We start from the raw sequence: 54,478 nt of genomic DNA, 5'->3' as shown, positions 1-54,478 counted from the left end.
GCAGGACGAAGGTGCGCAGCGGCTTGATGTTGCGGTTCAACGTGTCGATGTCGGCCTCAAGCCGCGCCACCTGCGAGGCGACGATGCGTAGCGGCTCGTAGCCGAGGTCCTGCCCGGTATCGGGCGTAGCGAGGTCTGCCCCGAGATCGAAAAGATCGTTCTGGATGCGGCCGAGCATCGCGTCGATCGCGGCATGCGCGTTCGCGGTATGAAGCCGCGCCATGCCGATGCACGCATTGGCCTCGTCCACCGTCCCGTAGGAGGTAACCCGCAGGTCGTATTTAGGCCGCCGCTCGCCGGAGCCCAGCGCCGTCGTGCCGTCATCTCCGGTGCGGGTGTAGATCTTGTTGAGTACGACCATCTTGCAGTTCCCCGATCGTTCAGCCGCGCGAGAAATAGAGCGCAAGCAGAATGAACACGAGCGCGAAAAACTGAAGCAGCACGCGAGCCTGCATCAGCTTGTTGGAGGTGTTGCCGGACCCGCCGCGCAGCATGTTCATGAGGCCACGGATAAGCACGATCACCACAGCGACCATGAAGAGGATGGCGATGATGTTGAAGGCTGTCGACATGGTTGGTTTCCGATCTCGTTCAGGCGCGGTTGGCAAGGAAACGGTATAACACGGACGCCGGCAGCAGCCGCTTGAGCAGCGCGCCTATCTTTGCCGGCGTCGTGACCAGGTAATGCGGCCGTGGGCGCGGGCTTTCCAGCGCATGTTTGAGAACTGCATATACCGCGTCGGGGCCGAGTTTCATCCGCGACCTGACGCCGCCCTGACGTAGCCGCGCCAGTTGTGCCTCGTAGTCCGACCGGTGTGGCGATGCATCGACATCGATGTATCGCTCGAACCAGGCAAGGCCGTTCGACGGCAATTTCGATTCGATCGGGCCGGGCTCGATCATCGAGACCTCGATGCCGGATCCGTCGAGTTCCGACCGAAGCGTCAGCATTAGCCCCTCGATCGCGAATTTCGACGCTGTGTAAGCGCCGCGATATTTGACCGGCAGGAGGCCGAGTATCGAGGAACAGTGAACGATGCGGCCATGCCCCTGCGCCCGCATGACCGGCACGATCCGCTGCGTCAGGTCGTGCCAGCCGAAGAAATTGGCCTCGAACTGTTCCCGCAGGGCCTCCACGGGCAAGTCCTCGACCGCACCTGCCTGCGCATGGGCGCCGTTGTTGTAGAGGGCGTCCAGACGTCCGCCCGTGCGGGCGGTCACTTCGGCCACGAGTGTCTCTATCGAGGCGGGGTCGCGGTAGTCGAGAAACAGAGCCTCGATGCCTTCGGCCTCCAGAGTCGCGATGTCTTCCGGCTTGCGCGCGGTTGCGAACACCCGCCAGCCGTCCCGCTTGAGCGCACGGGCGCAATATGCGCCTATGCCGGAAGATGCACCGGTGACGATGATTGTGCGCAACTTGTCAGCCTGTTGCTTCGTATCTGTATCGATGCTTGCCATGAAGGCGATTCCCTTCCCATATTCGCACGTGCGATACAATCGGCCGGAAAAATGCTGCGCAGACTGGTTATCATCAAACGCGTCCTCGGCGACGCCATCGGACATTTCAACTATGATGACGGGTGGGCGCTCGCCAGCCATCTCGCCTTGTCGGCCCTGTTGGCGCTGTTTCCTTTCCTGATTTTCGCAACGTCGCTGGCGAGCTTCCTAGGTGCGGATGCCTTTGCCGAAACGGCCGTGCATCTCATATTCGACACCTGGCCGGAGGAGATCGCCGCACCGATCGCGCGCGAGGTGTCGAGCGTGCTGACCATCCAGCGTGGCGATTTCCTGACCATCGGCATCCTGGCTGCCGCCTTCTTCGCCTCCAACGGCATCGAGGCGTTGCGCGTGGGGCTCAATCGAGCCTATCGGGTGCTGGACCGGCGCTCGATCTTATTCCTGCGCGCGCAGAGCCTCGCCTTTGTGCTGGTGGCGACGATCGGGTTCCTGATCGTCTCGTCGCTGCTCGTCGTGCTGCCGGTCGCCATCGGCATCGCGCAGCAGCGCCTGCCATGGATCGAGCCCTATATCGGGACCATCAATCTGTGGCGCATCCTGATTGCTGCCGTCATCATCGTTCTCGCGCTGATCGCGGTGCATCTCTGGCTGCCGGCGGGTAAGCGCCGGTTTCGCGAGATCGTGCCGGGGCTGATCTTCACCCTTGTGTTCTGGGTGGTCGGTTCATCCCTGTTCGCCACCTATCTCAGCTACTACTCGACCTATGCCTCGACCTATGCGGGGCTGGCCTCGATCATGATCGCGCTGGTGTTCCTCTACATCGTGTCGGCGATCTTCATCCTCGGCGGCGAGCTCAACGCGTCCATCAAGCGGTACCTCGATGCGCGCGCCAAGGTGGCGCAGTAGTCTGCAACCGGACACCAACTTTAAGTCGGCAAAGCAATAGCGATTGTTTAACCTTGTCGATGGTAGTTATATTGCGGGCGAGGCGAATAATAACGGATTGATCGATCGGGCCGCTTTTCGGTGGGTTCAGACGCTTGAGAATAGTGTCGCAAGGTCTTCTGTGAAGACCTGGTTCCGAAAGGCTCTGCAATGCCGAGACTGCTTCCAGCTTTTGTGTCTGACGACAGCGCCATCATTGCTGCTATCGATCGTTCACAGGCGGTCATTCACTTCGATCTCGCTGGCAATATCCTTTTTGCCAACGCCAATTTCTGTGCCGCTGTGGGCTACGAGCTTTCCGAGATCGTGGGTCGCCACCACCGGATGTTCGTCGACCCGGCGGAAGCCGACAGTGCCGAATATCGCGAATTCTGGGCGCGATTGGCGCGCGGCGAATACGACCAGCGCCAGTACAAGCGCTTCGGCAAGGGCGGTCGGGAAATATGGATCGAGGCGTCCTACAATCCTCTGTTCAGGCGCGGCAAGCCCTACAAGGTGGTCAAGTTCGCTACAGACGTCACCGCGGCGCGGCAACGAGCGGCCGAAGATGCCGGCAAGCTGGCGGCGATCTCGAAATCCCAGGCGGTCATCGAGTTTACGCCCGAAGGCGAAATTCTCACGGCGAACGACAATTTCTGCAAGACCCTCGGCTATGAGCTCGCCGAGCTCCAGGGCCGGCATCACCGCATGTTCTGCGATCCGGGCTATGCCCAAAGCGACGAATACCGCCAGTTCTGGCCGAGGCTCGCCCGGGGCGAATTCATTGCCAACGAATTCGTGCGCTACGGCAAGGGCGGCAAGGAAATCTGGATCCAGGCCGCCTACAATCCGATCGTCGACCTCAACGGCAAGGTGGTGAAGGTGGTGAAGTTCGCCACCGACGTCAGCGAGCGCATGAGCGCCGTCGTTGCGCTGGGAGGCGGCTTGCGGGCTCTAGCGGAGGGCGACCTCGAGCAGCGGCTGGAGCGCGCCTTCGTGCCCTCGATGGAGCAGGTGAGGACCGATTTCAACGAGGCCGTCGGCAAGCTCTGTGCCGCGATGCAGGCTGTGGGCCATAATGCAAGGTCGATCGCGGCCGGTGCGGAGGAGGTGCGTTCTGCCGCATCGGACCTGTCGAGGCGTACCGAGCAACAGGCGGCCTCGGTCGAGGAGACTGCCGCGGCACTCGAGCAGGTTACTGCAACTGTCTCGGATTCGAGCAAGCGGGCGGAGGAAGCGGGCAGCCTTGTGCGGCAGACGCGCGAGAATGCCGAACGCTCCGCCGGCGTCGTGCGCAATGCGGTTGCCGCCATGGGCGAGATCGAATCATCGTCCCAGCAGATTTCCAACATTATCGGCATGATCGACGAGATCGCCTTCCAGACCAACCTGCTGGCGCTCAATGCCGGCGTCGAAGCCGCTCGTGCAGGAGAGGCTGGTCGGGGTTTTGCCGTGGTGGCGCAGGAGGTGCGCGAACTCGCGCAGCGGTCGGCAATGGCGGCCAAGGACATCAAGGAGCTGATCGGCACCTCGGGAAGCCAGGTCGAGCGGGGCGTGTCACTTGTGGGAGAAACCGGCAAGGTGCTGGAGCAGATCGTCCAGCAGGTGCAGGAGATCAACACGAATGTCGCGGCCATCGTGCAGGGCGCGCGCGAACAGGCGACCAGCCTCGCGGAGATCAACCGTGCAGTGAACACGATCGATCAGGGCACGCAGCAGAATGCGGCAATGGTTGAGGAATCGACCGCAGCCAGCCACTCGCTTGCGGGCGAGGCGCAATCGCTGTTCAGCCTGCTGACGCAGTTCAGGACGGGTGAGGCCCCGGCAGCGCCTGCTGCTTCCCAGCAATCGCAACCGGCTCCATCGCCCGCGCGGCACCTCGTTCGGCAGGTGAAGAGTGCCTTTGCCGGCAACGCGGCGCTGGCAACCGACGACTGGGAGGAATTCTGACGCGTCCCTATCGGCGCGTCGCCATCGCGACCCCGATGGTGGTGATCGCCATGCCGACGAGCTGGATCGGTGTCAGCGTTTCGCCGAACAGCACCCACGCGATGAGGGCTGTGACCGCGGGCACGAGGTAGAAGAGTGACGAGACCTTCGACATCTCGCCCTCGCGGATCATCATCATCAGAAGGAAGATGGCACCGATCGACAGCACCAGCACCAGCCACGCCATGGCGAAGACGAGCTCGCCGGTCAGCGTGAACTCGCGCGTCTCGAAGGCGAATGAGCCGATGGCCATCACCACGGCGGCGCCGAGATATTGCCACAGCGTCGCGGTGACGAGGTCGGCGTTGGATACGAACTTCTTCTGCCACACGGTGCCGGCGCTGATCGCCACCGCGCCGGCCAGGCAGGCCAGGAATGTTGCCGGCGTGACGCCGCCGATTGCCTGGCCGATCTTCGGCGCCAGCACAATCACTATGCCGAGGAAGCCCGCGGCGAGCCCCGCCCAGTGGCGGGGCAGGATACGCTCGCCTAGCGCCCAGCCTGCCATGACGGCGGTGATCAGCGGCTGGAGCCCGATGATGAGAGCGGAAAGCCCGGCCGGCAGCCCATGCCGGATCGACCAGAACACGCCCCCGAGATAGACGCCGTGGATCAGCGCGCCGGCAAATGCGGCATGCGCGGCCTTGCGTGGGGGCAGCTTCTTCGAATGCATCACCAGCATGATCAGCAACAAGACGACCGCTGCGAGCACGAAGCGTACGGCGAGGAAGCTGAACGGCTCCGACCACGGCATCGCGTAGCGGGCGCCAATGAAGCCGGTTGCCCAGAGCAGCACGAAAAGAACGGGAATGAAGCTTGCGGCGCGGGACATGGCTCGGGCTTGGGATCGATGTCAGGCAGCCCGCTCTAGTGCTGATCGCCGCAACAAGCAAAGGATTAGAATTGAGCCAATGGTTTCGTGTCGCTGACAGGCAAGATTACAACATCGCCTTTGCGGAGCAGGCGCCTGTACCTGCTCACGGTAGCAGGCGCCAGCCGCTACAGACCGACCATGCGCGTGACGTCCGTCGGCGTGAGGCCGGCGGTACGCAGCGCGGCGAGGCCAGTATCCTTCCTGCTCTTGGACAGTTTTCGGCCGTCGTCTCCCAGCATCAGGTCGTGGTGCAGATAGACCGGCGCAGAAAGCCCGAGCAGCTCCTGCAGCAGTCGCTGGACGGCGGTGGCGTGAAACAGGTCACGACCGCGCACCACGTGCGTCACACCCTGCAACGCATCGTCGACCACGACGGCGAGGTGGTAGCTTGTCGGCACCTCCTTGCGCGCGATCACGACATCGCCCCATGCCGCCGGATTGGCTTTGACGCGGCCGGTCTCGCCCGACGGGCCGCTGCCCTCTTCGTCCCACAGGATGGGCGTCGACGCATGCGCGAGCGCGGCGTCGATGTCCAGCCGCCATGCAAATGGTTCGCCTTCGTCGATCCGGGTAAGTCGCTCCCAGCTTGAAAGACTGCGCTCAGCCGTCGGAAACAGCGGCGCGCCATCGGGATCGCGTGGCCATTCGCGGCCGGTGGCTTCAGCCTCGACGATCATTGCGCGCGCCTCGCCCCGGCTCATGAAGGAGGGATAGGCAAGCCCCGCATCGATCAGCCGGTCGAGGGCTTCGGCGTAGTCGGCGAAATGGTCCGACTGCCGGCGCACGGGCTCTTCCCATTCGATGCCAAGCCATGCGAGATCGCGATAGATCGCCGCTTCGAATTCCGGGGTGCAGCGGCCGATGTCGATATCCTCGATCCGCAGCAGCAGGCGGCCGCCGGTTTCGCGTGCCAGTCTCGCGTTCAGCAACGCCGAATAGGCGTGGCCGAGATGCAGTTCGCCATTGGGGCTCGGCGCGAAACGGAAGACCGGCCGTGTCATGAGAATGTCGGCAATCGGATTGTGAGGTTCATTTCGCGATTGCTACGGTGGCCTGCAATCAAGAACAAGGGCGAATGATGCGCAGGATCGAGACGCTGGACCACATTGCCGAAGGGCTTGATGCATTGGCGGCCATCGATCCCCGGCTGTCAGCAGTCGTCGCTGCCGCCGGCGAGGTGCCGCTCCGCCTGTCGGAGCCGGGCTTTGCAAGCCTCGTATCGATCATCGTCTCGCAGCAGGTTTCGCGGGCGAGCGCCGACGCGATCCTGGGCAGGCTCGTGGCGCTGGTCGATCCGCTCGATGCGCCGGGTGTGCTGGCGGCCGGTGAGGAGGCGTTTCGCACCGCCGGCCTCTCACGGCCCAAACAGAAGACGCTGCTGGCGATAGCCCGTGCGGTTGTCGAGGACGGGCTGGACATCGACCACCTTGCCGCTGCGGATCCCGATGACGCGATGGCGCGGCTGACCGCGCTGCACGGCGTCGGGCCGTGGACCGCAGAAGTCTACCTACTGTTCTGCGCCGGCCATCCCGACATCTTCCCGGCTCACGACGTCGCGCTGCAGACCGCCGTCGGCCATGCGCTGGCTATCGAACCCCGCCCCGACGCCAAAACGCTCTACCGAATCGCCGAATCATGGACGCCCTGGAGAGGCGTCGCGGCGCGGCTCTTCTGGGCCTACTATCGCGAATTGCGCGGACGGGACGCTGCACCGCCCACCGAAACGGCGAAAAAAGCCGCAAAAACAGCATGATTTAGAATTTTGCGGCGCGAAATAGCCGCTTCACATTCCTGCAATCTCGGGATTACAGTATCCGCGCCGATCGAAGCCCGAGCCCAAGGAGGTCAGTCAGTGACGATCGCAGTCTCGCCGGATGCGCTACCCGCACTGGTGTTGAACGCGGACTATCGTCCGTTGAGCTATTACCCCTTGTCGCTCTGGTCCTGGCAGGACGCGATCAAGGCGGTCTTTCTTGATCGGGTCAACATCGTTGCCGAATACGAGCACGCGGTGTCGTCGCCCTCCTTTTCGATGCGCCTGCCCAGCGTCGTCTGCCTCAAGAGCTATGTGAAGCCCTCGCGGCATCCCGCTTTCACCCGTTTCAACGTCTTCCTGCGCGACCGCTTCCAGTGCCAGTATTGCGGCACTCATGAGGATTTGACCTTCGACCACGTGATCCCCCGCCGCTGCGGTGGTGCAACCACTTGGGAGAACGTCGTCGCGGCCTGCTCGCCATGCAACCTGCGCAAGGGCGGGTTGATGCCGCGGGACGCCAAGATGTGGCCGCGCCAGAAGCCGATGCAGCCCACCGTGCACGACCTGCACAACAACGGCCGGCTGTTTCCGCCCAACCATCTGCATGAGAGCTGGATGGATTATCTCTACTGGGATGTCGAACTGGAGCCGTAGGCGGCTTCCATCAGATCTCCGCGAATTTTGCGGTTCCGGTTCTCAGGCCTTGCGAAACGCCGCCACGTAGGCGATCGCCGCGAGCACGAGGCTCGCCACCACGTTCCAGCCGGCAAAGGAGAGGCCGAGGAAGCGGCCCGCCGCCTGGTCGCACGAGGGCGGGATCACCGCGTCGAGCTGGTCGAGAAGGCTGCCGCCGGAGGGTGCCGGTGCCACCACGCCGCAATCTGTCGGGCCGGGCCACCATGCCCATTCCACGCCGGCGTGGAAGATGCCGAGATAGAGGCTCCATGTCATCAACAGCGCACCGGCAAGCAGCAGGCCGCGCGTCAAGATGGCCGGCCCCCTGAAGAGAGCCGAGACCAGCGCCAGCACCATCACCGGGATACCGATATAATAGGGCAGCCGCTGCTCGAGGCAGAGCTTGCACGGGATATAGCCGCCGATGTGCTGGAATCCCAGTGCGGTGCCCACAGTCACGGTCATGCCCAGCGCCAGAAGCGCTGCGGCGGCGGTTTGAATCTTTCCAGTGGCGGCGGTCAGCGACATCGGACCCCTCAGAAAATGTAGCGCACGGCGACGAAGCCGCCGATCAGGAGAATCATGAAAAGGGTGAAAAGAAGGCCGAGATTTTTCTCGATGAAGGTCCGGATGGGCTCGCCGAACCGGTAGAGCAGCCACGAGACCAGGAAAAAGCGCAGACCACGCCCGACGATCGAGACGATGACGAGCGTGATGATGTTGAAGCCGGTGAAGCCGGAGAAGATCGTCAGCACCTTATAGGGGAATGGCGTTACCGCACCGAACAGGATGCCCCATGCGCCCCAGGTGTCGTACCAGCCCTGCACCTTCGAAAAGGCGTCCTCCGCCTGATAGAGTTCGATAATGTGTGTGCCGATCACGTCGAACAGGAACGCGCCGATCACGTAGCCAAGCAGCGCGCCGAGCACAGAGGCGATCGTGCAGACCAGCGCGTAACGGATCCAGCGCGCGCGCTCGGCCAGCACCATGGGGATCAGCAGAACATCGGGCGGGATCGGGAAGAACGAGCTTTCCACGAAGGAAACGGCGGCCAGCGAGCGTTCTGCATGACGGGTGCGCGCGAGCGACATCGTCCAGTCGTAGAGGCGGCGAAGCATGGAGGGACCCCGGTTGCGGAAGCCTCTCCTAGAAAGAAAACTGTGGCCGCGCAATGGCGCGGTCCGCCGCATCCGATTGAACTCGCGTGATAGTTACCGCGCTCGGACGCCCGCTTTTTCCATCCTGATGTGTGCGTTTCGAAACAGGGTTTCGGCCTGATGTTCCGAAATCCACCCATGACGGTCCGTTCCTGACGCTTTCCTGTCCTTCGGCCAGGTCCATGCCTTGCCGCGCCGGGTGGAAACGCGTTCGGGTCAGCCTGTCGCGCGACGGAGGAGGCCGTTGCCTGCAGCATGGAGGCATGGCCGCGCTCGCGCGACGGTGGAAATTCCCATGCCCGATACAGGAGGAGACACCCATGATCCCGAGAACGCGCGCCATCATCATCGCTGCCCTTGCGGCGATGCTGCCGGTCCAGGCCCTGGCACAGGATGCCCCCAGGCAACAGGATGACAGCCCCCGGCAAGTCCTGTTCGTCGGCAACAGCTACTTTTACTACAACAACAGCCTGCACAACCACGTCCGCCGCATGGCGGTCGAGGGGCTTGGTGTTCCGCTTGGCGATCTCGACTACCGGTCGATCACCATCTCTGGCGGGTCTCTGGCGCATCATCCGATCGCGCATTATCTGACGCCCGGCGCGATCGGCTACGATACGCCCTTCGACGTTGTGATCCTGCAGGGTCACAGCGCTGCCGCGCTGAGCGAACGCCGGGCCGACGCATTCAACGAGGCAGTGTCTGCTGCAAGCGAACAGATCGAGGCGACGGGCGCGCAAGTGGCGCTTTATATGACCCACGCCTATGGCGACGGCCACAAGGACTTCGCTGCGGACAACACGGACCAGATCGCCGATCTCTACACGGCCGCCGGCGAGACGGCGGGCGCTGTCGTGATCCCGGTAGGCCTCGCCTTCGCCGAGGCGCAGCGGCGCGATCCCGCTCTCGTGCTTCACCAGACCTACGACGACAGCCATCCGAACGTGAACGGCTCGTACCTTGCGGCCGCCACCGTCTATGCAACGCTTTACGGTCAGTCGCCGCAAGGGCTTGAATACGACTATTACGGCGCTGTCGAACCCGAGATGCGCGTCTTCCTGCAAGAGGTGGCGGCCGATACCGTCGAGGCCTTCCAGGCACGGTGACGAGTGGCGGCGCCGGAGTTGTCATCCTATCACCGCGCCACCGGTTTGGTGATCGCTTGACGCACCCGCCGTCGTTCGTATAGTCCCGGCGCGTTCCGCGAACCTGTGCGGAACGCGCCCTTCTGGGCCCCTGTGGCGGAATTGGTAGACGCGCTCGACTCAAAATCGAGTTCCGCAAGGAGTGCTGGTTCGATCCCGGCCAGGGGCACCAACGGTCTCGCAGCAGCCTGATCTTTTGAGATTGGCACGCTTCGAAATCCGCTTCGTCAGAGCCTGTTTCAGAAGTGTCAGGTCTTGGCGCCCTTGCCGTTGGCGCTTTCCGCACGCTCCTCGAACCGGTCGGCGCCCTTTTTGAGGTCGCTTCCTTTTCGAGCTTCTACCTTGCGCTCCTCTTTCGCCGCAGCGGTACGGAGATGCTTGCCGGCTTCGCTTCCCTTCTTCGAAAGTGCGTCCTTCCCACCTGCTTTGGTAGTCGCCATGGTTTTGCTCCTCATGGATATCGCCCTGCCGAATAGAACGGGCCGCGAGGCGCACGGTTGCGCGCCTCGGAATGTATTTTCGCTCCGCCGATTCAGGTTGCGTGCCCGAAATCCAAGAGAAAGCACCCAGGCAAGGTTGCAGGCCGACATCTAATGTCATCGGCGCCAACAGGAACCGCGGCGGCGCTGGTGCATTGTGTGGCGCATCCCCTGCGGATGTTCTCAGGTGACTGCCCGTCGCCTGCCATCAGGCGGCGGGCTCACTTTGCTGTTTTTTAAGCTCTGCGTCAGGGCACTGGAAATCATGCCGCTTTTTTGCATGATGCAGTGCAATACAGCCATCGTCTGGTGCGCTGGTGGATCCGGCCGGAGCGCGACCTCATGCTAGAACGAAACGATAGCTACGAAGCTCTGGCTTCCGGCTTCCGCTGGGAAATTCCAGCACGTTTCAATATCGGCGTTGCGGTCTGCGATCGCTGGGCGCAGGCGGAGCCGGATCGTGCCGCCCTCTTCGCCTATCGGCCCGAAGGCAAGCCCGACGTTCTCACCTATGGCGAAATGGAGCGTCGGTCGAACGCCTTCGCCAATGCGCTGCGCAAACTGGGCGTCATGCGCGGCGACCGTGTGGCGCTTCTGCTGCCGCAGGGTTTCGAGACGGCAATCGCCCACATCGCCATCTACAAGCTCGGCGCGATTGCGGTGCCACTGGCCCTGCTGTTCGGCGTCGAGGCGCTGGAATACAGGTTGCAGACCGCCGGCGTGAAGGCCGTGGTGACGACCGAGGCGGGCGCCGTGAAGCTTGCCGGCATCCGCGCGCGCCTGCCGCTGCTGGAGGCGGTCGTGTCGATCGATGGTGCGGGTGCGGGCGCACTTGGTTTCGAGGGCCTGGTTGCCGATCACGCCCCGGATTTCGAAGCGGAAGCAACGTCGCCCGACGACCCGGCGATGATGATCTTTACCTCGGGCACGACCGGTCCGCCCAAGGGCGCCTTGCATGGCCATCGCGTGCTGCTCGGCCACCTGCCGGGCGTGCAGATGCCGCACGAGTTCCTGCCGCAGCCTGGCGACAGGCTGTGGACGCCTGCCGACTGGGCCTGGGCCGGCGGGCTGCTCAACGTGCTTTTGCCGGGCCTCTATTTCGGCGTGCCGGTTGTGGCTGGCCGGTTCGAGCGTTTCGAACCCGAAGCGGCGCTGGGGCTGATGGAAAAGATGGCGGTCCGTAACGCCTTCATTCCACCGACGGCGCTGCGGATGCTGAAATCGGCGAGCGGCATCGCCAGCCGCTTCGACCTGAAGCTGCGCACTATTGGTTCCGGCGGCGAGGCGCTCGGGCGCGAGACCTACGACTGGGCGAAGGCCGAGCTCGGGCTGACCATCAACGAGTTCTACGGCCAGACGGAATGCAACCTGGTGCTTGCCTCCTGTGCCGCGCTGGGGGTCAGCCGCGGCGGCGCGATCGGCAAGGCCGTGCCGGGCCACGAGGTGGCGGTGATCGATGGCGAAGGCAGGCGAGTCAAGACCGGAGAGCCTGGCCAGATCGCGGTGAGGCGTCCCGATCCGGTGATGTTCCTCGAATACTGGCAGAACCCCGACGCCACAGGAAAGAAGTTCATCGGCGACTGGATGGTCACGGGTGACCAGGGCATCGAGGACGGAGATGGCTACGTGCATTTCTTCGGCCGCGACGATGACGTCATCACATCGGCCGGTTATCGCATCGGCCCCGGCGAGATCGAGGATTGCCTGACGGGCCACCCGTCCGTTGCGCTCGCCGCCGTCGTCGGCAAACCCGACCCGCTGCGCACCGAGATCGTCAAGGCCTATGTCGTGCTGAAGGATGGCGTCGAACGCAACGAGGAGCTGGCCGGCGACATCAGCCTGTGGGTGCGTGAGCGGCTCTCCGCTCACGAATATCCGCGCGAAGTGGAGTTCGTCGATTCGATGCCCCTGACGACGACCGGCAAGGTCATCCGCCGCATTTTCCGCGACCGCGCGAAAGCGGAGGCGGGTTAGCCGGCAGACAAGGAATCGTACGCCTCAACCCTTGCCGAACGCCTTCTTGACCTTGTTGCGCAGGATGCGCGCCATGTTGCGCGTCTGGCGGTCACGCAGGAGCTGTGAGGCAGCGCGACGCGTCAACGCTTCGGAGCCGGGCGTCAGGCCGATGACCATGGTGCCCAGCGAGCGCCGTTCGCTCCACAGACGGCTGAGCACCGGATGATCGGGCACCGCGCAGGAATCGGTCGCGTCGATGTTCGGGTCCTCGAGATGCGTCTTGGTGGTCTCTATCATCAGCAGCATGCCGGGCGAGAAACGCGCGTATTCCTCGTCATAGGCGGTTTTCCAGGTATACGCGCAGCCGGATTCGACGAAGACCACAAGGCTCGCGATCGGTCGGCCGTCGAGATAAAGCGCATGCACGCGGCACAGGTCCTTTTCCGCGAGCCGGTGCGCCGCCTCGCGTGCGAACGCTGCCCGGAAGCGGTCTATCGCCATGGCGGTACGTGCCCGACCCTTCCAGCCCGAGGCCTCGAGTGCGAGGAATTCCTCAACCCCGCGCCGGACCTCGTCGGGCTGGCGGGCGATGCGGTATTCGAGCTGGCCCAGATCGGAGAGCCGCCTGCGCAGGCGCCGGAATTCGCCTGCATGGTGATTGCTGAGCGTGGACTTCACGTAGTCGTCGCCGCCGAGATCGCTGTGCAGATATGGCCGCTCCATCCTGTTGGTGATCTCCAGCGGCAGGTTGCGGCTTTCGGCAAGCGCGTTGACCATTGCCGCGAACGGGCCGTCGAGGCGCACTTCGGGCATGACGAACACCTTCGGCAGGTTCAGATGCGGGCGCGCCAGCATGCCGAAGAAGTCTTCGATCACGCCGGCCGGATCGTCGCTGTCGACGAGCGGCGTTCCAAGGGGGCCGAACGGGTGCGACCACGTGCGCAGGATTGGCACGCCGAAAGGCGTCGTGGGCTTCTCGATGGTGAACGGCACCAGAAGGCGCAGGCGGCTGCGATATTCGGTGCCGTCGCGGATCACCGCGAGGCGGACGTCGCGATCCTCGAGGCGCGGCATGGCCGGCGCCAGGAAACGCGGATTGAAGAAGATGTTCGGCTCGACCGAGCGCGCGCAAAGATAATCGAGTTCCTCGACCAGTTCGAACCCGGCGGAAGCGGGGTAGATCGCCAGCTTGCGCGGCGGACGGCTGTCCATCTGCTCGATGAGGGCAGCGGGAACGCCTTCGGGCGTGTACTCGGCGAACTCCCCGATCATGCGGCCGGATGCGCTGCCGCTCAGTTCTTCAAGCAGGGGGACTGCAGCCATCTAGGCGACTCCCATATTGTTTCGTCCCGGAAACGGAATGATCATGACGATTCCCAGCCTGCGCCAGACGGTGAATGACAGCATCGCCGCCTCGCACGCCATGGCGACCGCCGTGGAGATCGCCGCGCCCCACAGGCCGTAGAGCGGGATCAGGAACACGTTGAGGATGACGTTGAGGGCGAGCGTTACGCCGTAGACGACGGCGCAGATGTTCTGGTTGCCGCTCATCGTCAGCAGGCTTTCCGCCGGGCCTACGGAGGCGCGGGCAACCACGCCCGCCACCAGCACGAACAGCAGCGGGTAGCCGGCATCGAAACCCGGGCCGAACAGGGCCAGCATCGGCTTGCCGATGACCAGCACCGCCGCGCCCATGGCTAGCGATGGCCAGAAGGTCCACGCGACGGTTTCGCGGGCGAACGCCGCCAGCTTCTCGGGGTTGCCGCCATGTGCGTACTGCGCATAGCGCTGCGCCACGCCGGCCTTGACGGCGAAATAGACGAAATGAACCAGCGCCAGCGTCTTGACCGTGGCGAAATACACGGCGACGTCGTCAGGGTTCATGAACCAGCCGACCATCAGCACGTCGGCATTGGTCAGCATGAAGAAGAAGCCTTCCACGAGGAAGATCGGCAGCGACACCACCACCCATTCGCGGATGCGGAACAATGGCGGCACGTCGCGCACTTCGCGGCCCGTCTGCGGAGCGATGGCGGCAAGCTGGAACAATGTGGTCGCATAGGTTGCGATGATGGCCACGACGATGCCCGTCTTTGCGTCGGGCAGGTAGCCTGCGAAGATTGCCGCCCCCATCAGCGCAAGGATAAGAATTGGGCGCAGCAGGTAGATCGGCGCAAGCGCCAGGATCGCCCAGGAGTTTGCCCGGGCGGTGCCCTCGAGCGTATCTGAAAGCGCAATCATCGGCAGGCAGACGATGCCGAGATAGAACGGCACGACGTAGTAGCTCTCGACGGCGTCGGAGAACAGCCACAGGCCGATAAGGCCGGCAGCGGCGAATAGCGTCGAGGTGGCGAGCACGAAGGCGCGGCTTGCCGCCATCACGCCGCGCAGTTCGCCGAGGCGACCGCGCTCCCGGTATTCGGGTATGTAGCGCACGATGGAGGTGTGGAAGCCGAGGCAGGACAGGTTGCCGACGATGATCATCGTCGTCCAGACCAGCACGAAGATGCCGTATTCGAAGCCGCCCATCCACCGAGCCATCATGATCTGGCTGAGGAGCGCTATCGCCGCGCTGACGATGCGGATGGCAAAGGCGGTGAGTGAGGTACGGCTTGCCTGACCGCGGTCGTCTGCGGTGAAAACCACGGAATCGAGCCGATCAAGGAACGGGCGTGCCCGTGCAGCCAGAGGCTCCGGCAGTAGCCGGTCGGCCGTCGATGCAGCGGAAAATCGCAACCCGATACACTCCGTCTCTTCGCGATGGTCACGGAACCCATAGCGCGGAGTCTTTAAGAAACGGTGAGACGGCGGCCGTCGAGCCCGGGCCGGAGGTGCTGCAACCGCTTCGAATCACGCCGAATGCCTGCTATTGGTTGCATCTCGGTACAACCTCCCGACGAGCACGCGGCATGAACGTTCTGGACAGGTTCACCCTCAAGGGGCAGATCGCGATGGTTACCGGCGCAGGGCGCGGCCTCGGCTTCGAGATGGCGCGCGCATTCGCAGATGCCGGTGCGCATGTCGTTGTGACCGGCCGCACCGCTGAAACCCTTGATGCGGCGGCTCATTCAATCGTGGAGGCGGGCGGCAGTGCGGAGGCCGCAGCCTTCGACCTTACGGATGCGTCCGCGCGCGGCTCGGCCATTGCCAGGATCGTCGACGGGCATGGACGGCTCGACGTCCTCGTCAACAATGTCGGTGCGCGGGACCGTCGCCCTCTCGCCGACTTCGAAGACAGGCATATCGCGGCGCTGCTCGACACGGATCTGCTTGCCGCCATCTCGCTGTCGCGCGATGCGGTCAAGGTTATGACTGCACAGGGCAGGGGCAGGCTGATCTTCGTCACCTCAATCGTCGGCGAGATGGCGATGCCGGGCGATGCCGTCTATCCGGTCGCCAAACAGGGGCTGACCGGGCTGATGCGCAGCCTCGCGGTCGAATGCGGGGCGCACGGCATCACCAGCAATGCTATCGCGCCCGGCATGTTCGCCACCGAGACCAACGCAGCGCTGGCCGAGAACCCCGACATGGTCGCCTTCGCACGTCAGCGCGTGCCGCTGCAGCGATGGGGGCGGCCCGACGAGATCGCGGGCGCCGCACTCTTCCTTGCCAGTGATGCAGCTTCCTTCGTCAACGGCCATGTGCTGACCGTGGACGGTGGCATGTCGGTACGGATGTAGCGATCGCTTCAGGAGGTTCGGGCGGGGCCGGTAGGGATCATCGCGGCGACAGTGCGGTCGCCGGTTTTCTCGCTCTTGGCGAGGCCCGCCGCGACGCCGATACGATCCGCTTCCGGCCGATTTTGGCTCATCTTGCGTTTGCCCTGCAGACGCGCGATCGGCAGGCGCAGGCCAACGATGCCGCGAAGCTGCGCACCGATGAAGGCGTCCGGCGCGTCTGTCACCGCCCATGGCTGCTCACGCGATTTTTCGTGAAGCTCCGTCAGGCGGATTACCACGTCGCGCAGCCGCCCCTCATCCTCGAAGAACTCCACCGGTCCATAGGCATGCACGGCCTCGTAATTCCATGTCGGCACGACCTTGCCGTGTTCCTGCTTGGTCGCATACCAGGAGGGGGTGACGTAGGCCTCGGCCCCGGAAAAGACGACCAGGGCATCGTGAGTTGTGGGCAGCTTCCACTGCGGATTGGCTTTGGCGACATGGCCGTAGAGCGTACCGAATTCGCCTTCGGTTTCAGCGAGCAGCAAGGGCAGGGGCGTTGCGACGAGCCCTTCCTCCGTGGCGGTTATCAGCGTCGCAAGCCGTGCCTCGCGCATCATCCGGCGTAGGGTTGCGGCGTTGTCTTCGCGGAAGGCTGGTGGCGTGTACATGAGGTCAGACTATCAGCCTCCCGCGTGTCAGCATAAGCCGGCTGCGCGGAGGAATTGATGGGCCAGCTTCGAGCTTAGACCGCGCGGTCCATCCCCCGACCAGCGCCTCCGGGATTTGTCTCGTGCCTTCTGCGCGGTCCTTGATATCGCCGTCGCGATAGACGTTCTGCGGCTCGACAGGATTGCTCGCTTCGGTTGAATCAACTATAGCATGTACCCATGGGGTTTTTGGGTCGGGCAGCGGTTACGCTTCTGGTGCTGATTTTTGCGTCGTCTGCGCGGGCCGACACGTTTCGGCGGGATTCGATCGCGTTCGACCGAGCCGGGCTCAGCTACGATCACTGGAACAAACGGCCGCCGGAAGACTGGGCACCGGTTTTCAACAGAGATGCAAGATTGGGGCTGAGCCTTCCGCTCGATTGGGACGAGCATTACAGGGTTCGGTTCGAGCAGTATTTTCAGCCCAACCTCTTTTACATGAACTCGTCTCTCCTGTGCAATTTCGCGCGCAGGAACCGGGACCAGAGGCGCGAAGCCGGGCGGCTGTTTCACGCCATGTATCTGCGAATGATGGAATTCGCCGAGAACGAGGATGGCCTGATCTTCATTCGCAGCGACTTTCCCTTCTCGCCCGGCGGCAACGCGCTATCCGGTACCGAGCAGGCTTTGGAAAGCGTGGCGAATTTCTTCGGTAAGACTCTCGTGCGCGATCACATGGAGGCGGGCTGGTCCAGCGCGATCGTCAACGGCTTCGTGATGGCGGGGCTCGTCAAGGCGCTCGATTGCTTCGACCGACCGGAATATCGCGAGACGCTCAAGGGGCTGGCGGCAGCCTATTCCCGTTTGCGCGTGGCGGGCCAGCCGGCGCCGGAGCGCTGGATTTCCTATGTCGATGAAGACGGATATCTGTGGTTCGAGGAATACCCGCTGACGGATGGCCGCCCCACGCTTGTTCTCAACGGACACATTTTCGCACTATTCGGCCTCGTCCTGTATGCTGACAAGATCGGTGACGAGAGCGTCGTTCCCCTGATCGAGGGCGGCCTCACCACTTTGCGCGACAATGGCGAACGTTTTCGCCGCGAAGGCCAGATCAATGCGTATTCGCTGCGGATCAAGGACTATGCCGACTACTCTCCCGATCGCACAGTCAGGCAGCAGTGCCAGCTCTATGCGATGACGGGAGAAGAGACCTTCCGCCGCCTGGCCTATGCATTCCGCACCGACATCGAGGCGTCCGGCCGCCCGGTGTCCGATTGGACCGTACGTCTTTGCGTGCAAAGCGCTGAACTCGCCGACTGAGTGAACGCACTCGCTATCGCTATCCAGCTCCCGGCCCGATTTGGCTGGCAACCACCTCGACCAGCCGGTCGAAGCCCGAGCCTGTGCCGACGACGCGCTGGTGTCTGTCCTCCGCGCTGCCCAGAAAGGCAAGTTGCTCGGTGTAGAGCATGAGCGTCTTCGCGCGGGCGGGTTGAAACTCGACGGTGGCCAGCGAGACGGATTGCCGGGTGCCGCCAAAACTCATCTCGAAGGCATAGATGATCCGATGGTTCGGCTCGATGTCGAAATAGCGTGCGGCGAAGGTCTGTTCGTGGCCTTCTGGCGTGCGCCAGCGGCGCGCCTCGGTGCCGCCGACATGGAACTCGAAGACATCCTCCAGCACGGTCCAGTCCGGATGGCAGGCGTTCCAGCGCTGCTTCATCGCCGCGTCCGACCAGAAGCGGAACGCATGCTTCGGCCCAATAGGCAACTCGCGCTCGACCACGAAGGTGGAATGGTGTGCAGCGTTCATGCCTCGCTGTCTCCTGAAGGGTTTTCCACGATCGCCTGAATCAGGCGGTCGAAGGCGGCGTTCATGGCGGTTTCGCGCTGGCGGACCCATGCGTTTATCGCGCCGAATGCCGCCGGATCGATGCGATAGGTTCGTGTGCGGCCGGCCTTTGTCGAGACGACGATGCCGCCCTTTTCGAGTACGCGGAGATGCTTGAGGGCGGAGGGCAGGCCCATGCCGGCCGGTTCCGCCAGTTCCTTGACCGTCGCCGGGCCGATGCTAAGTCGGTCGACCATGCCGCGCCGGCCCGGATCGGCCAACGCGGTGAAGATGTCGTCCAGCTTTCGTTCGCCCGTCCCCGTCATGCTTTCCACTCGCCACGCAGGAAGTGCGCCGGCATGGCGTCGCGATAGGGGAACATCGGAAAATAGGGCAGGGCTCCGTCCAGCGTGCGGCTTACGGAGGCGCGCGCCAACAGCCGTTCGAAATAGGCTTGCAGGTTCGTATGGCCGGGCTCGAAGGGATGCACGATCGAGGCGAAGAACAGCGCAGGTGCAGCCGCGCAGTCCGCCATGGTGATGCTGTCGCCGGTCGCCCAATCTCTTGCGGCCAGATGCGCGTCGGCCATGGCGTAGGCCGTATTGAGCGACTGTCGCGCATCCGCAACGCCTGTGGAGTCCGTCGCGCCATGCGGGCGGATGCGGTCGAGGACGATCTTCTGCATCGGTACACTGACGTAGAGATCGAAGAAGCGATCCCAAAGCCGCATGTCCAGCGCAGCTTCAGCATCTGGCGGCAGCAGCGCCACCTGACCGGGATAGTGCCGCTGGAGATATTCGATGATGATGGTCGTTTCAGGCACGACACGGTCGCGTGTCTGGTCGTGCAGCACCGGGATCTTGCCGACCGGCCACCGCGCCAACAGTTCGGCTGCCGAGCCCGGATCGCCCAGATCGACAGTGACCGGTTCGAAAGCCGTATCGTTCTCGTAAAGCGCGATCAGCACCTTGTGGCAGAACGAAGCCAGCGGATGAAGATAGAGCGTCAGACCCATGGAGCACCTCGATAGTTTCTGTTGTCGGAAACTATCGAGGTAAAGGTATGCGGGCAAGCAGAAAGTTTCCGCAGATGGAAACTTTCATGCCGCTCTATCCGACGCGACGAACCGGGTGGTTAGTTCGGTTTGGCCGGAAAGCCGGCGCGTCGCTAGGCGAACGCGCCGTGGCAGTGCTTGAACTTCTTGCCCGAGCCGCAGGGGCAGACCTCGTTGCGGCCGACCTTGCCCCAGGTAGAGGGATCGGCCGGGTCGCGCTGCTCGGCCGGTACGATGCGGTTGTCGGCAGGTGCGAGCGCCAGTGCGGTCTCGCCGAAATCGTCCTCGCCGGTAGTGGCGTCGATGTGCTCGCCGCGCATTGCCGCAGGCGCCTGCGGGGGCGGCGCGTCGGCTGCCTCGCGCACCAATTCCACGCGCATGAGCTGCGAGGTGACGACTTGGCGCAGATTGGCCAGCATCGCCTGGAACAGCTCGAAGGCTTCGGTCTTGTATTCCTGCAGCGGATCGCGCTGCGCATAGCCGCGGAAGCCGACGACCGAACGCAGGTGGTCGAGATTGACCAGATGCTCGCGCCACAGGTGGTCGAGCGTCTGCAGCACGATCGACTTCTCGACATAGGCCATGATGTCGGGGCCAAACCGTTCCGCACGCTCGGCGGCGGCCTTGTTGGCGGCCTCCATGATGCGCTCGCGGATCTGCTCCTCGTCGATGCCTTCCTCGGCCGCCCATTCGGCGACCGGCAGGTCGAGGTTGAGATAGGCGGTCACGCCTTCCTTCAGCCCGTCGAGGTCCCACTGTTCGGCATATGCGTTTTCGGGGATGTGCTTTGAAACGAGTTCCTCGACGACGTCCTGGCGCATCTCGGCGACGGTTTCGCCGAGGTTCTCGCCGTCCATCAGCTCGATGCGCTGCTCGAAGACGACCTTGCGCTGGTCGTTCATCACGTCATCGAACTTCAGCAGGTTCTTGCGGATGTCGAAGTTGCGCGCCTCGACCTTCTTCTGCGCCTTTTCAAGCGCCTTGTTGATCCAGGGATGGATGATGGCCTCGTCTTCCTTGAGGCCGAGCTTCTGCAGCATGCCGTCCATGCGGTCGGAGCCGAAGATGCGCATCAGGTCGTCCTGGAGCGACAGGAAGAATTTCGACCGGCCGGGGTCGCCCTGACGGCCGGAGCGGCCGCGAAGCTGGTTGTCGATGCGGCGGCTTTCGTGGCGCTCGGTGGCGAGCACGTAGAGCCCGCCGGCGTCCAGGGCCTGCTGCTTGAGCTTCGCGATGTCCTCGCGGATCGCCTTTTCCTTCGCGTCGCGCTCGGGACCCTCTGCCATGTCGGCAAGTTCCTGCGCGATGCGCATGTCGGCGTTGCCGCCAAGCTGGATGTCGGTGCCGCGGCCGGCCATGTTGGTGGCGATGGTGATCGAACCGGGACGGCCCGCCTGTGCGACGATGACGGCCTCCTGCTCGTGGTGGCGGGCGTTGAGGACCTGGAAGTCCTTGAAGCCCTCGGCGCGCAGGCGTTCGGCCAAATGCTCTGACTTTTCGATCGACGTGGTGCCGACCAGGGTCGGCTGGCCCTTGGCGTGCGCCTCGCGGATTTCACGCACGATCGCCTTGTATTTCTCTTCGACCGTCCGGTAGACCTCGTCGTCCTCATCCAGACGGGAAACCGGAAGGTTGGTCGGAATCTCGGAGACGTCCAACCCGTAGATGTTGCCGAATTCCTCCGCTTCCGTCAGCGCCGTGCCGGTCATGCCGGCCAGCTTGTCGTACATGCGGAAATAGTTCTGGAAGGTGATCGAGGCTAGCGTCTGGTTCTCGGGGTGGATCTTGACGTGTTCCTTGGCCTCAAGCGCCTGGTGGAGGCCTTCGGAGAAGCGGCGGCCAGGCATCATACGGCCGGTGAACTCGTCGATGATGACGACCTCGCCATTGCGCACGATGTAGTCCTTGTCGCGCTGGAACAGGCGATGCGCCTTCAGCGCGTTGTTGACGTGGTGCACGATGGCGACGTTTTCGACATCGTAGAGCGACTCGCCCTTGAGCATGCCTGCTTCACGCAGCATGTTTTCCAGCTTCTCCGTGCCTTCCTCGGTGAAGGTGGCGGTGCGCTGCTTCTCGTCGATCTCGTAATCGGATTCGTCCAGCTTGGGGATGAACGCGTCGATTGAATTGTAGAGTTCCGAGCGGTCGTCGAGCGGGCCGGAGATGATGAGCGGCGTGCGCGCCTCGTCGATCAGGATCGAGTCCACCTCGTCGACGATGGCGTAGTTGTGGCCGCGCTGCACCATCTGGGCGCGGTCATATTTCATGTTGTCGCGCAGATAGTCGAAGCCGAGCTCGTTGTTGGTGGCGTAGGTCACGTCGCAGGCATAGGCTGCCTTGCGTTCCTCGTCGGAAAGGCCGTGGACGATGACGCCGGTGCTCAGCCCGAGAAAGCCATAGACACGTCCCATCCATTCGGCGTCGCGGCTGGCAAGGTAATCGTTGACGGTTACGACATGCACGCCCTTGCCCGACAGCGCGTTCAGATAGACGGGCAGGGTGGCAACCAGCGTCTTGCCCTCACCGGTGCGCATCTCGGAAATGCCGCCGTCATTAAGAACCATGCCGCCGATAAGCTGAACGTCAAAGGGGCGCAGTCCGAGGGCGCGCCTTGCAGCTTCGCGGGCTACCGCGAAGGCCGGCACCAGCAGATCTTCGAGCGACTTTCCTGCGGCAATTTCCTGGCGGAATTCGTCGGTCTTGGCCCGGAGCGCCTCATCGGAGAGGGCTTCCATCTCCTTTTCCAGCGCATTGATCGCCTCTACGCGAGGCCGGAAGCCCTTGATGCGACGGTCGTTGGACGAACCGAAAATCTTGCGGGCGAGAGAGCCAAAGCTGACCATCAAAGGTCCTTTCAGAACGGATTGCCGGGCGGTGCCTCGGCAAGGCCCGCTACGGACGGTGCTGGCGGGCCGGAAAACGGAGGAAAGCGCCTCAAATAGCTTCTGGACGCCAAGTCGAAGGACAGATAAGAGGGGCCACAACCGATGTCAACGTTGCTTCCCCGGCATGGAGCAAGCGGAAAATCGCCACATTTTGGCTGGTTGAAGGGGCAACGCCCCATACCTTCATTCCCCTCACTGGAGAGTTTCTGATGAAGCACACGTCCCGTCGCCTGTCATTCGTTCGCCTCGGCGCGGCCGCAGCCATTCTGGCCCTTGCCGGCACTGCCGCCATGGCCCAGGAGAACGCAGTCGTTGCAACGGTGAACGGACAGCCCATCACGGAGACCGATCTGGAGATCGCGATTTCCGATCTGGAGCAGCAGTTCGCGCAGCTGCCCGCCGAGCAGCGTCGCGCCGCCGCACTCTCCGCCGTGATCGAAATCAGGCTGCTGGCGGCCGAGGCCGAGGGCAAGGGCCTTGCAGACGGTGACGATTTTGCGCGCCGCATGGACATGCTGCGCCAGCGCGCGCTCCACAGCGCCTATATTGAGCAGGAGGTTGCCGCGCTCGTCACCGATGAGGCAGTCCGCGCCCGCTATGACGAGGAGATCGCCAAGATCCCGGCCAGCGAAGAAGTGCGCGCCCGCCATATTCTCGTCGAGACCGAGGAAGAAGCCCGCGAAATCATCAAGCAGCTCGACGAGGGCGGCGATTTCGAGGCGATTGCAAAGGAGAAGTCGACCGACGGCGCGGCCGCGCAGGGCGGCGACCTGGGCTATTTCGGCGCTGGCCAGATGGTGCCGGAGTTCGAGAAGGCCGCGTTTGCGATGGAAGTCGGCGCGCATTCCGCCGAGCCGGTCAAGTCGCAGTTCGGCTGGCACGTCATCAAGCTCGAGGACAAGCGCGCCAAGCAGCCGCCGGCATTCGAGCAGGTTTCTGGCCAGCTCCGCTCGGTGCTTCTGCGCGACGCCTATATGAAGGTCGTCAACGACCTGCGTGCGGCCGCCGATGTCGAGATCGAGGACGAGGCGCTGAAGGCCATGCTCGAGCCCGCCGCGGGTGAAGATGCTGCAGAGGGCGAGACGCCTGCCGAAAAGCCGGCCGAATAACGCGCAAGCGGATCTGATCTGAAATGAGGTGAGGGGCGCATTGAGGCGCCCCTTGCTGTTTAAGGCAGCGTTTCCGCTGAGGACTGACTGCCTGACTTGACGATCCCGCAGAGCATCACCCTCGCGGCAGCGCGCACGGCCTCGTCCGTCTCGTCCAGCCTGCCTGTCAGGAGGTGTGACCAGGCGTATGCGGAGATCAGGTCGGCCACCACCAGCGGGTCGACCTCGCTGCCGACCTCGCCGCGGCGCTGCGCGCGCGCGATCATGCCTCCGGTCTGCACGCGGCGATCCCGCGCGTAGCCGGCAAGCGCCTCGGCTGCCTTCTCGTCGGACTGGGCCTCGGCGATGATGGATCGGAAGATGCTGCCCGAGGGCGTGTCGCGCCAGTGGCTGAGAAGCCGCTTCAGGAAACGCACGATGTCCTCCTCAACCGAGCCTGTATCGGGATAGACGACATCGCGCTTCTGCCGCTGGTAAACGTCGAGCAGCAGCGCGGCCTTGCTCGGCCACCAGCGGTAGATAGTCGGCTTGCCCGCCCGCGCCCGACGCGCCACGGCCTCGATCGAAAAGCCGCGATGACCTTCTTCCATCAGCACGCTTTCAGCTGCCTCCAGAATGGCCTCGGCGCTTTTCGGGTTTCTCCTGGCGCCTATCGAACGGCGCGCTTCGTCTTCGGTCACTGGCAATCCTCCTGCAAGCAGGATAGCAGGCCTCTTGACAAAACGAAACGGCCCGTTTTATATAACGGAACGTTCCGTTCCTATTGATACACTCTTTAGCAGACCGCCGCGTCACGGGCGGGGTCTTTCAATCGTCTTCCATCGACATCCGCAAAACCCGGAGAATTGACATGACCCTGACCGCCGATAACCCTGCATCCACCCCAACCGCCACGCAGGCGGCTTCGCGCTTTTCCCGTCCGCGCTTCGCCGTTCTGGTTGCGCTCGGCGTCTATCCGCTCATCACGGGCCTGCTCTATCTGATCTTCCCGCTTACGGACGGCTGGCTGCTATGGCAGCGCACCCTCCTCATCGTGCCGATCATGGTCACCGCAATGGTGTGGGGGTTGATCCCCGGCGTGCAGAAGCATTTCCGCGGCTTTCTCAACCCGCAAAGTTAGCGCGTCGGGACTGGCGGCGGCGCAAAACGCCTTGCGCCGCCGGGACATATCGGGCAAACGACGCCTTTCTCACCCTTGCCCATCGAGTTGCCATGTCGGACACCGTTTCGCCCCTCGCACCCCGCAAGCAACCCAGGATGCCGGCGGTGCCCGGCGTTCGTATCGCGACCGCCCAGGCTGGCATCAAGTACAAGGGTCGTACCGATCTGCTGGCCATGGTGTTCGACGAGGGCACGACCGTGGCGGGCGTCTTCACCCGCTCCAAGTGCCCGTCCGCACCGGTGGAATTCTGCCGCGCCAATCTGCCCGGCGGCAGCGCTCGCATCCTTGTGGTCAATTCCGGCAACGCCAACGCCTTCACCGGCAAGCGCGGCCGCGAGACGACGGCAGCGACAGCGCAGGCGGCGGGCAAGGCGACGGGCTGTGCGGAAAGCGAGGTTTTCCTCGCTTCGACGGGCGTGATCGGCGAGCCGCTCGATCCGGCCAGGTTCGCCCACCTTCTCGGCGACCTCGTCGACCGGGCCGAGCCTGGCATGTGGGCCGAGGCCGGCAAGGCGATCATGACCACCGATACCTATCCGAAATACGCCACCGCCAGGGTGCTGCTGGGCGATGTCGAGGTCACCATCAACGGCATCGCCAAGGGCGCCGGCATGATCGCGCCAGACATGGCGACAATGCTGTCCTTCGTCGCCACCGATGCCCCAATCGATGCGCCGGTTCTGCAGGACATGCTGTCGAAGGGCGTTGGCAAAACCTTCAATGCGGTGACCGTCGACAGCGATACGTCGACCAGCGACACGCTGATGCTGTTTGCCACCGGGACCGCCGAGAAGTCCGGTGCGCCGCGCATCAGCGATCCGAAGGATGCGCGCCTTTCGCAATTCCGCCGCGCGCTCAACCGCATGCTCAAGAACCTTGCGCTGCAGGTGGTGCGCGACGGCGAGGGCGCGCGCAAGCAGGTCGAAGTGACGGTGACGGGGGCGAAGTCGGCGCGCTCGGCCAAGCGCGTGGCGCTCTCGATCGCCAATTCGCCGCTGGTCAAGACGGCGATTGCCGGCGAGGACGCCAATTGGGGCCGTGTCGTCATGGCCGTCGGCAAGGCCGGCGAGCCCGCCGACCGCGACCTGCTCGCCATCTGGTTCGGCGGCATCCGGGTTGCGCACGAAGGCGAGCGGGATCCCACCTATTCCGAAGCAGAGACATCCGCCTACATGAAGCAGGATGAGATCGTGATCCGTGTCGACCTTGGCCTCGGACGCGGCAAGGCAACGGTGTGGACCTGCGATCTGACCAAGGAATATGTCGCCATCAACGGCGACTACAGGAGCTGAGGCACGCCGCTTGATGGAAACCGGACGCCCATCCCCGGCAGACCTGCCCACCGTGCGGCGGTTCGAGGCCGCCGGTTTCAGGGCCTGGCCGGCGACGACCGTCCATTACGACGGAGCGTGGGCGGTAAGGCTGACCGGCGGGCATCCGGCCAAGCGTCTCAATTCCGTCAATCCGCTGGACCCGGGCGACGACGGACGTGTTCCCGAACGCGTCGCACGTGCGGCACGGCGCTTCGCCGCCTACGGCCGGCCGCTGACGTTCCGCATGTCGCCACTTGCCGGTCGGGGGGTTACGAAGCATTTCGATGACGAGGGCTGGAGCAGTTTCTCCACTTCGGTTGTCATGCGAGCAAAGCTCGAAGACCGTTTGCTGCGCGACGCCATGCATCAGATTCCGCTGAAGGACATCGGTCGGTTCATCAACGCGGCGATCGCCATTCGCAATCTCGATCCGGTGCTGCAGCCGGGGCTGTCCGAAATCATAGGTTCGATCCAGCCCCAGGTGGGTCTGTTCGTGCTCGAAGAGAACGGGACGCCGGTCTCGACCGCGATTTGTGTGCGCGACGGCGACCTTGCCGGCCTGTTCGAGGTGGCGACCGAGGAAAGCCAGCGTGGCAAGGGCTACGGCCGGCGCACGCTGCTTTCCGCGCTGAAATGGGCGCGCGCGCAGGGTGCCCGCACTGCCTGGCTGCAGGTCGAGGCGGACAACGATCAGGCCATCGGGCTCTATCGATCGATGGGCTTCGGCGACCTCTACAGCTATCATTACCGCCAGCCCCCCGCGTCGGAGACCGCATGAGCCAGCCGGAGGAATCGAAGCGGCTGCTGCTGGTCGCCGCCTGCGCGCTGGTCGATGGCGACGGGCGGGTGCTGATCGCACAGCGCCCGGAAGGCAAGCAACTCGCCGGCATGTGGGAATTTCCCGGCGGCAAGGTCGAACCGGGCGAGACGCCCGAGGAAACTGTCGTGCGCGAGTTGCGCGAGGAGCTGGGCATCGAGACCAAGGTCGCCTGTCTCGCGCCGCTGACCTTTGCCAGCCACGCCTATGAGAGCTTCAACCTGCTGATGCCGCTTTTCGTCTGCCGCCGCTACTGGGGCATTCCGCAGGCGCAGGAAGGGCAGGCGCTGAAATGGGTGCGCCCGAACAAGCTGCGCGACTATCCGATGCCGCCGGCGGACGAGCCGCTCATCCCCTACCTCATCGACCTGCTTTAACGGTCCGCCCCGCCGTGGATCGTTAATCAATCCTTCAGAGCCATGTGAAATTTTGAGTAAAAGACGCACTTTTTTCGCCGTCACTTGGCATGGAAGGAAAGCGATGTCGCTTCGGGACGATTGGGAAGCACCGCGCGCTGCGCGCGGATGGAGCCTCGGACCGGCAGGCATGGGGGCGTTGCGGGTAACGCTGCTGTTCGGGTCCGCCGCGGTCGCTCTTGCTCTCATCCTCACGCCGATGCTTGAGGACCGGACGCGCAAGATCGCCTATTCGGCCTATCCCGGCGGCCTCGACATGATGCCGACAGGCTCCATCGGCCAGCGTTCCAATCCAGGCGAATATACGATCCGCCGCAGCGTCCTGCAGCCGTCGCCTAACGCCGTCTGCATCATTCGCGGCAACGGCATGCGCACGGGCGATTGTTGATCTGCCGTTAACCCTGCCGGTTAACGGTTTGGTTCAAGCCCCGACGTATAGTGACCGCATCGACCCCCAGCCAACTGGACACGAGGCGATGCTGGTCAGATTTATCAATGACGAATGCGGCGCGACCGCAATCGAATACGGCCTCATCGTGGCGGTTCTGTCGCTCGCGATTGTGGGCAGCCTCGGCTTGTTGATGAACAACATCGAAAACAACTTCGATTACATCAGCAATATCGTCACCGATTCCAGCAGCGGCAATTAGCCCCTAACGCTCAGCCGTCCTTTTCTTCGCCAAGCACCTTTGCCAGCGAAACCGTCGCGCTGCCGGGTTTCAGGGGCTTCTGCTGCGATGAATGCGGCGCCCAACCTGAAAGCCAGATCGTCGAGAAGGTCGCCCGAGTGCGCCCGTCCGGGTCCGAAAACCGTTCCGCGTAGATTTCGGCCGCGCGCATGAACAGAGCGCGCGTTGCAGGCTTGCGGCTGCGTCCAGCAAGCGCATTGGTCGCGCCCATAGCCCGCAGGTCGCGCATCAGCGCAAACATGGAATCGTAGCGCACCGTCACCGTTTCGAGGTCTGCGACCGGCAGCGCGAAACCCGCCCGCTGCAATAAAGCGCCGGCATCGCGGACATCGGTGAAGGGAGAGACCCGCGGGCTCGCGCCGCCATGAAGCTCGGTCTCGGCCGCCAGCAGCGCCTCGCGCAGTTCGCCCAACGTCCCCGCGCCCGCCATGCAGCCTAGGAACAGTCCGTCGGGCCGCAGCGCGCGGCGGATCTGTACCAGCATGCCCGGAACGTCGTTCATTTCCTGCAACGCATAGAGGGAGACCACGAGGTCCAGGCTTTCGGGCTCGAAGGGCACGGTCTCTGGCGGGGCTACCTCGCCAGCGCCCTGCGCGAACAGGGCTGCGTCGGCCTCCACACGTCCGACCGTTTCGGCCTTGCCGCTTGCCGAGACGGCGTCCGATGCCTCGGAGGTCATCGAGAAAAGCGCGGCCGCGCGGTCGAAGCGGCGCTCCACGGCGGCCAGCCGGTCTTCGAGGTCGCCCGCGGCGCGTTTCATCAGGAAGCCGGCGCCTGCATCGGCGATGCGCAGAGCACGGCGCTTCTTCGCCAGCAGGCTGTCATGATCGAAGATCGGTTCCATGAAACTCCTCGGTGCACCCGGATGGTGCCGGATCGCCGGCTTCTCTGATATGGTGCCGGCGGGGTGGGATTTCTCGTGGCCGATCGCGGGGCAGAGTTCAAGAGGTGGAAGGAGGTGCTGGCGAATTTGCCGGCGCGCATCCTGTTTCCGCCCGTATGCGCCGGCTGCCGAAGGCTGGTCGCCGCGCCCGGCACGCTGTGCGGCCAGTGCTGGCCGACGCTTCGCTTCATCGAGCGGCCATGGTGCGAGGTACTTGGAACACCGTTCTCGCACGAGATGGGCGAGGGCATCCTGTCTGCGGACGCCATCGCCAATCCGCCGCCATTCGCGCGAGCCCGCTCGGCGGTCGTCTATGAAGGCGCGGCGCGGCAAATGGCGCTGGGGCTCAAGTTCCGCGACCGCACCGAGCTCGGTCCCTGGATGGCGCGCTGGATGATGCGGGCCGGCGGCGAGCTTGTCGCCGATGCCGATGTCATCGTGCCGGTGCCGCTGCACCGCAGGCGCTTCTTCTGGCGCCGCTTCAACCAGTCGGCTGAACTGGCGCGGGCGATCGGCGTGCAGTCCGGCAAGCCGTTCGCGCCCGACGCCGTCATTCGCGTGCGCCCGACGCGCCAGCAGGTCGGGCTGGGCGCGCGCGAGCGCGAAACCAATGTGCGCGGTGCATTTCGTGTGCCCACGGAGGCTGAGATCCTGGTGCGCGGGCGCAGGGTTCTGCTGGTCGACGATGTCTATACGACCGGGACCACGGTTTCAGCCGTCACCCGCGCGCTCAAGCGGGGTGGTGCCGCCGATGTCGACGTGCTGACTTTCGCGCGGGTTCTGCCGGGGGACTTCCGGCCGGACGACGCCGGGACTATATGAAGGTTACAAGACAAACAGGACCGACCATGGCCGAAGTCACGATCTATACGCGCATGATGTGCGGCTACTGTGCCGCCGCCAAACGACTGCTCGACAGCAAGGGCGTCGACTACACGGAGCACGATGCGAGTTTCTCGCCGGATCTGCGGCAGGAAATGATAAGCCGTGCCAACGGGGGCAGTACGTTTCCGCAGATATTCATTGGCGATACCCATGTCGGCGGCTCCGACGATCTTCATACGCTGGAGCGCAGCGGCCGGCTCGATGCGCTTCTCGCAGGTGGGCAGGACTAGGAGGGCGGCATGGAGACGGTGAGGGTTGCAGCGTTGCAGATGCGCTCGGGCATGGACCCGGCGCGCAATGCGGCGGATTTCGAGGCGCTTGTGCGCGAGGCGGCTGGCAAGGGCGCGGTCTATGTGCAGTCGCCGGAGATGACCGGCGCTCTGGTGCGCGACCGTGCAACGCTGAAGGCGCTGCTGAAACCGGAAGCCGACGACATCATCGCACGCAAGGCCGCGGCACTGGCTGGCGAACTCGGTATTTTCGTCCATGTCGGTTCGACCGCGATCGCGCGGCCGGACGGCAAGGTCGCCAATCGCGGCTTCGTCTTCGGGCCGGATGGCTCGAAGCTCGCCACCTATGACAAGATCCACATGTTCGACGTCGACCTCGACAATGGCGAGAGCTGGCGCGAATCGGCCACCTACGAGCCGGGCACCGCCAGTACCGTTGTCGACCTGCCCTTTGGCCGGCTCGGCATGGCGGTGTGCTACGACCTGCGCTTTCCGCAGCTTTTCCGCGCGCAGGCGCTCGAGGGTGCGCAAATCCTCACCGTGCCGGCCGCCTTCACGCGGCAGACGGGCGAGGCGCACTGGCACGTGCTGCAAAGGGCGCGGGCGATCGAGAACGGCGCGTTCGTCATCGCCGCCGCGCAGGGCGGCATTCACGAGGATGGCCGCGAGACCTATGGCCACTCGCTCATCGTCGATCCGTGGGGCCGCGTGCTTGCCGAGGCCGATCATGACGAGCCCGCCGTGGTGATCGCCGATCTCGACATGGCCGCGTCCGCAGCGGCGCGGGCTAAGGTGCCCAATCTCAAGAACGCGCGCGAGTTCCGCGTTGAAGTGTTGGGTGCGCAGACGCAGCAGAGGCAGGCGTCATGATCCGCTTCCAGCTCTGCTGCGACGCCGATCATGAATTCGACGGCTGGTTCCGCAATGGCGATGATTTCGACGTCCAGAAGAAGCGCGGGCTCGTTTCCTGTCCGGTCTGCCACTCGGCCAAGGTCGAGAAGATGCTGATGGCGCCTGCGGTCTCGACCGGCCGCAAGAAGGAAACCATGGCGCTTGCCATGGGCGAGCAGCAGCGCAAGGCGATCGCGCAGCTCAAAGCGCTGGCCGAAAAGGTGCGCGAGAACGCCGACTATGTGGGCGACAAATTCGCGGAAGAGGCCCGCAAGATTCACTTCGGCGAGACCGAGGCGCGCGGCATCTATGGCGAGGCGACGCCGGACGAAGCACGCGAACTGGTCGAGGACGGAGTTGAGTTCATGCCGATCCCGGTTTTCCCGGACGACCAGAACTAGAGTGCAGCAACCCTACTGCGCCGTCTTCTCGGCCAGCACCATGTAGTTGACGTCCATGTCCTTCGAACGCTGCCAGCGGTCGGAGAGCGGGTTGTAGGTCACGCCGGTGCGGTCGATCACCCCCATGCCGGCAGCCGTCAGCGCGCGCTCCAGCTCCTCGGGCCGCACCAGCTTGCCATATTGGTGGGTGCCGCGCGGCAGCCAGCGCAGCACGTATTCCGCGCCGACGATGGCCAGCCCCAGCGCCTTGAGCGTGCGGTTGATGGTAGCGACGAACATGATGCCGCCCGGCTTGACGAGATCGGCGCACTTGTCGACGAAGAAGTCGACGTCGGTGACGTGCTCGACCACTTCCATGTTGAGCACGACGTCGAACTGCTCGCCGGCATCCGCCAGTGCTTCGGCTGTGGTGGCACGATAGTCGATCCTCACGCCGCTTTCGGCCGCGTGGAGTTTCGCCACCTCGATATTGGTTTCCGACGCGTCCGCGCCGACCACCTCGGCCCCCAGCCGCGCCATAGGCTCGCACAGGAGCCCGCCGCCGCAGCCGATGTCGAGGATGCGAAGGCCGCTGAAGGGCTTTGCCGCGCGCGGATCGCGGCCAAATCTGGTCGCCACATGATCGCGGATATAGGCGAGGCGGACGGGATTGAACTTGTGCAGCGGACGGAACTTGCCGTTGGGGTTCCACCATTCCTGCGCGAGCGCGGAGAAGCGCTCCACTTCGGCGGAATCAATGGTCGTTCGTCGGGCTTCTGGCATCGGTTGGTCTCCCTCTCGAGGCAATCAAGTCGGGCGCAAGGGCCAGAATGTCAAGCCGCGATGACGTCACGTTGGGGCTCCCGCCATATCCATGGCGGTTCATGTCAGTAGGGTGGCCGGGGCGTGCGGCGAAGGATTGCGCTCGCGCGGTACGAACCTATATGCGCTGTTCCCGCCTGCCTTATTTGAGGCTTTTTCATGACCGCCGCCGTTTCCATCACCAATCTTTCCAAGACCTATGCGACCGGTTTCACCGCGCTCAAAGGGGTCGACCTCGAAGTCCGCAAGGGCGAAATCTTCGCGCTGCTGGGGCCGAATGGCGCCGGCAAGACGACGCTGATCGGCATCGTCTGCGGCATCGTCAACGCCAGCGACGGCACGGTGCTCGTTTCGGGCCACGACGTCGTTTCCGAATACCGCAAGACGCGCTCGCTGATCGGCCTGGTGCCGCAGGAAGTGTCGATAGACGCGTTCGAGAGCGTGTGGAACACCGTTTCGTTCAGCCGTGGCCTGTTCGGCAAGGGGCCGAACCCCGCCCACATCGAAAAGGTGCTCAAGGCGCTGTCCCTGTGGGACAAGAAGGACGAGAAGGTGCTCAACCTTTCCGGCGGCATGAAGCGGCGCGTGCTGATCGCCAAGGCGCTGTCGCACGAGCCGGAAATCCTGTTCCTCGACGAGCCGACGGCCGGCGTCGATGTCGAGCTGCGCCGGGACATGTGGGAAATGGTGCGTGGTCTGCGCGAGACCGGCGTCACCATCATCCTGACCACCCACTACATCGAGGAAGCCGAGGAGATGGCCGACCGCATCGGCGTCATCAACCATGGCGAGATTATCCTGGTGGAGGAGAAGCGCACGCTTATGCGCAATCTCGGCAAGAAGCAGCTTCGGCTGGAGCTCTTGTCTCCGGTCGATGCCATCCCCGAGACGCTTGCCGGGCGCGGGCTGGAGCTCGCCGACGGCGGCGCAACGCTGGTTTATTCCTACGACACCCATGGTGAGCGCACCGGCATAACCGCGCTCTTGGGCGACCTCAATCAGGCCGGCCTTCGCTTCCGCGATCTGGAGACGCGCCAGAGCTCGCTGGAGGAAATCTTCGTCAATCTGGTGAAGGAGCGGGCATGAACCTGCACGCCGTCAAGTCGATCTACATGTTCGAGATGGCGCGGACGTTCCGCACCGTCATGCAGTCGATCATCTCCCCGGTTATCTCGACCTCGCTCTATTTCGTCGTGTTCGGGGCGGCCATCGGCTCGCGCATCGAGCAGATCGGCGGCGTCAGCTACGGCGCCTTCATCGTGCCCGGCCTCATCATGATGTCGCTGCTGACGCTATCGATCTCCAACGCGTCCTTCGGCATCTATTTCCCGAAATTCACCGGCACCATCTACGAGGTGCTGTCGGCGCCGATTTCCTATGTCGAGATCGTGCTCGCCTATGTCGGTGCGGCAGCCACTAAATCGATCATGATCGGGCTGGTGATCCTGGCCACCGCCGCGTTCTTCGTTGATCTGCGCATCGAACATCCGTTCATGATGCTGTTGTTCCTGGTGCTGACGGCCGTCACCTTCTCGCTGTTCGGCTTCATCATCGGCATCTGGGCCGACGGGTTCGAGAAGCTGCAGATCGTGCCGCTGCTGATCGTCATGCCGCTCGCCTTCCTCGGCGGCACCTTCTATTCGATCGACATGCTGCCGCCCGTCTGGCAGACGATCTCGCTCGGCAATCCGGTGGTCTATCTCGTCAGCGGCTTCCGCTGGAGCTTCATCGGCACGTCGGACGTCAATATCGGCATCAGCCTGGCGATGACGCTGTTCTTCCTCGTCGCATGCCTCGCGATCGTCGCGTGGATATTCCGGACCGGATACAAGCTGAAGACCTGAGCGGCCGCCGCCGCCCCAAGGGGCGGCATGTCCTTGCGCGGCAACCTGCTTTTCGCTATGGAACGCGCGCACTTCCAGCCCTTCGTTTCCGGGGCTCTCATCTTGACGGCGAGGGGCATTGCCGCCCAGCGTCACTTCGCAGGGACTGATCGCTTCCATGGCGCGCATCGTGATGAAATTCGGCGGGACTTCGGTCGCCGACATCGCCCGCATCCGCAATGTGGCGCGGCACGTCAAACGCGAGGTGGAGGCCGGCCATGAGGTCGCGGTGGTCGTGTCGGCGATGTCCGGCAAGACCAACGAGCTCGTCGGCTGGGTCAAGGATGCCTCGAAGGCCGAGGGCTCCAACTTCAATATCTACGATGCGCGCGAATACGACACCGTGGTCGCTTCCGGCGAACAGGTCACGTCGGGCTTGCTGGCGCTCGTGCTGCAGTCGATGGGCGTGCATGCGCGCTCGTGGCAGGGCTGGCAGATCCCGATCAGGACCGACAACGCGCATGGTGCCGCCCGCATCGCCGACATCGACGGGTCCTTCCTCGTCCAGCGCTTCGGCGAGGGACAGGTTGCCGTCATCGCCGGCTTCCAGGGCATCGGCCCCGACAACCGTATCGCGACGCTTGGGCGCGGCGGTTCCGATACCAGTGCGGTTGCGATCGCCGCGGCCGTGAAGGCCGACCGCTGCGACATCTACACCGACGTCGACGGCGTCTATACGACCGACCCGCGCATCGAGCCCAAGGCCCGGCGGCTTGCCAGGATCTCCTTCGAGGAGATGCTTGAGATGGCCTCGCTGGGCGCCAAGGTGCTGCAGGTGCGGTCGGTCGAACTGGCGATGGTGCACAAGGTGCGCACCTTCGTGCGGTCTTCCTTCGAGGATCCGGACGCGCCCGGAATGGGCGATTTCGACAATCCGCCCGGAACCCTCATTTGTGACGAGGATGAAATCGTGGAACAGCAGGTCGTCACCGGTATCGCCTACGCCAAGGACGAAGCGCAAATCTCGCTGCGACGGGTCTCCGACCGTCCGGGCGTCGCCGCCGGCATCTTCGGGCCGCTGGCCGAGGCCGGCATCAATGTCGACATGATCGTCCAGAACATCTCCGAGGACGGCTCGTTCACCGACATGACCTTCACGGTGCCGTCCGCAGATGTCGGCAAATCGCTTTCCGTGCTCGAAAAGGTCAAGGAAACGATCGGCTACGACGCCGTGCAGCACGACGACGGCATGTCCAAGGTCTCCGTCATCGGCATCGGCATGAGAAGCCATGCCGGTGTCGCCGCCACCGCCTTCAAGGCGCTGTCGGAAAAGGGCATCAACATCCGTGCCATCACGACTTCCGAGATCAAGATCTCGATCCTGATCGACGGTCCTTATACGGAACTCGCCGTTCGCACTTTGCATTCCGTCTACGGTCTCGATAAGCAGTAGACGACGATACACCCCGGCACCGCGTGTCGGGACGGCGGCCCCTGGCGGGGCAGGCGCCGTCTTCGCGGAGTCGGTCCGGCGTTGGAGAGAGAAGCCCGATGCGTGACACGGCCGCAGGCCCACGCCTATTGCTGAGACGGCTTCGCGAGCTCATGGCGGAAGCTCTCGAGCCGCAGGCCAGGCTTGACCGCATCGTGCACCACATCGCCCAGAACATGGTCGCCGAGGTCTGCTCTCTTTACGTGCTGCGGGCCGATTCGGTTCTCGAGCTGTACGCCACCGAGGGCCTGAACCCGGGATCGGTCCATCTGGCGCAGCTTCGCCTCGGGCAGGGCCTCGTCGGCACCATTGCCGCGAGCGCGCGGCCGCTCAACCTGCCGGAAGCACAGAAGCATCCAGCCTTTGCCTATCTGCCGGAGACCGGGGAGGAGATCTACAATTCCTTCCTGGGCGTGCCGGTTCTGCGCGCAGGGCGCACGCTCGGCGTGCTGGTGGTGCAGAACCGGACGATGCGCCAATATCGCGAGGACGAGGTCGAGGCGCTGGAAACCACCGCCATGGTGATCGCCGAGATGATCGCTACCGGCGACCTGTCGCGGCTGACCCGGCCGGGCCTCGAACTCGACCTGTCGCGACCGGTCACCATCAACGGCATGTCCTTCAACGAAGGGGTCGGCCTCGGCCACGTCGTGCTGCACGAACCGCGCATCGTCGTCACCAACCTCTTCAACGAGGATAGCGACGAGGAACTGCGGCGTCTGGAAACCGCGCTCGGCTCGCTGCGCCTGTCCATAGACGACATGCTGTCGCGCCGCGAGGTGGCTTTCGAGGGCGAGCACCGCGAGGTGCTGGAAGCCTATCGCATGTTCGCCAACGATCGCGGCTGGGTGCGCCGGCTGGAAGAGGCGATCCGCAACGGCCTGACGGCGGAAGCCGCGGTCGAGAAGGTGCAGAGCGACATGCGCGCGCGCATGCTGCACATGACCGATCCCTATCTGCGCGAGCGGATGAGCGACTTCGACGATCTCGCGAACCGCCTGCTGCGCATGCTGCTGGGCCACGGCCCGGAGGCGATGGCCAACGCGCTGCCGCGCGATGCGATCGTGGTGGCACGCACCATGGGAGCAGCCGAACTGCTCGACTATCCGCGCGAGAAGCTGCGTGGCCTGGTGCTCGAGGACGGGGCGGTCACCAGCCATGTCGTCATCGTTGCCCGTGCCATGGGTATTCCCGTCACCGGCCAGATGAAGGGCGCCGTCTCCATGTCGGAGAATGGCGACGCGATCATCGTCGATGGAGATGATGGCGTCATCCATCTGCGGCCGCAGTCTGACGTCGAGGCGGCCTATGCGGAGAAGGTCAGGTTCCGCGCCCGCCGGCAGGAGCTCTACCGCGAACTGCGCGGCAAGCCTTCAGTGACGAAGGACGGCGTGCAGATCGACCTGATGATGAATGCTGGCCTTGCCGTCGACCTGCCGCAACTGTCGGATTCAGGCGCGGCCGGCATCGGCCTGTTCCGCACCGAGCTGCAGTTCATGGTGGCGTCCACATTCCCGCGCGCCGAGGCGCAGGAGCGGCTCTATCGCGATGTTCTCGAGGCTGCGGACGGCAAGCCGGTGACTTTCCGCACCATCGACATCGGCGGCGACAAGGTGCTGCCCTATTTCAAGGGCGTTGGCCAGGAGGAGAACCCTGCGCTCGGATGGCGCGCGGTGCGCCTGACGCTCGACCGCCCCGGGCTGCTGCGCACCCAGATGCGCGCGCTGCTGAAAGCTGCCGGCGGACGCGAGCTGCGCGTGATGCTGCCGATGGTGACCGAGATTTCCGAGATCAGGCAGGCGCGGGAGATCATCGACAGGGAAGTGCGGCACCTGTCGCGCTTCGCCCATCATCTGCCCACCAAGCTCAAGCTCGGCGCGATGATCGAGGTGCCGTCGCTGATGTGGCAGCTCGAGGAGCTGATGAGCGTCGTCGATTTCGTCTCGGTCGGCTCCAACGACCTGTTCCAGTTCGTCACGGCCACCGACCGTGGCAACACCCAGCTTGCCGGCAGGTTCGAGCCGATTTCGGTTCCGTTCCTGCGCCTGCTGCGCCAGATTGCCGAAGCCGGCAACAGGACCGGTACGTCGGTGACGCTGTGCGGCGAGCTTGCGGGGCGGCCGATTTCGGCGATGGCGCTGCTTGGCGCCGGCTACCGTTCGATCTCCATGTCTCCGGCGGCGATCGGTCCGGTGAAGGCGATGCTGATCGAACTGCCGCTCGAGCGTTTGACCCGACTGATGAACGAGACGCTCGACGCTCATTCCAGCGAGGCGGACGTGCGAGCCATGCTGCACGCCTTCGCGGCCGAGCACGACATTCCTCTTTGACGAGTACCTATATGATCGAACTGCCGCGCGACCGGATGGACCAGGTCCTGAAACGCTTTGAGATGCTCGAAGCGCAGATGGCCGCCGGGCCGGATCCGGATGCCTATGTGAAGATGGCGTCGGAATATTCCGACCTTGAAGAGATGGCGCAGAAGATCAGGGCGCTGCGCGCGGCGGAAGCCGAATTTGCCGATCTCGAGGCGATGCTGTCGGACAAGTCGACCGATGCCGAGATGCGCGAACTCGCCGAAGCCGAGCAGCCCGAGATCGAGGCGCGGATCGAGGCGCTGCAAAAGGAGATCCAGATCCTGCTGCTGCCGAAGGACGCGGCAGACGACAAGAGCGCGATCCTGGAAATCCGCGCCGGCACGGGTGGCGACGAGGCGGCGCTGTTTGCCGGCGATCTCTACCGCATGTACGAGCGCTACGCCGCTTCGCGCGGCTGGCGGTTCGAGCTGGTTTCGGCGAGCGAGGGCGAGGTGGGTGGCTTCAAGGAAGCGATCGCCACCGTTTCGGGCAAGGGCGTGTTCGCGCACCTGAAGTTCGAATCCGGCGTTCATCGTGTGCAGCGCGTGCCGGAAACCGAAGGCGGCGGGCGCATCCATACGTCCGCGGCGACGGTCGCGGTGCTGCCGGAGGCCGAGGACGTCGACATCGACATTCGCAACGAGGACATCCGCATTGACACGATGCGTGCCTCGGGGGCCGGCGGGCAGCACGTCAACACCACGGATTCGGCAGTGCGCATCACCCATATCCCGACCGGCATCATGGTGGTTTCGGCGGAGAAATCGCAGCACCAGAACCGGGCACGCGCCATGCAGATCCTGCGGGCGAGGCTCTACGACATGGAGCGCGAGAAGGCGGCGGGCGAACGGTCCGAGGCGCGCCGGCTTCAGGTCGGCTCGGGCGACCGCTCGGAGCGTATCCGCACCTACAATTTCCCGCAGGGCCGCGTCACCGATCACCGCATCAACCTCACGCTCTACAAGCTGGACCGGGTGATGGAGGGCGAGCTCGACGAAATCGTCGACGCGCTAATCGCCGACCACCAGTCTAGGCTCCTTTCGGAGATGGGGCAGGATTGACTGGCATGACGACGCTCGGTCCGCTGCTGCGGCATCTCCGGACGTCTCTGGAACAGGCGGGCAAGCCCGAGGCCGCGCTAGACGCCCGCGTGCTGGTCGAGCATTTCACCGGCACCAGCCGGGCAGATGCGATCACCGATCCCCAGCGGCCCGTGTCCGAGGAACACGCCGAAGCCGTGCTGGCGGCACTGGCGCGGCGGATTGGTGGCGAACCGGTTCACCGCATCATCGGCGCGCGCGAATTCTACGGCATGCGGCTGACGCTTTCTCCGGGCACGCTGGAGCCGCGACCGGATACCGAGACGCTGGTGGACCTCGCACTGTCCTTCGTGCGTGCGGCGGCCGACCGGCACGGCACCTGCCGAATACTCGACCTCGGCACGGGCACCGGCGCGATCGCGCTGGCGCTTCTGTCGCAGGAGCCCCGTGCGCAGGCGGTCGGTGCGGATATTTCCGAGGATGCGCTTGCAACCGCCGCAATCAATGCCGATATGACCGGCAACACCGGACGTTTCCAGGCGGTGCGCTCGCACTGGTTCAGCGAGATCGAGGGGCGGTTTCACATCATCGTCTCAAATCCGCCTTACATAACGTCCAATGATATAGTGTCGCTGGAGCGCGAGGTGCGGGACCATGATCCGCTTGCCGCGCTTGATGGAGGGCCGGATGGCCTGGCGGCATATCGCGTGATCGCCGCGGGTGCGGCTCAATATCTGGAAGAGGGCGGCATTGCCGCTGTCGAGATCGGGCATGACCAGAGCGAGGCGGTTGGCGGAATTTTCGCGGCTGCGGGGTTCCGTTCAGCGGGCCGTGCGCGAGACCTCGCCGGTGTGGTGCGAGCCCTTGCGTTCAGCCGTTAGAGCCGGAATGGCGCAGTGCAGAAAACGCTTGGCAAGGATGGATATTGCGGATAGTTTCCGGCTACCGGATGAGACGAAGCAGGCAGTGCTGTTATCGATTCGGTTCCCAGGGAACAAGCTGCCTTCTTGCGTGAACGACGCCTCAAGCTTCGTGCGGGGATCGTCCGGCAACTGACATGGATCGGGACAGGGATCGACGTGGCGACGGCGCGAACCTAGCGGCTGATCGCCAACACCAAACCTGAAGACGGCGGCCTGGACCGCCTCTCCGGAACGGACAGCATTCTCAACAGAAGAGAGAAGAATGAGGCCACAGCAGAACAGGCGCATGCGCGGACGCGGGGGGAACGGCAACAATCCCAACCGGAAAGGTCCCAATCCGCTGACCCGCAGCTATGAGAGCAACGGGCCGGACGTGAAGATCAGGGGCTCCGCGCAGCAGATCGCCGAAAAGTACACCACGCTGGCGCGTGATGCGCAGAGCGCAGGCGACCGGGTGATCGCGGAAAACTATCTGCAGCACGCCGAGCACTACAACCGCATCATCATGGCTGCGCAGGAAAACATGCCGCAGCAGCAGGTGCGCAACCACCGCGACGAGGATGACGAGGACGAGGAGGGCAACGGCTCTTCCGCCAACGAGCAGCCCACGCAGCCGCATCAGCACAACCAGCAACAGAATCACAACCAGAACCGCAACAACGGCTCCGGCCCGCAGCCGGTGATCGACGGCGTGCCGGCCGAGGTCGCGTTGAATCAGAGCGGTGGTTCGCAGGCTCCTGCCGAAGCCGCGCCGGAAGGCGAGACCAAGGCCGAAGAAGCACCGGCCGAAGCCGCGCCGCGCAAGCCGCGCCGGCCGCGCCGCCCCCGCGTGAAAGCCGGCGAAGAAGCCGCGCCTGATGGTGACCAGCCTTCGGGCAGCGACGAACCGGTCACTGAAGCCGCGCAGTAGGCGCGTTCCGATGACGAATTATGAGACGGCGGGCTTGTCCCGCCGTTTTTCGTTTGCGACCCCGCGTTGCGATCTTGAGGTTATGGGAAAACATACCCATATCCGCCAAAGCTGGACCTGCCGTACCGGTCTTTTGACTTTGGTCATTGTACCTGGGGGTCCGTCACCTGAATACTGACCCGGTGCCGCGAAGCGGGCCGGCGAGGGAATGGAGACGCTTATGAACATCGAGAAATACTCCGAGCGCGTTCGGGGCTTCATCCAGTCTGCCCAGACGATGGCCCTTTCGCGCAGCCACCAGCAGTTTACGCCCGAGCACATTCTCAAAGTCCTCATCGATGATGAGGAAGGCCTGGCAGCCTCGCTGATCGAGAGCGCCGGCGGGCGCCCCCGCGACGCCAGGCTCGGCGTCGACGCCGCGCTCGAGGCTATGCCGAAGGTCGAGGGCGGCAACGGCCAGCTCTATCTTGCCCAGCCGCTTGCGAAGGTGTTTTCCACCGCCGAAGAGCTCGCCAAGAAGGCCGGCGACAGCTTTGTCACGGTCGAGCGCCTGCTTCAGGCTCTGGCGATGGAAAAATCTGCCAAGACAGCCGACATTCTCGCCAAAGCCGGCGTGACGCCAACCGCGCTCAACCAGGCTATCAATGATGTCCGCAAGGGGCGTACGGCCGATTCGGCATCCGCCGAGCAGGCTTATGACGCATTGAAGAAATACGCCCGTGACCTGACGGCCGACGCGCGCGCCGGCAAGCTCGACCCGGTCATCGGCCGCGACGACGAGATACGCCGCACGATCCAGGTTCTGTCGAGGCGCACCAAGAACAACCCGGTTCTGATCGGCGAGCCCGGCGTCGGCAAGACGGCGATCGCCGAAGGCCTTGCGCTGCGCATCGTCAATGGCGACGTCCCCGAATCGCTGAAGGAAAAGCAGTTGATGGCGCTCGACCTGGGCGCGCTGATCGCAGGCGCGAAATATCGCGGCGAGTTCGAGGAGCGGCTGAAGGCGGTCCTCAACGAGGTGACGGCCGCCAACGGCAACATCATCCTGTTCATCGACGAGATGCACACGCTGGTCGGCGCCGGCAAGGCCGACGGCGCCATGGACGCCTCCAACCTGCTCAAGCCGGCGCTGGCGCGTGGCGAGCTGCACTGCGTCGGCGCGACCACGCTCGACGAGTACCGCAAGCATGTCGAGAAGGATGCCGCGCTTGCACGCCGCTTCCAGCCCGTCTTCGTCGACGAGCCGACGGTCGAGGACACGGTGTCGATCCTGCGCGGGCTGAAAGAGAAGTACGAGCAGCACCATAAGGTGCGCGTATCCGATTCCGCGCTGGTTTCTGCGGCGACCCTCTCCAACCGCTACATCACCGACCGGTTCCTGCCCGACAAGGCTATCGACCTCGTCGACGAAGCGGCCTCGCGGCTGCGTATGCAGGTCGATTCGAAGCCGGAAGAGCTCGATGAGCTCGATCGCCGCATCATGCAGCTCAAGATCGAACGCGAGGCGCTGAAGGTCGAGAAGGACGAAGCGTCGAAGGACCGGCTTGTCCGCCTCGAGAAGGAACTGACCGACATCGAGGAGCAGTCGACCTCGCTGACGGCGAAGTGGCAGGCCGAGAAGGAAAAGCTCGGTCTGGCGGCCGACCTCAAGAAGCAGCTCGACGATGCGCGCAACGAACTGGCGAGCGCCCAGCGCCAGGGCGATTTCGCCAGGGCGGGCGAGCTTGCCTATGGCCGGATCCCGGACCTCGAGAAGAAGCTGGTGAAAGCCGAATCGGCCGAGGCGCAGGGCTCGATGGTCGAGGAGACCGTCACGCCTGCGCATATCGCGCATATCGTGTCGCGCTGGACCGGCATTCCGGTCGACAAGATGCTCGAGGGCGAGCGCGAGAAGCTGCTGCGCATGGAAGACGAGCTCGCAAAGCGCGTCGTCGGCCAGGGCGAGGCGGTGCAGGCGGTGTCCAAGGCGGTGCGCCGGGCGCGCGCGGGCCTGCAGGACCCCAACCGGCCGATCGGCTCGTTCATGTTCCTCGGGCCCACCGGCGTCGGCAAGACCGAGCTCACCAAGGCTCTCGCGAATTTCCTGTTCGACGATGAGAGCGCGATGGTTCGCATCGACATGTCGGAGTTCATGGAGAAGCACTCGGTCGCCCGGCTGATCGGCGCGCCTCCCGGCTATGTCGGCTACGAGGAGGGCGGTGCGCTGACCGAAGCCGTGCGCCGCAGGCCTTATCAGGTCGTGCTGTTCGACGAGATCGAGAAGGCGCATCCGGATGTCTTCAACGTGCTGCTGCAGGTGCTCGATGACGGCCGCCTGACCGACGGGCAGGGCCGCACGGTCGATTTCCGCAACACGCTGATCATCATGACGTCGAATCTGGGCGCCGAATTCCTGGTCTCGCTGGGTGAGAACGAGGATGTCGACAAGGTCCGCGACGAAGTCATGGGTGTGGTGCGGGCATCGTTCCGGCCCGAGTTCCTCAACCGCGTGGACGAGGTGATCCTGTTCCACCGGCTGCGCCGCCAGGACATGGGGCAGATCGTGGCGATCCAGCTCAAGCGGCTGGAGGCGCTGCTGGCCGACCGCAAGATCGAGCTCGACCTCGACGCCGACGCGATCGAGTGGCTTGCCAACAAGGGTTACGACCCCGCCTACGGCGCCCGCCCGCTCAAGCGCGTGATCCAGAAGGAGCTCCAGGACCCGCTGGCCGAGAAGATCCTGCTGGGCGAGATCCTCGACGGCTCGGCCGTCAAGATCACGGCCGGTTCCGATCGGCTCAACTTCCGCTCCAGGCCGCGCGCCGTTGAAGACGCAGAGGCGGCGTAAGCAACGCCAATTCGAAACCAGAAAGGGCCGGTCAGATGACCGGCCCTCTTCTCGTCTGGGCTTCGCGATTGCGCGCGGGGATTGATCTGCGGGACATCACCAATCGGTTGTGGTCGTGCGCGGTTCAGCATTGAACTCTTCAACGAGAAAGTCGAGGAACACACGGATCTTCGGGGCGACGTGCTGTCGTGACGGGTAGATCGCGTAGAGGGTGGTCTCCACGGTCTGCCACTCGTCCAGCGCCGTCTGCAGGCGGCCCGCTGCAATATCCGCTTCGACATAGGGGCGGGGTATCAGGCTCAGCCCGAAGCCGGCGCGCAGCGCGTCGCGCACGGCCAGGCTCGACGTCACCGAATAGCGGCTGTCGACGGAAACGCGCTCTGCCTTTCCGTTGCTGGTGAACTCCCACACATCGGCATGGCCGGAGAGACTGAACCGGATGCAGCTATGCGCGCGCAGATCGGCCGGCGTGGCCGGCACTCCGCGCTCGGCGAAATAGGAAGGTGCGGCGCAGACGACATGGGGCATGACACCGAGCTTTCGCGCGATCAGGCTCGAATCCTCGAGATTGTCGCTGCCGCGAATCGCCATGTCGAACCCGTCCCGGACAAGATCGACCCGCCTGTCATCCAGGTGCAGGTCGAGCTTCAGGTCGGGATAACGGGACAAGAAACCGGGAATGGCGGTCGAAAGCCGGGTCAGCGTCACGGTCATCGGCGCGCTCACCCGCAACGTGCCGCCCGGCTCCGACTTGATCGGACAAAGCGCCCGGTCGGCTTCGGCCAGCGCGTCGAGCGTGCGAACGACATGTTCGAGATAGATCCTGCCTTCCTCGGTCAGCGCCATGCGGCGCGTCGTCCGGTTGATGAGCCGCGCGCCAATACGCGCCTCCAGTTCGGCTATGTTCTTGCTGACGGCAGGCGCGGAAAGGCCGAGGCTCCTGCCTGCTTGCGAAAAGCTGTTCAGCTCCGCCACCTGACGGAACACTTGCATGGCTGTGAGCCGGTCCATCTGATATTTGCCTGAACGTGAATTATATGTTGCGATATGCGATTATTATCATTCCTGGGTGAATTGAATAGGTGTTGTCCAGATAACCCATTGCCTGGAGACACCATGACCCATCCGACAATCGCCCTGATCGAGAAACGCGTATCGGCAAACCTCTTCGACGAGACCCACACGCTTTCGGACCGGGAAATCGAAGAGCTCATCCGGCTCGCAACGCGGGCGCCGTCCGCCTACAACCTTCAGAATTGGCGCTTCATCGCCGTGCGGACGCCTCAGAGCAAGGCGCGGCTCCGCGCGCTGGCTTATGGTCAGGCCAAGGTGGAGCAGGCCGCGGTGACCTTCATCGTCTGCGGCACGCTGCCGGACCATGCTGCGGTGCCCGTCCGTCTGCGTCCGTTCGTGGAGGCCGGTTTCATGCCGTCGGACATGGCGTCCGGTTGGCTCGAGGGTGCACGCGGCCAGTATGCCGATCCGCAGATGGCGCGCGACGAGGCGGTGCGCTCGGCAACACTGGGCGCTGCCACGCTGATCTATGCAGCCGAAGCACTGGACCTCGCCTCGGGCCCGATGGTCGGCTTCGACGCCGGCGGTGTTGCGCGCGCCTTCGACCTCGCGGTCGATGAGGTGCCCGTCATGCTGGTTGCCGTGGGGCGTGCCGCACCCGGCAACTGGCCGCAGAAGCCGAGGCGCCCGCTCGCCGAAGTCCTGGAAATCTCATGAAAACGCTCGGCTCCGACCTGCTTCTGACCGCGATCACCCCGATCGTCTGGGGCAGCACCTATATTGTCACCTCGCAGTTCCTGCCGGAGTTCTCGCCGATGACGGTCGCGATGCTGCGCGCCCTGCCGGCCGGTCTGCTGCTGCTTCTCATCGTGCGCCGGCTGCCGGAAGGCATCTGGTGGGCGCGCGCCTTTCTGCTTGGCGCGCTCAACATATCGGTGTTTCTCAGCTTGCTGTTCGTTGCAGCCTACCGGTTGCCGGGCGGTGTGGCCGCGACGGTCCTGTCCGTGCAGCCGCTGATCGTCATCTTCGTTGCAAGGCTGCTGCTCGGCAGTCCGATTCGCGCGCTGGCGGTTCTGGCGGCGGGGGCCGGCGTGGCTGGCGTGGCCCTGCTCGTGCTGTCGCCCGGTGCGGCGCTCGACCCGCTGGGTGTGGCTGCTGGGCTGGCCGGCGGCCTCTCCATGGCATTCGGCACGGTGCTCAGCCGCAAGTGGCAGCCGCCGGTTTCGCCGCTCGCGTTCACTGGCTGGCAATTGACGGCCGGCGGGCTGCTGCTCGTTCCCGTGGTTCTGGCCTTCGAGCCGCCGATGCCCTTGCCGACGCCCTCCAACCTGCTGGCGCTTGGCTGGCTGGGGCTGATCGGCGCGGCGCTGACCTATGTGCTGTGGTTTCGCGGCATTGCCCGGCTACCGTCGGCCGTCGTGTCGTCGCTGCTGTTCCTCAGTCCGCTGACCGCCGTGGTGCTCGGATGGCTGTTCCTGGGACAGGCGCTGAGCGTGCCCCAGATAGCCGGCTTCGTCCTCGTCATCGGCAGCATCTGGCTGGTCCAGCGGGCCGAACGCATCACGCCGCCGTCGTCACGCATTGCGGAAAAGGCTGCATGAAGCCGGCACCTGAAAAGACGAAGCCCCCGCGGATGGCGGGGGCCTTTTCCGTGGGCTTAGGCTTCAGGCTCTGCCGGCGATGCCGGTGTTGCCGGCGAGGCGCGAGGTCGCGCCGGCGGCCTGTTCGCAGAGTTCGAGATGCTTCGCCAGCGCCTCGTTCGACAGCACCGCGCTGATCGTGGTGATGTCGCGCCCCTGATACCTGGGCATCTGCTGGACTTCCTTCAGTCTTTCGAGAAGTGCTAGCCGGGTCATGATGGCCCTCCTTTGCTGATGTGACAGGGGTTGCGGCGGCCGGTCAGGCCGCTTTCTTGCGCGTGCCCTTGCCTGCCTCGAACGGTATCTCGATGTCGACGGCAAGAGTGGAGACCTGGGCGCCACGCTCCATCTTCACGCTGACCTTCTCGTCGTCGATCTTCATGTGCTTGGAGATCACGGCGAGGATTTCGTCGCGCAGCTTGTTGACGAGGTCGGAGCCGCCGGTCGATGCGCGCTCGTGGGCGAGCAGCACCTGCAGGCGCTCGCGCGCTGCCGGCGCCGACTCCGCTGAACGGGAAAAGAAACGAAGCAGGTTCATGCCGCCTTCCTTCCGAAAATCTTGCCGAAGAAGCCCCGCTTCTCGCCCGGAACGGTAATCGGCAGCGCATCACCCTTGAGCCTGCGTGCCGCCTCGAAATAGGCCCGCGCCGGCGCGCTGGCGCCGTCTGCGAGGGTGACCGGCGAGCCGAGGTTGGAGGCGCGCAGCACGTCCATGCTCTCCGGCACGATGCCCAGCAGCGGGATCGACAGAATTTCGAGGACGTCGTCGACCTTGAGCATGTCGCCGCGCTCGGCGCGTGCCGGCTCGTAGCGGGTTAGAAGCAGGTGCTTGTCCATGCGCTCGCCCTTTTCCGCCTTCACGGTCTTGGAATCGAGCAGGCCGATGATGCGATCCGAATCGCGCACGGAGGAGACTTCCGGATTGGTCACGACGATGGCGATGTCGGCATGGCGCATGGCCAGCGTCGCGCCGCTCTCGATGCCGGCGGGGCTGTCGCAGATCACCCAGTCGAAGGCGGTCTTCAGCGCCGCGATGACCTTCTCGACACCCTCGGGCGTCAGGTTGTCCTTGTCGCGCGTCTGGGAGGCCGGCAGCAGGTAGAGCGTTTCGACACGTTTGTCGCGGATCAGCGCCTGGGTGAGCTTGGCCTCCCCCTGGATCACGTTGACGAGGTCATAGACCACGCGCCGCTCGGCGCCCATGACGAGATCGAGATTGCGCAGGCCCACATCGAAGTCCACGACCACGACCTTGTCGCCGTTCTGCGCAAGCGCGGCGCCTAGCGCGGCGGTGGAGGTCGTCTTGCCGACGCCGCCCTTGCCCGATGTGACCACGATTACCTTGCCCATTGACCTCTCCTGTTCTTCTGGGACGCGCCCCGGCTCAGCCGAGAATTCCGGTATTGACCTTTTCGCCGTCGAGCCAGATCTGCACGGCCCGCCCGCGCAGGTCCGGCTCCATGTCCTCGGCCGTCTTATAGAAGCCGTCGATGGCGATCAGCTCGGCTTCGAGCTTGCTGCAGAAAATGCGCGCCGCACCGTCACCGCGGGTGCCGGCCATGGCCCGTCCGCGCAGTGTGCCGTAGACGTGGATCGAACCGCCGGCGACGACTTCCGCGCCGGATGCGACCGAGCCCACGATCGTCACGTCGCCTTCGGGAAAGAAGATCGACTGGCCCGAACGGACCGGCTCGGTCACCACGATCGACGGCACGACGTTTCCGCTCAATGGCTGTACGGGCGCCGCTTCCAGCGGAGCCGCAGCTTCCTCAACCTCGTCACCGTCCGGTTCCTCGAAGTCCGAGGCAGGCCGACCGTCGGTCATGGCAGGCGGCATGTCCGATCCGAGCATGGACGGGCGCGCGCCCTCGATGCCCATGATGCGCACGTTGCGCTTGCCGAGTTCCTCGATCAGCTCGCGCAGCTCAGCCCGATTCGTGTCGAGCCCGTCGACGTCGAGCACCACGGGCCGGCGCAGGAAGAAACCTGCGGAGCGGGCAGCGAGATCGTCGAGCCGTGCGAGCCAGTCCTCGAAGGGCAGCTCCGGGGTCAGCGCGAGGGCAAGGAAGGACCGCCCCTTGAGGCGGATAGGCCTGGGTTGAGTTAACACGTTGGTCATCTTGGTAAATTTTCGGTTGACCCGATCTACCGAAAAAATGGTTAACAAGTGGTAAACGCGACCGCTCCCAGTGAGGAGCGGCGGAAAATGTGATCGGCTGTAATATGGCCGGTTCGCCGCGTGATTACCGACCTTCTGGAATCGTCTTGGGCGTCTGGAATGCCCACGCAAAGAAGGTCTCGTCGGAAAGGCTTCTGAGAAGGGCGGCAATCAGGGCTGTTGCCGCCACAGCGAAAGCCAGCCTGCCGAACAGGACACTGCTCATGTCGGCGCCCAGCGCCATGACCACTAGCGTGTCCTCGATGATGCTGTGGGCAAAGCCCATGAAAACGCAGGACAGAAAAACCTGGCGCGGCGGTACTGCGCCCGACCGCGCCTCGCGAATCAACAGACCGCCTCCATAGGAAATTCCGAGAAACAGGCCGACCGCGGTGAAGTGCCCGGCTTCCTCACGTATGCCGGCCAGCCGCAGCAGGGGCGCGAGCCCCTTCATCATGAGTTTCAGGATGCCGGTGACGCGCAGGATCTCCAGGCCCCACGACAGGACCAGCAGGATGACGAGCATGGTGATCATCATCTCGAGCAGGCCGACAAAGAAGCCGGGCCAATCCTGTGCTGCGCTCATCGGAATCAGGGTTGGATTCACCGGTGCCGAAAGCCAGCCGGTGGCTGCAAACAGACGATGAAGGACAAATGCGTAGAGCACGCCGCCCGCGATGCGGAGCAGGGTGGTCGCGATCATGCCGGGACCGGCCTTCTGGATGATCTTCTGCTCGATCGGCAGACCATGCGCGAACAGAAGCAGTGCGGAGAAGATGGTCACATCCGCCACGCTCAACGACGACACCGGAATAAGCGTGAAGACCAGGGGAATGGCGCCCCATATGCCGACCAGCATTCCGCTGAGCCATGCCAACCCCAGTTCCGGCGGCAAACCGACGATTGCCATCACCGGTGCGAATGCGGGTGCAACGGCCTCGACGACACCCATGCGCGACAGGACTTCCGCGGCGATCGTGATCGGAACCATGATCCGCGCGAGCACCCAATAGATTTCGAGGGTTTCGCGCGTTTTGCGCAGAGCGGTGGTTAAGACGGGCATTCGAGAGGCTCCTGTTGCCTTTGCCCTGAACTGCTAGCGGAATCGGTTTCGCATTTGTGGTCAAAGATTGCGTTTGTGTGCAATTTTATTGCACTCTTTGTTCATCAAGGAACCTGCGCATGGACCGGATCGACAAAAAGCTTCTGAACCTTCTGCAACGTGACGCCTCGAGGACAAATGTGGACATGGCCGAAGAGGTCGGTCTGTCCCCGTCCAGTTGCCTGCGCAGGCTTCGGCGGCTTCGCAAGACGGGCGTCATCGACCGCATCGTGGCTATCCTGAGCCCCGCCAGGACCGGCCGCGTGCTAAAGGCTCTGGTCACGGTCGAACTCAAGCTTCATGGCGAGCAACACATGCGCCGCTTTCTCGACCTCGCGACGGCCGAGGAAGCCGTATCGCAGGCCTATGCGGTGACAGGCGAGACAGATGTCGTGCTGATGCTGCGCCTGCGCGACATGGACGAGTATGACGCGCTTTGCGACAGGCTCTTCCGTGACAAGACAAACGTGGCCCGCTTCTTCACCATGGTGGTAATCCGCACAGCCAAGGACGAGACCGCTATTCAACTTTAGAGACGGCTTGGATCGTGACACTCGACGACTACAATGAATTCTGCGCATCGCTGCCGCACACCACGCATGTGGTGCAGTGGGGCGGCGCCCATGTTTGGAAGGTTGCCGGCAAGGTCTTTGCGATTGCCGGCTGGAGCGACGACGGTACGCTCGGCGTGACCTTCAAGGTTTCAGAGGTGGGGTTCGACATCTTGCGCGAGCAGCCCGGTTTGCGGCCGGCACCTTATCTTGCCTCGCGCGGCATGACATGGATCCAGCGCCTTGGCGACGAATCGATGGATGATACGGCCCTTGTCGACTATCTGCGCGAGAGCCACAGGCTGATCGCGTCGAAGTTGTCGCTGAAGCAGCGGCGAATGCTCGGTTTCGACTGATTATCGGTCCCGATGTGCCATGCGATCGCCATCTTCATGTCCCGTTCATGTCGCATCGTCGAAGGATATAAGCCTGATTGCGGGTATGCGGGACAAAAGGGAATGAACGGCAGACTTCTTTCATTGGCGGCGGTGATGGTTCTTGGGCTATCGGCGGAAGCGGCGGCGCAGGCCCGCGAAGTCGAGATCTTTTACGATCGCTACGGCCGCGAGGTGATGCTGGATCCTTATACCGGCGAGGTGCTCGGCGTGCGTGAGCCACGGGATTCGCTCCCTCGCTACGAGGACGAGCCAGTCTACCGGCCGCGTTATGATGATGAACCGGTTTATCGGCCGCGTTATGATGATTATCCGCGACGCGATCCCTATGATGCGCGCGCGCGCCGCGAGGAGCGGATGCGGGAGCTGGGCCGCGAGCCTTTCCCCTCGGTGGACCCTCTGCCGGAATATCGAGACTATCGCGCACTGCCCGCGCCGGACGATCGCGAAAGTGAATTCGCGCGCGAGCAACCGGGCTACGGCCAACCCCGGCCCGGCGTACTCGAGCGCGAGCAGGTTGAGCGCGCCCCGCTCGACCGGTCGCCATCGATTGTCACCGTTCCCGATTCGCAGCAGCCGGGCACGACCATCGAAGGGCCGCCGCAGCAGGGAACGATTCCCGACGTGACGGAGCAGCCCGAGATCGCGCGTTCAGGCGCCACGGAAGAGATCGCCAAGATTCAGGTGCTTCTCGACCGGGTTGGGGCGTCGCCCGGTGTGATCGACGGCCGCATCGGCGACAACGTCAACAAGGCGATCGCCGCCTATCGCGAGCTGACGGGAGAAACGCTTCGCACCTACGATGTCGATTATGTCGAAGCGCAGCTTCAGGCGACCGGCGGCGATGCTTTCACCACTTATGAGATCACGTCTGTTGACGTGGCCGGCCCGTTCGTCGCGTCGATCCCAACCGACTACGCCGAGAAGGCGCAGATGGAGCGCATGGGCTTCGTCTCGGTGGCCGAGATGCTGGCCGAGCGTTTCCACATGGACGAGAAATATCTGCGTGCGCTCAATCCCGGTGTCGCGTTCGACCGACCCGGAACGATCATCAAGGTCGTCAACACCGGCAAGCTTCGCACCGGCACGGTCACTCGTATCATCGCCGACAAGGGCAAACGTCAGGTGCGGGCCTATGGCGAGGATGGCAGCTTGATCGCCATCTACCCCTCGACGATCGGCTCCGCAGCGACGCCGTCGCCCACCGGCACGCATTCGGTGGAGCGGATCGCGACCGATCCCGAATATACCTACAATCCCAAGATCAACTTCCAGCAGGGCAACAACACGAGCGTCCTGAGGATTCCGCCCGGGCCGAACGGGCCGGTGGGCACGATCTGGATCGCGCTGTCGAAGCCGACCTACGGGATCCATGGCACGCCGGACCCTTCCAAGATCGGCAAGACCGAATCGAACGGCTGCATCCGCCTGACCAACTGGGACGCGCAGGAACTGGCGAAGATGGTCAAGGTCGGCGCGAGCGTCGAATTCGTGGAGTAGGTTAGTCGCGGGTGCCGTGTTTGGCGTCGCCCGAACGATTGTCGAGCCCAGCCAACTCGATTAGCAATGGGCGATGCAGTCACCCTGCGAAGCCGGAAGCGCGCCCGCCCCACAATCCGTTCCGCACACCAACGGAACGTTTTGCCCGCAGTCGCGCCGGCGGTATGTGCTCATCTCGGCTATCCTTGCTTCTGCACTGGGTTTCATCGACGGTTCCGTCGTCTCCATCGCCCTGCCGGCTATCCGCGCCGATCTTGGCGCCTCGCTTGTCGATGCGCAGTGGATTTCCAACGCTTATGCGTTGACGCTATCTGCCCTGATTCTCGTCGGGGGCGCCGCCGGTGACCGGTTCGGCATGCGTCGCGCATTCATCGCCGGCATCAGCTTCTTCATCGCGACGTCGCTGCTGTGCGCCTTCGCGCCCAACGCGCCGTTTCTGATCGGCGCGCGAGCCTTGCAAGGCGTCGGAGCGGCGCTGATGGTGCCGGGTAGCCTCGCCATTATCGCCAAGGCCTATCCGAAGGCGGAACGTGGCCGTGCAATCGGCATCTGGGCTGCCGCCTCGGCACTGACGACCGCGCTTGGACCGGTGGTCGGCGGGATGGTGCTTTCGGCGTTCGACGATTCGGTCTGGCGCGCGATCTTCGCGGTGAACCTGCCGTTGGGCGGGCTGGCCATCTTTCTGTTGATCGCAAAGGTCCCAGACGATTCGCCGACCGAAAAGCGTAAGCTCGACATTGGCGGCGCCGCGCTGGCGACGGTGGCGCTCGGCAGTCTCGCTTATGGACTGACCTCCGGAGCAAGCGGAGCCGGTCCGGTTGCGTTCATCGCAGCGGGCCTTTTCGCTCTGGCGGTCTTCCTGTGGTGGGAGGCGAGGGCGGAGGCGCCGATGATGAAGCTTTCGCTGTTTTCCATTGCCGCCTTTTCCGGCGCCAACGCCGCCACCTTCTGCCTGTATTTCGCCCTGTCGGGGATCCTGTTTTTCCTGCCGATGCTGCTGATTGCGGGGTGGGGTGTCGACGAGGCGCAGACTGGCTTCATCTTCCTGCCGCTCTCCGCAGCGATTGCGCTGCTTTCAGGCTTCGTCGGCAGGCTGGCCGACCGGATCGGCCCGCGCGTGCCCATTGCCGGCGGCAGCCTGGTCGTGGCGCTGGCGTTTGCCGGCCTTGCCTTGCTGGTCGGTTCAGGCATCCGACACTTCTGGACCGGGGTCTTTCCATTGATGGTTCTGATGGGGCTTGGCATGGCGCTGGTTGTCTCGCCGCTGTCGAGCGCGGTGATGACCGCGGTTGAAGACGACGATACGGGCGCTGCTTCCGGCATCAACAATGCGGTCTCGCGGATCGCAGGCCTGGTGGCCGTCGCGGTACTGGGCGTCGTCGTTGCGGGACGGTATGCAGCGGTGCTCGGCGGAACGCCGGATATGCCGGGCTTCGGCGAGCCGGGCAACCTGCCTGGTGATGCCGAGGCGTTGAGGATTGCCGCAAGCGATGCGGCATTCGCGGCGGTCGCATGGGTTACGGCGGCCCTCAGCCTTGCGGCGGCGTTGATCGCCTGGGCGACGACGCCGGGAGCGGGCGACACGGCGCAGGCCAACGATATTTATGAAAAGGTTGCGGCGTAAGACCCGGAATGGCGCGGCCATCAGCCGCCGTTGTTGTCTGCGCTCGCCATCTTCAGCGCGGGTGTTTCCTGCTCTTTTAGCAGGTCGTCGATACGTTCGCGCTCCTGCAGGAACACTTCCAGCTCCTCGCCCTTGAGGGCGCGCTCGACGGGCAGGCGCACACGCATCGGGTCGACCTTGGTGCCGTTGACCATCAATTCGTAGTGCAGATGGTTGCCGCTGGAGAGACCTGTGGAACCGACATAGCCGATGACCTGGCCCTGACGAACCCGCGCACCCTCGACCACGCCCTCGGCGATCGCGCTCTGATGGCTGTAAGACGTCTTGTAACCGTTGGCGTGACGAATCACGGTCTGCCGCCCGTAGCCGCCGGTCCAGCCGGCCTGCTCTACCAAGCCGTTGCCCGACGCGATGATCGGCGTGCCGCGCGGTGCAGCCCAGTCGACACCGGTATGCATGCGCGTGTAGCCGAGAATCGGGTGGCGGCGACCGCCAAAGCCCGAGGTGAAGCGGCCGTTGGGGACGGGGTTGCGGAGCAGGAACTGGCGGGCGCTGCGGCCTTCCTCGTCGAAATAGTCGACGACGCCGTCCTCCATTTGGAAACGATAGAAGGTGCGGGTGTGTCCACCGAAGGTCGCCTGCACGTAAAGCAGTTGCGAATCTTCGGTTGCCTGGTCTTCGGTGTCGGGCTGGGAGAAGAAGACCTCGATCTCGTCGGCCGGATTCAGCTTGGCCTGGAAATCGACGTCGGATGCGAGGAGCTGGATGAGCTGGCGCGTCATCGGCCTCGACATGCCGTAGGAGAATGCCGCGCGATAGATGCCGTCATATACGGTCGGCAGGTCGCCACGCGGGCGGATCACCGCCGGCTCAAGATCGAATGCAGCCAGCACCGCCGGGTTGGGTTCCGGTTCGCTGCCCTTCACATATTGCCGTTTGTCGTTCAGCGCGATGGTCAGGATATGGCGGCGGCCATCATAGAGGCTTGCACGAACGATCCGGCTCAGGTCCTCACGCGTTTCGATGCCGA

The 54,478-nt window shown here is 64.1% G+C and carries 58 protein-coding genes and 1 tRNA gene (2 of these 59 running past the window's edge); 34 read left to right on the top strand and 25 right to left on the bottom strand.

What is annotated here, in order from left to right; translation table 11 throughout:
* The 3 genes in view from ACVJNE_RS04710 to ACVJNE_RS04700 are tightly spaced (at most 19 nt apart) and all read right to left on the bottom strand, a layout consistent with a single transcriptional unit that may run on beyond the window.
* Positions 1–361, bottom strand: the 5' portion of a protein-coding gene (locus ACVJNE_RS04710; protein ID WP_499563440.1) for a cob(I)yrinic acid a,c-diamide adenosyltransferase. Its footprint begins 221 nt before the window's first position; only the first 361 of its 582 coding nucleotides appear in the window; it begins with the start codon at positions 359–361; its stop codon lies off the left edge, out of view.
* A gap of 19 nt (positions 362–380) precedes the next feature.
* The gene (locus ACVJNE_RS04705) at positions 381–572 is read right to left on the bottom strand and encodes a twin transmembrane helix small protein (protein ID WP_173189417.1); all 192 of its coding nucleotides are present in this window, start codon (positions 570–572) and stop codon (positions 381–383) included.
* Between the two features lie 19 nt (positions 573–591).
* The gene (locus ACVJNE_RS04700; RefSeq protein ID WP_499563438.1) at positions 592–1,458 is read right to left on the bottom strand and encodes an SDR family oxidoreductase; all 867 of its coding nucleotides are present in this window, start codon (positions 1,456–1,458) and stop codon (positions 592–594) included.
* Between the two features lie 51 nt (positions 1,459–1,509).
* On the opposite strand from ACVJNE_RS04700, the gene ACVJNE_RS04695 reads away from it, so the two are divergent.
* A complete protein-coding gene (locus ACVJNE_RS04695) occupies positions 1,510–2,364 on the top strand; it encodes a YihY/virulence factor BrkB family protein (protein WP_499563436.1) in 855 nt (284 codons plus the stop codon).
* Between the two features lie 189 nt (positions 2,365–2,553).
* Entirely contained in the window at positions 2,554–4,332 is a 1,779-nt protein-coding gene (locus tag ACVJNE_RS04690) for a methyl-accepting chemotaxis protein (protein WP_499563434.1), read from the top strand.
* Between the two features lie 7 nt (positions 4,333–4,339).
* On the opposite strand, the gene ACVJNE_RS04685 is transcribed toward ACVJNE_RS04690, so the two are convergent.
* A complete protein-coding gene (locus ACVJNE_RS04685) occupies positions 4,340–5,203 on the bottom strand; it encodes a DMT family transporter (RefSeq protein WP_499563432.1) in 864 nt (287 codons plus the stop codon).
* 167 nt (positions 5,204–5,370) lie between these two features.
* A complete protein-coding gene (gene gluQRS, locus ACVJNE_RS04680; protein WP_499563430.1) occupies positions 5,371–6,246 on the bottom strand; it encodes a tRNA glutamyl-Q(34) synthetase GluQRS in 876 nt (291 codons plus the stop codon).
* Positions 6,247–6,323: 77 nt separating this feature from the next.
* On the opposite strand from gluQRS, the gene ACVJNE_RS04675 reads away from it, so the two are divergent.
* Together ACVJNE_RS04675 and ACVJNE_RS04670 are read left to right on the top strand one after the other, a co-directional pair.
* On the top strand, positions 6,324–6,998 hold the full coding sequence (locus ACVJNE_RS04675) for a DNA-3-methyladenine glycosylase family protein (protein WP_499564151.1): 675 nt from the start codon (positions 6,324–6,326) through the stop codon (positions 6,996–6,998).
* Between the two features lie 99 nt (positions 6,999–7,097).
* Positions 7,098–7,655, top strand: coding sequence for an HNH endonuclease (locus tag ACVJNE_RS04670; protein WP_173189427.1), 558 nt, complete (start codon positions 7,098–7,100; stop codon positions 7,653–7,655).
* Between the two features lie 42 nt (positions 7,656–7,697).
* Here the strand turns inward: ACVJNE_RS04670 and ACVJNE_RS04665 are convergent, their stop codons facing one another.
* Positions 7,698–8,204, bottom strand: coding sequence for a disulfide bond formation protein B (locus ACVJNE_RS04665; RefSeq protein ID WP_499563428.1), 507 nt, complete (start codon positions 8,202–8,204; stop codon positions 7,698–7,700).
* Positions 8,205–8,212: 8 nt separating this feature from the next.
* A complete protein-coding gene (locus ACVJNE_RS04660; protein WP_499563426.1) occupies positions 8,213–8,794 on the bottom strand; it encodes a YqaA family protein in 582 nt (193 codons plus the stop codon).
* A 359-nt stretch (positions 8,795–9,153) separates the two neighbouring features.
* On the opposite strand from ACVJNE_RS04660, the gene ACVJNE_RS04655 reads away from it, so the two are divergent.
* Positions 9,154–9,939, top strand: a complete 786-nt coding sequence (locus tag ACVJNE_RS04655; RefSeq protein WP_499563424.1) for an SGNH/GDSL hydrolase family protein — start codon at positions 9,154–9,156, stop codon at positions 9,937–9,939.
* Between the two features lie 126 nt (positions 9,940–10,065).
* Positions 10,066–10,150, top strand: a tRNA-Leu gene (locus ACVJNE_RS04650).
* A gap of 76 nt (positions 10,151–10,226) precedes the next feature.
* On the opposite strand, the gene ACVJNE_RS04645 is transcribed toward ACVJNE_RS04650, so the two are convergent.
* Positions 10,227–10,418: a hypothetical protein gene (locus ACVJNE_RS04645; protein WP_173189606.1), complete on the bottom strand. Its 192-nt coding sequence runs from the start codon at positions 10,416–10,418 to the stop codon at positions 10,227–10,229.
* A gap of 381 nt (positions 10,419–10,799) precedes the next feature.
* On the opposite strand from ACVJNE_RS04645, the gene ACVJNE_RS04640 reads away from it, so the two are divergent.
* Entirely contained in the window at positions 10,800–12,431 is a 1,632-nt protein-coding gene (locus tag ACVJNE_RS04640) for an AMP-binding protein (RefSeq protein WP_499563421.1), read from the top strand.
* Between the two features lie 24 nt (positions 12,432–12,455).
* Here the strand turns inward: ACVJNE_RS04640 and ACVJNE_RS04635 are convergent, their stop codons facing one another.
* On the bottom strand, positions 12,456–13,736 hold the full coding sequence (locus ACVJNE_RS04635; protein ID WP_444726678.1) for a GNAT family N-acetyltransferase: 1,281 nt from the start codon (positions 13,734–13,736) through the stop codon (positions 12,456–12,458).
* Positions 13,737–15,149: a lipopolysaccharide biosynthesis protein gene (locus ACVJNE_RS04630; protein ID WP_499563419.1), complete on the bottom strand. Its 1,413-nt coding sequence runs from the start codon at positions 15,147–15,149 to the stop codon at positions 13,737–13,739.
* A gap of 173 nt (positions 15,150–15,322) precedes the next feature.
* Here ACVJNE_RS04630 and ACVJNE_RS04625 point away from each other — a divergent pair, with 173 nt between their 5' ends.
* Entirely contained in the window at positions 15,323–16,093 is a 771-nt protein-coding gene (locus tag ACVJNE_RS04625; RefSeq protein WP_499563417.1) for an SDR family oxidoreductase, read from the top strand.
* Positions 16,094–16,101: 8 nt separating this feature from the next.
* Here ACVJNE_RS04625 and ACVJNE_RS04620 read toward each other — a convergent pair whose 3' ends face one another.
* Positions 16,102–16,743 (bottom strand): FMN-binding negative transcriptional regulator, encoded by a 642-nt coding sequence (locus tag ACVJNE_RS04620; protein ID WP_499563415.1) that lies wholly within the window; start codon positions 16,741–16,743, stop codon positions 16,102–16,104.
* A gap of 219 nt (positions 16,744–16,962) precedes the next feature.
* On the opposite strand from ACVJNE_RS04620, the gene ACVJNE_RS04615 reads away from it, so the two are divergent.
* Positions 16,963–18,045 (top strand): D-glucuronyl C5-epimerase family protein, encoded by a 1,083-nt coding sequence (locus ACVJNE_RS04615; RefSeq protein ID WP_499563413.1) that lies wholly within the window; start codon positions 16,963–16,965, stop codon positions 18,043–18,045.
* Between the two features lie 19 nt (positions 18,046–18,064).
* On the opposite strand, the gene ACVJNE_RS04610 is transcribed toward ACVJNE_RS04615, so the two are convergent.
* From ACVJNE_RS04610 to secA, 4 genes are all read right to left on the bottom strand, one after another.
* Positions 18,065–18,538 carry an SRPBCC family protein gene (locus ACVJNE_RS04610; RefSeq protein WP_499563411.1) on the bottom strand — a complete coding sequence of 158 codons (474 nt, stop codon included), beginning with the start codon at positions 18,536–18,538 and terminating at the stop codon, positions 18,065–18,067.
* A complete protein-coding gene (locus ACVJNE_RS04605) occupies positions 18,535–18,882 on the bottom strand; it encodes an ArsR/SmtB family transcription factor (RefSeq protein ID WP_499563409.1) in 348 nt (115 codons plus the stop codon). Before ACVJNE_RS04605 ends, ACVJNE_RS04610 begins: the two co-directional genes overlap by 4 nt.
* Positions 18,879–19,571 (bottom strand): glutathione S-transferase family protein, encoded by a 693-nt coding sequence (locus ACVJNE_RS04600; RefSeq protein ID WP_499563407.1) that lies wholly within the window; start codon positions 19,569–19,571, stop codon positions 18,879–18,881. Before ACVJNE_RS04600 ends, ACVJNE_RS04605 begins: the two co-directional genes overlap by 4 nt.
* A gap of 152 nt (positions 19,572–19,723) precedes the next feature.
* Complete coding sequence (gene secA / locus ACVJNE_RS04595; RefSeq protein WP_499563405.1) at positions 19,724–22,453, bottom strand: preprotein translocase subunit SecA; 2,730 nt, start codon at positions 22,451–22,453, stop codon at positions 19,724–19,726.
* 251 nt (positions 22,454–22,704) lie between these two features.
* Between secA and ACVJNE_RS04590 the strand changes: the two genes are divergently transcribed.
* Entirely contained in the window at positions 22,705–23,604 is a 900-nt protein-coding gene (locus ACVJNE_RS04590; protein ID WP_368803814.1) for a peptidylprolyl isomerase, read from the top strand.
* Between the two features lie 59 nt (positions 23,605–23,663).
* On the opposite strand, the gene ACVJNE_RS04585 is transcribed toward ACVJNE_RS04590, so the two are convergent.
* Positions 23,664–24,290: a TetR/AcrR family transcriptional regulator gene (locus ACVJNE_RS04585; protein ID WP_499563403.1), complete on the bottom strand. Its 627-nt coding sequence runs from the start codon at positions 24,288–24,290 to the stop codon at positions 23,664–23,666.
* 164 nt (positions 24,291–24,454) lie between these two features.
* Here ACVJNE_RS04585 and ACVJNE_RS04580 point away from each other — a divergent pair, with 164 nt between their 5' ends.
* From ACVJNE_RS04580 to ACVJNE_RS04555, 6 genes are all read left to right on the top strand, one after another.
* Positions 24,455–24,724: a hypothetical protein gene (locus tag ACVJNE_RS04580; RefSeq protein ID WP_499563401.1), complete on the top strand. Its 270-nt coding sequence runs from the start codon at positions 24,455–24,457 to the stop codon at positions 24,722–24,724.
* Positions 24,725–24,816: 92 nt separating this feature from the next.
* Positions 24,817–26,058: a bifunctional glutamate N-acetyltransferase/amino-acid acetyltransferase ArgJ gene (gene argJ, locus ACVJNE_RS04575; protein ID WP_499563399.1), complete on the top strand. Its 1,242-nt coding sequence runs from the start codon at positions 24,817–24,819 to the stop codon at positions 26,056–26,058.
* A gap of 13 nt (positions 26,059–26,071) precedes the next feature.
* Positions 26,072–26,857 carry a GNAT family N-acetyltransferase gene (locus ACVJNE_RS04570; RefSeq protein WP_499563397.1) on the top strand — a complete coding sequence of 262 codons (786 nt, stop codon included), beginning with the start codon at positions 26,072–26,074 and terminating at the stop codon, positions 26,855–26,857.
* On the top strand, positions 26,854–27,273 hold the full coding sequence (mutT, locus tag ACVJNE_RS04565) for an 8-oxo-dGTP diphosphatase MutT (RefSeq protein WP_499563395.1): 420 nt from the start codon (positions 26,854–26,856) through the stop codon (positions 27,271–27,273). The genes ACVJNE_RS04570 and mutT overlap by 4 nt, the downstream gene beginning before the upstream one ends.
* Positions 27,274–27,376: 103 nt before the next feature.
* Positions 27,377–27,700, top strand: a complete 324-nt coding sequence (locus tag ACVJNE_RS04560) for a hypothetical protein (protein WP_499563393.1) — start codon at positions 27,377–27,379, stop codon at positions 27,698–27,700.
* Between the two features lie 88 nt (positions 27,701–27,788).
* Positions 27,789–27,962, top strand: a complete 174-nt coding sequence (locus tag ACVJNE_RS04555) for a Flp family type IVb pilin (RefSeq protein WP_499563391.1) — start codon at positions 27,789–27,791, stop codon at positions 27,960–27,962.
* Positions 27,963–27,972: 10 nt separating this feature from the next.
* Here ACVJNE_RS04555 and ACVJNE_RS04550 read toward each other — a convergent pair whose 3' ends face one another.
* On the bottom strand, positions 27,973–28,845 hold the full coding sequence (locus ACVJNE_RS04550) for a methyltransferase domain-containing protein (RefSeq protein WP_499563389.1): 873 nt from the start codon (positions 28,843–28,845) through the stop codon (positions 27,973–27,975).
* Positions 28,846–28,920: 75 nt separating this feature from the next.
* Between ACVJNE_RS04550 and ACVJNE_RS04545 the strand changes: the two genes are divergently transcribed.
* The 4 genes from ACVJNE_RS04545 to ACVJNE_RS04530 are packed head-to-tail and all read left to right on the top strand — an operon-like array spanning position 28,921 to position 31,291.
* Entirely contained in the window at positions 28,921–29,706 is a 786-nt protein-coding gene (locus ACVJNE_RS04545; protein ID WP_499564149.1) for a ComF family protein, read from the top strand.
* Between the two features lie 26 nt (positions 29,707–29,732).
* Positions 29,733–29,999: a glutaredoxin 3 gene (gene grxC / locus ACVJNE_RS04540; protein WP_499563387.1), complete on the top strand. Its 267-nt coding sequence runs from the start codon at positions 29,733–29,735 to the stop codon at positions 29,997–29,999.
* Between the two features lie 9 nt (positions 30,000–30,008).
* Positions 30,009–30,869 (top strand): carbon-nitrogen hydrolase family protein, encoded by an 861-nt coding sequence (locus tag ACVJNE_RS04535; protein WP_499563385.1) that lies wholly within the window; start codon positions 30,009–30,011, stop codon positions 30,867–30,869.
* Complete coding sequence (locus ACVJNE_RS04530) at positions 30,866–31,291, top strand: DUF1178 family protein (protein ID WP_173189644.1); 426 nt, start codon at positions 30,866–30,868, stop codon at positions 31,289–31,291. Before ACVJNE_RS04535 ends, ACVJNE_RS04530 begins: the two co-directional genes overlap by 4 nt.
* 12 nt (positions 31,292–31,303) lie before the next feature.
* Here ACVJNE_RS04530 and ubiG read toward each other — a convergent pair whose 3' ends face one another.
* Entirely contained in the window at positions 31,304–32,053 is a 750-nt protein-coding gene (gene ubiG, locus ACVJNE_RS04525; protein WP_499563382.1) for a bifunctional 2-polyprenyl-6-hydroxyphenol methylase/3-demethylubiquinol 3-O-methyltransferase UbiG, read from the bottom strand.
* A gap of 198 nt (positions 32,054–32,251) precedes the next feature.
* Between ubiG and ACVJNE_RS04520 the strand changes: the two genes are divergently transcribed.
* The 8 genes from ACVJNE_RS04520 (at position 32,252) to clpB (ending at position 43,464) form a co-directional block, all read left to right on the top strand.
* Positions 32,252–33,178: an ABC transporter ATP-binding protein gene (locus tag ACVJNE_RS04520; RefSeq protein ID WP_499563381.1), complete on the top strand. Its 927-nt coding sequence runs from the start codon at positions 32,252–32,254 to the stop codon at positions 33,176–33,178.
* The gene (locus tag ACVJNE_RS04515; protein WP_499563379.1) at positions 33,175–33,936 is read left to right on the top strand and encodes an ABC transporter permease; all 762 of its coding nucleotides are present in this window, start codon (positions 33,175–33,177) and stop codon (positions 33,934–33,936) included. The genes ACVJNE_RS04520 and ACVJNE_RS04515 overlap by 4 nt, the downstream gene beginning before the upstream one ends.
* 157 nt (positions 33,937–34,093) lie before the next feature.
* A complete protein-coding gene (locus ACVJNE_RS04510) occupies positions 34,094–35,368 on the top strand; it encodes an aspartate kinase (protein WP_173190116.1) in 1,275 nt (424 codons plus the stop codon).
* A gap of 98 nt (positions 35,369–35,466) precedes the next feature.
* Positions 35,467–37,737 (top strand): phosphoenolpyruvate--protein phosphotransferase, encoded by a 2,271-nt coding sequence (gene ptsP, locus ACVJNE_RS04505; RefSeq protein WP_379014372.1) that lies wholly within the window; start codon positions 35,467–35,469, stop codon positions 37,735–37,737.
* An 11-nt stretch (positions 37,738–37,748) separates the two neighbouring features.
* On the top strand, positions 37,749–38,825 hold the full coding sequence (gene prfA, locus ACVJNE_RS04500) for a peptide chain release factor 1 (RefSeq protein WP_499563377.1): 1,077 nt from the start codon (positions 37,749–37,751) through the stop codon (positions 38,823–38,825).
* 5 nt (positions 38,826–38,830) lie between these two features.
* On the top strand, positions 38,831–39,685 hold the full coding sequence (gene prmC, locus ACVJNE_RS04495; protein WP_499563375.1) for a peptide chain release factor N(5)-glutamine methyltransferase: 855 nt from the start codon (positions 38,831–38,833) through the stop codon (positions 39,683–39,685).
* 304 nt (positions 39,686–39,989) lie between these two features.
* Positions 39,990–40,637: a DUF4167 domain-containing protein gene (locus tag ACVJNE_RS04490; protein ID WP_499563373.1), complete on the top strand. Its 648-nt coding sequence runs from the start codon at positions 39,990–39,992 to the stop codon at positions 40,635–40,637.
* 220 nt (positions 40,638–40,857) lie between these two features.
* Positions 40,858–43,464, top strand: a complete 2,607-nt coding sequence (clpB, locus tag ACVJNE_RS04485; RefSeq protein ID WP_499563371.1) for an ATP-dependent chaperone ClpB — start codon at positions 40,858–40,860, stop codon at positions 43,462–43,464.
* A 96-nt stretch (positions 43,465–43,560) separates the two neighbouring features.
* Here clpB and ACVJNE_RS04480 read toward each other — a convergent pair whose 3' ends face one another.
* Positions 43,561–44,475 carry a LysR family transcriptional regulator gene (locus ACVJNE_RS04480; protein ID WP_499563369.1) on the bottom strand — a complete coding sequence of 305 codons (915 nt, stop codon included), beginning with the start codon at positions 44,473–44,475 and terminating at the stop codon, positions 43,561–43,563.
* Positions 44,476–44,580: 105 nt separating this feature from the next.
* Between ACVJNE_RS04480 and ACVJNE_RS04475 the strand changes: the two genes are divergently transcribed.
* Positions 44,581–45,195: a nitroreductase family protein gene (locus tag ACVJNE_RS04475; RefSeq protein ID WP_499563367.1), complete on the top strand. Its 615-nt coding sequence runs from the start codon at positions 44,581–44,583 to the stop codon at positions 45,193–45,195.
* A complete protein-coding gene (locus ACVJNE_RS04470) occupies positions 45,192–46,079 on the top strand; it encodes an EamA family transporter (protein WP_499563365.1) in 888 nt (295 codons plus the stop codon). The genes ACVJNE_RS04475 and ACVJNE_RS04470 overlap by 4 nt, the downstream gene beginning before the upstream one ends.
* Positions 46,080–46,142: 63 nt before the next feature.
* On the opposite strand, the gene ACVJNE_RS04465 is transcribed toward ACVJNE_RS04470, so the two are convergent.
* From ACVJNE_RS04465 to ACVJNE_RS04445, 5 genes are all read right to left on the bottom strand, one after another.
* The gene (locus ACVJNE_RS04465; protein ID WP_173189667.1) at positions 46,143–46,334 is read right to left on the bottom strand and encodes a hypothetical protein; all 192 of its coding nucleotides are present in this window, start codon (positions 46,332–46,334) and stop codon (positions 46,143–46,145) included.
* A gap of 43 nt (positions 46,335–46,377) precedes the next feature.
* Complete coding sequence (minE, locus tag ACVJNE_RS04460; protein ID WP_499563363.1) at positions 46,378–46,656, bottom strand: cell division topological specificity factor MinE; 279 nt, start codon at positions 46,654–46,656, stop codon at positions 46,378–46,380.
* Positions 46,653–47,468, bottom strand: a complete 816-nt coding sequence (gene minD / locus ACVJNE_RS04455) for a septum site-determining protein MinD (RefSeq protein ID WP_499563361.1) — start codon at positions 47,466–47,468, stop codon at positions 46,653–46,655. Before minD ends, minE begins: the two co-directional genes overlap by 4 nt.
* 34 nt (positions 47,469–47,502) lie before the next feature.
* Entirely contained in the window at positions 47,503–48,237 is a 735-nt protein-coding gene (gene minC, locus ACVJNE_RS04450) for a septum site-determining protein MinC (protein WP_368803833.1), read from the bottom strand.
* Between the two features lie 124 nt (positions 48,238–48,361).
* A complete protein-coding gene (locus tag ACVJNE_RS04445; protein WP_499563359.1) occupies positions 48,362–49,339 on the bottom strand; it encodes a nucleoside recognition domain-containing protein in 978 nt (325 codons plus the stop codon).
* 119 nt (positions 49,340–49,458) lie between these two features.
* Between ACVJNE_RS04445 and ACVJNE_RS04440 the strand changes: the two genes are divergently transcribed.
* From ACVJNE_RS04440 to ACVJNE_RS04425, 4 genes are all read left to right on the top strand, one after another.
* Positions 49,459–49,911: an Lrp/AsnC family transcriptional regulator gene (locus ACVJNE_RS04440; protein ID WP_499563358.1), complete on the top strand. Its 453-nt coding sequence runs from the start codon at positions 49,459–49,461 to the stop codon at positions 49,909–49,911.
* A 14-nt stretch (positions 49,912–49,925) separates the two neighbouring features.
* Complete coding sequence (locus ACVJNE_RS04435) at positions 49,926–50,285, top strand: MmcQ/YjbR family DNA-binding protein (protein WP_499563356.1); 360 nt, start codon at positions 49,926–49,928, stop codon at positions 50,283–50,285.
* A 102-nt stretch (positions 50,286–50,387) separates the two neighbouring features.
* Entirely contained in the window at positions 50,388–51,824 is a 1,437-nt protein-coding gene (locus ACVJNE_RS04430; protein WP_499563354.1) for a L,D-transpeptidase, read from the top strand.
* 73 nt (positions 51,825–51,897) lie between these two features.
* Positions 51,898–53,448 (top strand): MFS transporter, encoded by a 1,551-nt coding sequence (locus ACVJNE_RS04425; RefSeq protein ID WP_499563352.1) that lies wholly within the window; start codon positions 51,898–51,900, stop codon positions 53,446–53,448.
* Positions 53,449–53,468: 20 nt separating this feature from the next.
* Here ACVJNE_RS04425 and ACVJNE_RS04420 read toward each other — a convergent pair whose 3' ends face one another.
* A protein-coding gene (locus tag ACVJNE_RS04420) for a M23 family metallopeptidase (protein ID WP_499563350.1) crosses the window boundary here: on the bottom strand, positions 53,469–54,478 show its 3' portion. Its footprint extends 952 nt past the window's final position; the window shows 1,010 of its 1,962 coding nt (coding positions 953–1,962); the start codon falls outside the window, past its right edge; its stop codon occupies positions 53,469–53,471.

The organism is Mesorhizobium sp. DxT, assembly GCF_058448885.1.
Note: the sequence above shows the minus strand (reverse complement) of the source record. Positions and strands in the feature narration are given on the sequence as shown.

Coding starts and splice junctions, on each gene's coding strand:
- ACVJNE_RS04675 (WP_499564151.1), top strand. CDS start 6,324: ATGCGCAGGATCGAGACGCTGGACCACATTGCCGAAGGGCTTGATGCA.
- ACVJNE_RS04520 (WP_499563381.1), top strand. CDS start 32,252: ATGACCGCCGCCGTTTCCATCACCAATCTTTCCAAGACCTATGCGACC.
- ACVJNE_RS04635 (WP_444726678.1), bottom strand. CDS start 13,736: ATGGCTGCAGTCCCCCTGCTTGAAGAACTGAGCGGCAGCGCATCCGGC.
- ACVJNE_RS04490 (WP_499563373.1), top strand. CDS start 39,990: ATGAGGCCACAGCAGAACAGGCGCATGCGCGGACGCGGGGGGAACGGC.
- ubiG (WP_499563382.1), bottom strand. CDS start 32,053: ATGCCAGAAGCCCGACGAACGACCATTGATTCCGCCGAAGTGGAGCGC.
- secA (WP_499563405.1), bottom strand. CDS start 22,453: ATGGTCAGCTTTGGCTCTCTCGCCCGCAAGATTTTCGGTTCGTCCAAC.
- ACVJNE_RS04445 (WP_499563359.1), bottom strand. CDS start 49,339: ATGCCCGTCTTAACCACCGCTCTGCGCAAAACGCGCGAAACCCTCGAA.
- ACVJNE_RS04550 (WP_499563389.1), bottom strand. CDS start 28,845: ATGGAACCGATCTTCGATCATGACAGCCTGCTGGCGAAGAAGCGCCGT.
- ACVJNE_RS04430 (WP_499563354.1), top strand. CDS start 50,388: ATGAACGGCAGACTTCTTTCATTGGCGGCGGTGATGGTTCTTGGGCTA.
- ACVJNE_RS04705 (WP_173189417.1), bottom strand. CDS start 572: ATGTCGACAGCCTTCAACATCATCGCCATCCTCTTCATGGTCGCTGTG.
- ACVJNE_RS04640 (WP_499563421.1), top strand. CDS start 10,800: ATGCTAGAACGAAACGATAGCTACGAAGCTCTGGCTTCCGGCTTCCGC.
- mutT (WP_499563395.1), top strand. CDS start 26,854: ATGAGCCAGCCGGAGGAATCGAAGCGGCTGCTGCTGGTCGCCGCCTGC.
- ACVJNE_RS04695 (WP_499563436.1), top strand. CDS start 1,510: ATGCTGCGCAGACTGGTTATCATCAAACGCGTCCTCGGCGACGCCATC.
- ACVJNE_RS04475 (WP_499563367.1), top strand. CDS start 44,581: ATGACCCATCCGACAATCGCCCTGATCGAGAAACGCGTATCGGCAAAC.
- ACVJNE_RS04530 (WP_173189644.1), top strand. CDS start 30,866: ATGATCCGCTTCCAGCTCTGCTGCGACGCCGATCATGAATTCGACGGC.
- ACVJNE_RS04625 (WP_499563417.1), top strand. CDS start 15,323: ATGAACGTTCTGGACAGGTTCACCCTCAAGGGGCAGATCGCGATGGTT.
- clpB (WP_499563371.1), top strand. CDS start 40,858: ATGAACATCGAGAAATACTCCGAGCGCGTTCGGGGCTTCATCCAGTCT.
- ACVJNE_RS04600 (WP_499563407.1), bottom strand. CDS start 19,571: ATGGGTCTGACGCTCTATCTTCATCCGCTGGCTTCGTTCTGCCACAAG.
- minC (WP_368803833.1), bottom strand. CDS start 48,237: ATGACCAACGTGTTAACTCAACCCAGGCCTATCCGCCTCAAGGGGCGG.
- ACVJNE_RS04660 (WP_499563426.1), bottom strand. CDS start 8,794: ATGCTTCGCCGCCTCTACGACTGGACGATGTCGCTCGCGCGCACCCGT.
- ACVJNE_RS04610 (WP_499563411.1), bottom strand. CDS start 18,538: ATGAACGCTGCACACCATTCCACCTTCGTGGTCGAGCGCGAGTTGCCT.
- ACVJNE_RS04685 (WP_499563432.1), bottom strand. CDS start 5,203: ATGTCCCGCGCCGCAAGCTTCATTCCCGTTCTTTTCGTGCTGCTCTGG.
- ACVJNE_RS04515 (WP_499563379.1), top strand. CDS start 33,175: ATGAACCTGCACGCCGTCAAGTCGATCTACATGTTCGAGATGGCGCGG.
- ACVJNE_RS04535 (WP_499563385.1), top strand. CDS start 30,009: ATGGAGACGGTGAGGGTTGCAGCGTTGCAGATGCGCTCGGGCATGGAC.
- argJ (WP_499563399.1), top strand. CDS start 24,817: ATGTCGGACACCGTTTCGCCCCTCGCACCCCGCAAGCAACCCAGGATG.
- ACVJNE_RS04480 (WP_499563369.1), bottom strand. CDS start 44,475: ATGGACCGGCTCACAGCCATGCAAGTGTTCCGTCAGGTGGCGGAGCTG.
- ACVJNE_RS04590 (WP_368803814.1), top strand. CDS start 22,705: ATGAAGCACACGTCCCGTCGCCTGTCATTCGTTCGCCTCGGCGCGGCC.
- ACVJNE_RS04440 (WP_499563358.1), top strand. CDS start 49,459: ATGGACCGGATCGACAAAAAGCTTCTGAACCTTCTGCAACGTGACGCC.
- ACVJNE_RS04620 (WP_499563415.1), bottom strand. CDS start 16,743: ATGTACACGCCACCAGCCTTCCGCGAAGACAACGCCGCAACCCTACGC.
- gluQRS (WP_499563430.1), bottom strand. CDS start 6,246: ATGACACGGCCGGTCTTCCGTTTCGCGCCGAGCCCCAATGGCGAACTG.
- prmC (WP_499563375.1), top strand. CDS start 38,831: ATGACGACGCTCGGTCCGCTGCTGCGGCATCTCCGGACGTCTCTGGAA.
- ACVJNE_RS04655 (WP_499563424.1), top strand. CDS start 9,154: ATGATCCCGAGAACGCGCGCCATCATCATCGCTGCCCTTGCGGCGATG.
- ACVJNE_RS04555 (WP_499563391.1), top strand. CDS start 27,789: ATGCTGGTCAGATTTATCAATGACGAATGCGGCGCGACCGCAATCGAA.
- ACVJNE_RS04605 (WP_499563409.1), bottom strand. CDS start 18,882: ATGACGGGGACGGGCGAACGAAAGCTGGACGACATCTTCACCGCGTTG.
- grxC (WP_499563387.1), top strand. CDS start 29,733: ATGGCCGAAGTCACGATCTATACGCGCATGATGTGCGGCTACTGTGCC.
- ACVJNE_RS04690 (WP_499563434.1), top strand. CDS start 2,554: ATGCCGAGACTGCTTCCAGCTTTTGTGTCTGACGACAGCGCCATCATT.
- minE (WP_499563363.1), bottom strand. CDS start 46,656: ATGAACCTGCTTCGTTTCTTTTCCCGTTCAGCGGAGTCGGCGCCGGCA.
- ptsP (WP_379014372.1), top strand. CDS start 35,467: ATGCGTGACACGGCCGCAGGCCCACGCCTATTGCTGAGACGGCTTCGC.
- minD (WP_499563361.1), bottom strand. CDS start 47,468: ATGGGCAAGGTAATCGTGGTCACATCGGGCAAGGGCGGCGTCGGCAAG.
- ACVJNE_RS04425 (WP_499563352.1), top strand. CDS start 51,898: ATGCAGTCACCCTGCGAAGCCGGAAGCGCGCCCGCCCCACAATCCGTT.
- prfA (WP_499563377.1), top strand. CDS start 37,749: ATGATCGAACTGCCGCGCGACCGGATGGACCAGGTCCTGAAACGCTTT.
- ACVJNE_RS04665 (WP_499563428.1), bottom strand. CDS start 8,204: ATGTCGCTGACCGCCGCCACTGGAAAGATTCAAACCGCCGCCGCAGCG.
- ACVJNE_RS04470 (WP_499563365.1), top strand. CDS start 45,192: ATGAAAACGCTCGGCTCCGACCTGCTTCTGACCGCGATCACCCCGATC.
- ACVJNE_RS04700 (WP_499563438.1), bottom strand. CDS start 1,458: ATGGCAAGCATCGATACAGATACGAAGCAACAGGCTGACAAGTTGCGC.
- ACVJNE_RS04570 (WP_499563397.1), top strand. CDS start 26,072: ATGGAAACCGGACGCCCATCCCCGGCAGACCTGCCCACCGTGCGGCGG.
- ACVJNE_RS04645 (WP_173189606.1), bottom strand. CDS start 10,418: ATGGCGACTACCAAAGCAGGTGGGAAGGACGCACTTTCGAAGAAGGGA.
- ACVJNE_RS04615 (WP_499563413.1), top strand. CDS start 16,963: ATGGGGTTTTTGGGTCGGGCAGCGGTTACGCTTCTGGTGCTGATTTTT.
- ACVJNE_RS04580 (WP_499563401.1), top strand. CDS start 24,455: ATGACCCTGACCGCCGATAACCCTGCATCCACCCCAACCGCCACGCAG.
- ACVJNE_RS04560 (WP_499563393.1), top strand. CDS start 27,377: ATGTCGCTTCGGGACGATTGGGAAGCACCGCGCGCTGCGCGCGGATGG.
- ACVJNE_RS04510 (WP_173190116.1), top strand. CDS start 34,094: ATGGCGCGCATCGTGATGAAATTCGGCGGGACTTCGGTCGCCGACATC.
- ACVJNE_RS04465 (WP_173189667.1), bottom strand. CDS start 46,334: ATGACCCGGCTAGCACTTCTCGAAAGACTGAAGGAAGTCCAGCAGATG.